Annotated in this window: 48 protein-coding genes, 2 pseudogenes and 1 riboswitch (2 of these 51 cut by a window edge); of the genes and pseudogenes, 17 read left to right on the top strand and 33 right to left on the bottom strand. The window is 58.3% G+C overall.

From position 1 onward, the window contains the following. The 5 genes from AC6I6H_RS04830 to AC6I6H_RS04810 all read right to left on the bottom strand — a co-directional run. Positions 1-1186, bottom strand: partial view of a glutathionylspermidine synthase family protein gene (locus tag AC6I6H_RS04830; RefSeq protein WP_497952177.1) — the 5' portion only. 8 nt of this gene lie to the left of the window's left edge; 1186 of the gene's 1194 nt are visible here — the first part of the coding sequence; its start codon is at positions 1184-1186; the stop codon falls past the left edge of the window. Beyond that, positions 1183-1881 (bottom strand): hypothetical protein, encoded by a 699-nt coding sequence (locus tag AC6I6H_RS04825; RefSeq protein ID WP_497952175.1) that lies wholly within the window; start codon positions 1879-1881, stop codon positions 1183-1185. Before AC6I6H_RS04825 ends, AC6I6H_RS04830 begins: the two co-directional genes overlap by 4 nt. Before the next feature lie 28 nt (positions 1882-1909). After that, positions 1910-2107 carry a hypothetical protein gene (locus AC6I6H_RS04820; RefSeq protein ID WP_497952173.1) on the bottom strand — a complete coding sequence of 66 codons (198 nt, stop codon included), beginning with the start codon at positions 2105-2107 and terminating at the stop codon, positions 1910-1912. Positions 2108-2295: 188 nt separating this feature from the next. Further along, a complete protein-coding gene (gene ypfJ / locus AC6I6H_RS04815; protein ID WP_497952171.1) occupies positions 2296-3147 on the bottom strand; it encodes a KPN_02809 family neutral zinc metallopeptidase in 852 nt (283 codons plus the stop codon). A 324-nt stretch (positions 3148-3471) separates the two neighbouring features. After that, positions 3472-4398 carry an AraC family transcriptional regulator gene (locus AC6I6H_RS04810; RefSeq protein WP_497952169.1) on the bottom strand — a complete coding sequence of 309 codons (927 nt, stop codon included), beginning with the start codon at positions 4396-4398 and terminating at the stop codon, positions 3472-3474. A gap of 144 nt (positions 4399-4542) precedes the next feature. Here AC6I6H_RS04810 and AC6I6H_RS04805 point away from each other — a divergent pair. Next, positions 4543-4794: pseudogene (locus AC6I6H_RS04805) on the top strand (Atu4866 domain-containing protein); the annotation flags it as partial. Between the two features lie 46 nt (positions 4795-4840). Then, complete coding sequence (locus AC6I6H_RS04800) at positions 4841-5587, top strand: SDR family oxidoreductase (protein ID WP_497952167.1); 747 nt, start codon at positions 4841-4843, stop codon at positions 5585-5587. Positions 5588-6024: 437 nt separating this feature from the next. Here the strand turns inward: AC6I6H_RS04800 and AC6I6H_RS04795 are convergent, their stop codons facing one another. Then, positions 6025-6723, bottom strand: a complete 699-nt coding sequence (locus AC6I6H_RS04795; RefSeq protein ID WP_497952165.1) for a YqeB family protein — start codon at positions 6721-6723, stop codon at positions 6025-6027. A gap of 19 nt (positions 6724-6742) precedes the next feature. Next, positions 6743-7627, bottom strand: coding sequence for a helix-turn-helix domain-containing protein (locus tag AC6I6H_RS04790; protein WP_497952162.1), 885 nt, complete (start codon positions 7625-7627; stop codon positions 6743-6745). 164 nt (positions 7628-7791) lie between these two features. Here AC6I6H_RS04790 and AC6I6H_RS04785 point away from each other — a divergent pair, with 164 nt between their 5' ends. Beyond that, positions 7792-8721 (top strand): SDR family NAD(P)-dependent oxidoreductase, encoded by a 930-nt coding sequence (locus tag AC6I6H_RS04785; RefSeq protein WP_497952160.1) that lies wholly within the window; start codon positions 7792-7794, stop codon positions 8719-8721. Positions 8722-9012: 291 nt separating this feature from the next. On the opposite strand, the gene AC6I6H_RS04780 is transcribed toward AC6I6H_RS04785, so the two are convergent. From AC6I6H_RS04780 to AC6I6H_RS04750, 7 genes are all read right to left on the bottom strand, one after another. After that, positions 9013-10158, bottom strand: a complete 1146-nt coding sequence (locus AC6I6H_RS04780; RefSeq protein ID WP_497952158.1) for a polysaccharide deacetylase family protein — start codon at positions 10156-10158, stop codon at positions 9013-9015. A gap of 149 nt (positions 10159-10307) precedes the next feature. Beyond that, positions 10308-11252, bottom strand: a complete 945-nt coding sequence (locus AC6I6H_RS04775) for a M15 family metallopeptidase (protein ID WP_497952156.1) — start codon at positions 11250-11252, stop codon at positions 10308-10310. Positions 11253-11332: 80 nt separating this feature from the next. Continuing rightward, complete coding sequence (locus AC6I6H_RS04770) at positions 11333-12424, bottom strand: sensor histidine kinase (RefSeq protein ID WP_497952154.1); 1092 nt, start codon at positions 12422-12424, stop codon at positions 11333-11335. Continuing rightward, positions 12417-13106, bottom strand: a complete 690-nt coding sequence (locus tag AC6I6H_RS04765; protein WP_497952152.1) for a response regulator transcription factor — start codon at positions 13104-13106, stop codon at positions 12417-12419. The genes AC6I6H_RS04770 and AC6I6H_RS04765 overlap by 8 nt, the downstream gene beginning before the upstream one ends. A gap of 473 nt (positions 13107-13579) precedes the next feature. After that, complete coding sequence (locus tag AC6I6H_RS04760) at positions 13580-14446, bottom strand: SDR family oxidoreductase (protein ID WP_497952150.1); 867 nt, start codon at positions 14444-14446, stop codon at positions 13580-13582. Between the two features lie 788 nt (positions 14447-15234). Beyond that, positions 15235-16104 carry a GNAT family N-acetyltransferase gene (locus AC6I6H_RS04755; protein ID WP_497952148.1) on the bottom strand — a complete coding sequence of 290 codons (870 nt, stop codon included), beginning with the start codon at positions 16102-16104 and terminating at the stop codon, positions 15235-15237. Positions 16105-16371: 267 nt separating this feature from the next. Beyond that, positions 16372-17949: a sigma-70 family RNA polymerase sigma factor gene (locus AC6I6H_RS04750; RefSeq protein WP_497952146.1), complete on the bottom strand. Its 1578-nt coding sequence runs from the start codon at positions 17947-17949 to the stop codon at positions 16372-16374. Between the two features lie 344 nt (positions 17950-18293). On the opposite strand from AC6I6H_RS04750, the gene AC6I6H_RS04745 reads away from it, so the two are divergent. From AC6I6H_RS04745 to AC6I6H_RS04700, 10 genes are all read left to right on the top strand, one after another. Then, positions 18294-20003, top strand: a complete 1710-nt coding sequence (locus AC6I6H_RS04745; RefSeq protein WP_497952144.1) for a cellulase family glycosylhydrolase — start codon at positions 18294-18296, stop codon at positions 20001-20003. A 313-nt stretch (positions 20004-20316) separates the two neighbouring features. Then, a complete protein-coding gene (locus AC6I6H_RS04740; protein WP_497952142.1) occupies positions 20317-22650 on the top strand; it encodes a glycoside hydrolase family 65 protein in 2334 nt (777 codons plus the stop codon). Positions 22651-22664: 14 nt separating this feature from the next. Further along, a complete protein-coding gene (locus tag AC6I6H_RS04735; RefSeq protein WP_497952139.1) occupies positions 22665-23930 on the top strand; it encodes an ABC transporter substrate-binding protein in 1266 nt (421 codons plus the stop codon). 200 nt (positions 23931-24130) lie between these two features. After that, on the top strand, positions 24131-25027 hold the full coding sequence (locus AC6I6H_RS04730; protein ID WP_497952137.1) for a carbohydrate ABC transporter permease: 897 nt from the start codon (positions 24131-24133) through the stop codon (positions 25025-25027). Beyond that, complete coding sequence (locus tag AC6I6H_RS04725) at positions 25024-25851, top strand: carbohydrate ABC transporter permease (protein WP_497952135.1); 828 nt, start codon at positions 25024-25026, stop codon at positions 25849-25851. The genes AC6I6H_RS04730 and AC6I6H_RS04725 overlap by 4 nt, the downstream gene beginning before the upstream one ends. Beyond that, positions 25851-27719: a glycoside hydrolase family 36 protein gene (locus AC6I6H_RS04720; RefSeq protein WP_497952133.1), complete on the top strand. Its 1869-nt coding sequence runs from the start codon at positions 25851-25853 to the stop codon at positions 27717-27719. Before AC6I6H_RS04725 ends, AC6I6H_RS04720 begins: the two co-directional genes overlap by 1 nt. Next, positions 27712-28311 carry a YczE/YyaS/YitT family protein gene (locus AC6I6H_RS04715; RefSeq protein WP_497952131.1) on the top strand — a complete coding sequence of 200 codons (600 nt, stop codon included), beginning with the start codon at positions 27712-27714 and terminating at the stop codon, positions 28309-28311. Before AC6I6H_RS04720 ends, AC6I6H_RS04715 begins: the two co-directional genes overlap by 8 nt. 180 nt (positions 28312-28491) lie before the next feature. After that, positions 28492-29502: a LacI family DNA-binding transcriptional regulator gene (locus tag AC6I6H_RS04710; protein WP_497952129.1), complete on the top strand. Its 1011-nt coding sequence runs from the start codon at positions 28492-28494 to the stop codon at positions 29500-29502. Between the two features lie 238 nt (positions 29503-29740). Further along, the gene (pgmB, locus tag AC6I6H_RS04705) at positions 29741-30412 is read left to right on the top strand and encodes a beta-phosphoglucomutase (RefSeq protein ID WP_497952127.1); all 672 of its coding nucleotides are present in this window, start codon (positions 29741-29743) and stop codon (positions 30410-30412) included. Between the two features lie 160 nt (positions 30413-30572). Further along, entirely contained in the window at positions 30573-30938 is a 366-nt protein-coding gene (locus tag AC6I6H_RS04700; protein WP_497952125.1) for a hypothetical protein, read from the top strand. 71 nt (positions 30939-31009) lie between these two features. Here the strand turns inward: AC6I6H_RS04700 and AC6I6H_RS04695 are convergent, their stop codons facing one another. The 3 genes from AC6I6H_RS04695 to AC6I6H_RS04685 all read right to left on the bottom strand — a co-directional run bounded on the left by AC6I6H_RS04695 (position 31010) and on the right by AC6I6H_RS04685 (position 33240). Continuing rightward, complete coding sequence (locus tag AC6I6H_RS04695) at positions 31010-31366, bottom strand: DUF4183 domain-containing protein (RefSeq protein ID WP_497952123.1); 357 nt, start codon at positions 31364-31366, stop codon at positions 31010-31012. Between the two features lie 322 nt (positions 31367-31688). Next, a complete protein-coding gene (locus tag AC6I6H_RS04690; RefSeq protein WP_497952121.1) occupies positions 31689-32597 on the bottom strand; it encodes an alpha/beta fold hydrolase in 909 nt (302 codons plus the stop codon). A gap of 16 nt (positions 32598-32613) precedes the next feature. Continuing rightward, entirely contained in the window at positions 32614-33240 is a 627-nt protein-coding gene (locus tag AC6I6H_RS04685; RefSeq protein WP_497952117.1) for a TetR/AcrR family transcriptional regulator, read from the bottom strand. A gap of 189 nt (positions 33241-33429) precedes the next feature. On the opposite strand from AC6I6H_RS04685, the gene AC6I6H_RS04680 reads away from it, so the two are divergent. Continuing rightward, entirely contained in the window at positions 33430-35157 is a 1728-nt protein-coding gene (locus AC6I6H_RS04680; protein WP_497952115.1) for a methyl-accepting chemotaxis protein, read from the top strand. A 192-nt stretch (positions 35158-35349) separates the two neighbouring features. On the opposite strand, the gene AC6I6H_RS04675 is transcribed toward AC6I6H_RS04680, so the two are convergent. The 5 genes from AC6I6H_RS04675 to ybiA all read right to left on the bottom strand — a co-directional run bounded on the left by AC6I6H_RS04675 (position 35350) and on the right by ybiA (position 38838). Continuing rightward, positions 35350-35718, bottom strand: a complete 369-nt coding sequence (locus AC6I6H_RS04675; protein WP_497952113.1) for a DUF4180 domain-containing protein — start codon at positions 35716-35718, stop codon at positions 35350-35352. 44 nt (positions 35719-35762) lie between these two features. Beyond that, a complete protein-coding gene (locus AC6I6H_RS04670) occupies positions 35763-36350 on the bottom strand; it encodes an NAD(P)H-dependent oxidoreductase (RefSeq protein WP_497952110.1) in 588 nt (195 codons plus the stop codon). Positions 36351-36411: 61 nt separating this feature from the next. Then, entirely contained in the window at positions 36412-37263 is an 852-nt protein-coding gene (locus AC6I6H_RS04665) for a MerR family transcriptional regulator (protein WP_497952108.1), read from the bottom strand. Positions 37264-37265: 2 nt separating this feature from the next. Next, positions 37266-38222, bottom strand: coding sequence for a TIGR02452 family protein (locus AC6I6H_RS04660; protein WP_497952106.1), 957 nt, complete (start codon positions 38220-38222; stop codon positions 37266-37268). 49 nt (positions 38223-38271) lie between these two features. Continuing rightward, a complete protein-coding gene (gene ybiA, locus AC6I6H_RS04655) occupies positions 38272-38838 on the bottom strand; it encodes a riboflavin biosynthesis intermediates N-glycosidase (RefSeq protein WP_497952102.1) in 567 nt (188 codons plus the stop codon). 226 nt (positions 38839-39064) lie between these two features. On the opposite strand from ybiA, the gene nudC reads away from it, so the two are divergent. The 3 genes from nudC (at position 39065) to AC6I6H_RS04640 (ending at position 41280) form a co-directional block, all read left to right on the top strand. Then, the gene (gene nudC, locus AC6I6H_RS04650; RefSeq protein ID WP_497952100.1) at positions 39065-39919 is read left to right on the top strand and encodes an NAD(+) diphosphatase; all 855 of its coding nucleotides are present in this window, start codon (positions 39065-39067) and stop codon (positions 39917-39919) included. Further along, complete coding sequence (locus AC6I6H_RS04645; RefSeq protein ID WP_497952095.1) at positions 39919-40437, top strand: GNAT family N-acetyltransferase; 519 nt, start codon at positions 39919-39921, stop codon at positions 40435-40437. The genes nudC and AC6I6H_RS04645 overlap by 1 nt, the downstream gene beginning before the upstream one ends. A gap of 144 nt (positions 40438-40581) precedes the next feature. Beyond that, positions 40582-41280 carry a DUF8580 domain-containing lipoprotein gene (locus tag AC6I6H_RS04640; protein WP_497952089.1) on the top strand — a complete coding sequence of 233 codons (699 nt, stop codon included), beginning with the start codon at positions 40582-40584 and terminating at the stop codon, positions 41278-41280. Positions 41281-41340: 60 nt separating this feature from the next. Here AC6I6H_RS04640 and AC6I6H_RS04635 read toward each other — a convergent pair whose 3' ends face one another. The 11 genes and pseudogenes from AC6I6H_RS04635 to AC6I6H_RS04585 form a co-directional block, all read right to left on the bottom strand. Further along, on the bottom strand, positions 41341-42264 hold the full coding sequence (locus AC6I6H_RS04635) for a polysaccharide deacetylase family protein (RefSeq protein ID WP_497952085.1): 924 nt from the start codon (positions 42262-42264) through the stop codon (positions 41341-41343). Beyond that, on the bottom strand, positions 42261-43175 hold the full coding sequence (locus AC6I6H_RS04630; RefSeq protein ID WP_497952080.1) for a WG repeat-containing protein: 915 nt from the start codon (positions 43173-43175) through the stop codon (positions 42261-42263). Before AC6I6H_RS04630 ends, AC6I6H_RS04635 begins: the two co-directional genes overlap by 4 nt. Positions 43176-44261: 1086 nt before the next feature. Continuing rightward, the gene (locus tag AC6I6H_RS04625; protein WP_497952076.1) at positions 44262-44996 is read right to left on the bottom strand and encodes a hypothetical protein; all 735 of its coding nucleotides are present in this window, start codon (positions 44994-44996) and stop codon (positions 44262-44264) included. 479 nt (positions 44997-45475) lie between these two features. Next, entirely contained in the window at positions 45476-45997 is a 522-nt protein-coding gene (locus AC6I6H_RS04620; protein WP_497952072.1) for a DUF2247 family protein, read from the bottom strand. A gap of 392 nt (positions 45998-46389) precedes the next feature. Next, positions 46390-47153, bottom strand: a pseudogene (locus AC6I6H_RS04615) (IS5 family transposase). A 177-nt stretch (positions 47154-47330) separates the two neighbouring features. Continuing rightward, positions 47331-47618 (bottom strand): hypothetical protein, encoded by a 288-nt coding sequence (locus AC6I6H_RS04610; protein WP_497952068.1) that lies wholly within the window; start codon positions 47616-47618, stop codon positions 47331-47333. Between the two features lie 201 nt (positions 47619-47819). Further along, a complete protein-coding gene (locus AC6I6H_RS04605; RefSeq protein ID WP_497952259.1) occupies positions 47820-48695 on the bottom strand; it encodes an IS3 family transposase in 876 nt (291 codons plus the stop codon). Between the two features lie 56 nt (positions 48696-48751). After that, positions 48752-49078 (bottom strand): transposase, encoded by a 327-nt coding sequence (locus tag AC6I6H_RS04600; protein ID WP_497952062.1) that lies wholly within the window; start codon positions 49076-49078, stop codon positions 48752-48754. Between the two features lie 287 nt (positions 49079-49365). Continuing rightward, on the bottom strand, positions 49366-49842 hold the full coding sequence (locus AC6I6H_RS04595; protein WP_497952056.1) for a PM0498 family protein: 477 nt from the start codon (positions 49840-49842) through the stop codon (positions 49366-49368). Positions 49843-49850: 8 nt separating this feature from the next. Next, a complete protein-coding gene (locus tag AC6I6H_RS04590) occupies positions 49851-56465 on the bottom strand; it encodes an RHS repeat-associated core domain-containing protein (protein ID WP_497952054.1) in 6615 nt (2204 codons plus the stop codon). Positions 56466-56514: 49 nt separating this feature from the next. Further along, entirely contained in the window at positions 56515-57528 is a 1014-nt protein-coding gene (locus AC6I6H_RS04585; RefSeq protein WP_497952048.1) for a TolB family protein, read from the bottom strand. 54 nt (positions 57529-57582) lie between these two features. Next, positions 57583-57671, bottom strand: a riboswitch (cyclic di-GMP riboswitch) (it continues 23 nt past the right edge of the window).

Raw genomic sequence — 57671 nt, 5'->3', positions numbered from 1 at the left:
CTCCCATGGCGATAAAATGGCTGGTGTTCCCGGTAATCGGTCCGCCTGCGCGGCCCAGCAGCCCGCATGGCGTTCCGTTCAGCACAAACAGGCCGGTCAGCAGGTGAAGCTCGCCCGCCGCCGTTTCGATCCGGGCCAGCTCGGCCCGCTTCTGATAAACCGTCGGGAACATCACACTGGTGTCGAAGCCGTCCCGGTCCTCGATCTCTAGCTGGCCGCCGGCATCAAACATGCGGACGGAGCCGCCTTCGCGGCCGAACATCGACTTGGACACGAAGCTTCCCGAAAACACCGGTTTGTTGTACGTGGCCAGCATGTAGCGGGAGATGGCTTCGCGTTCGCTTTCGTCAAACAAAAGCCCCAGCTCGTAAAGCCCCCAAACGGCGGCCAGAAGCCCTTTGGATTGCAGCAAAATGCTGTGCGGCGGGTTGAACAGGGTCAGCTTTCCCGACTCGACGGCATACGCCAGCGCCTCGCCGCCCTCGTCCACCGCCATCCATTCCTTCGGGTAAAGGGCGAACATGCGGTCGATCGGACGCCCGTCGCGGTCCTTGACGATGCCCTTGTCGATGGAGAGCATCAGGCAGTCCTCGAACCGGACGTCCAGGCCGCTGTGCCGGGCCAGCGCTTCGATCGTGCCGGAATCCTCCAGGTGCTCGCCGTAAGCGACGCACACGGCCGTGTCCGGCCGCTCCTCGCCCCAGGCCGCCGCGACGAGCTCCTTCATCGCCGCATTCGGCGACGGCAGGCCCGCCTGCTCCAGCACCCACGGTGTCGCGATGGACGCTTCGACGTAGCCGGTCGGCGTGTCGGCGTTCAGCTCCAGCAGCTTGATCGCGCCGTCCCCCGAGACCGCAAAGTCAAACCGCGCGTAGCGGCTGATGACAGGCTCCGCCGGAAGAGGGCACTCGTCCAGCATCCGCCACAGGATAGGCGGAATGCCGAGCAGATGGTACAGGTCGGGCTTGCCGTGCACATACCGCGCCGTTTTGTCGAGGATGCGCCAAAGCCGCGAAGCGGCTTCCGTCAGCTCGGCATAGGTTTCCTTCCGCATCAGCACGACCTGGTCGACCCAATAGTCCTCGTCCTCCAGGTTCGCCCAGGTGAAGCCGAGCTCGCCCAGCCGCTCCACGCGCGCTTCGCGGTCCGGATGCGGCGTGCCGATCACTTCGAATACGTTCGTCATCCGCCGAACCCGCTGCTCTTCGAGCTTGAGCGCGAGACGGACCCCGAGCTCTTGCCGGACGATTTCGACGAGCCCGACGTGCTGAACGTGCTCGATTTGCCGCCGATGCTCCCCGCCTTGGAGGAGGTGGAGCGGCTGTTGAAGGTGCCGGACGTCGTCGACGTTTTGGGCGGCACCGCCGAGCCCGACACGCGTTTGTTCTGGAACGTGTCGCTGCTGTAGGAGCGCGGCTTGTAGGGCGTCGAGGTCCCCGTGCGGTAAGCGCGCCGGTTCTCATACCAGCCGGCGGAGGAATAATACCCGCCGTTGTTGAAAAGCAAATGATAAAGCATCAGGTCGTCCCAGCCGAAGCCGTTGTTGTACCCGCCGTAGTTGTTGATGACCGTGGTTCCGCCGCCGGACGCGGAGCCGCCCCCTTCGGGAGGCTCGGTCGCCTGCGGGTCCTGGCCTTCCGCGGGCAGCGGAATGCTCCAGTCGACGTTCTTGTCGAAGTAAGCTTTCACTTCCTCGTTTGACCAGGCGACAAGCTTGGGCTCTTCCCCGCCCGTCCCTTCGCTCGCCGCACCCGCGCCGGTCGCCATCATGGCGTTGGCGAGAAGGGCGATCCCGAGCGAGGTCGACAGCACCTTCATCGGCTTGCCGTCCAGCGCAAATCCGCGCGGAGCGGCCTCCTTGCGTTTTTTTTCTTCTTCCAAGCCGGATTTCTCCTTTCAAAAGCTAACGTTATTCATGCTTCATCGGCACGACCAGCAGCTCCAGGCAGCCCTGGTCCAGGTCGAGCCGGCCTTCGACCGTTTCGTATTCGGTTCCGCCGACCACCAGGTAGTTCACATGCTCCAAAGCGGCGATCATGTTCGCGCTCCAGGTGCGTTCTTCCAGCTGACGGAACGCTCCGTCCGGCAATTTCTCAAACAGTTTCACAATAAGACCATTTTCCAAGAGTCCCCACCCTTTCCGGATCAGATAAAAAGTAACTACGCGCGAAGACCCTCATCCGTTCCATTTTAGTCCAGACGCAACCGCCCGGCAATGAAAGATTCAACGCACGAAAAAAGCCGTTCTCCGCCCCGCGGAAAACGGCCCAAGGGCGGAAGACCCTGCCCCCTGCATTAAAGCGCATCCGCAGAGAAGGTGTCGCCTCCGTCCAGCGAACCGGTCTGAAAGCCTTTGGAAAACCAGCGCTCGCGCTGCTCGGAGCTGCCGTGCGTGAAGCTTTCGGGCACCGCGTAGCCCCTTGCCCGCTCCTGGATGCGGTCGTCGCCGACCGCTCCCGCCGCCGTCAGGGCTTCCTCCAGATCGCCTTCCTCCAGCAGATTCAAGCTTTGCGCGTGATGCGCCCAGACGCCCGCGTAATAGTCCGCCTGGAGCTCAAACCGGACCTGCGCGCCTTCCGCGCCCGTCCCGCCGAGCCGGCGTTCCAGAGCCGGCAGCTGGTCGGTCGTTCCGAGCAGCGTCTGCACGTGATGCCCCACCTCGTGCGCGATCACGTACGCCATTGCGAAATCGCCCGGGGCCTGGAAATTCCGCTTCAGCTCCTCGTAAAAGCTCAGGTCGATGTACAGCTTTTGATCGCCCGGGCAGTAAAACGGTCCCGTGGACGAGCCCGCCGCCCCACAGGCAGACTGCACGCTTCCCGTGTAAAGCACCAGGGTCGGCTCCTCGTACGTGCGGCCCTCTTCCCGGAAAATCCCGGTCCACACGTCCTCCGTATCGGCGAGAACCACTTTGACAAACTGCGCCAGCTCCTGCTCCTCCGCCGTTTCTTCGTAAGGGGCGCTCGTGCCCGGATCGGAGGTCAGGCCGCTCAGCAGATCGCCCGGGTTTCCGCCCAAAAGCGTCACGAGAAGCACCACCACGATCATCCCGACGCCGCCGCCCAGTACGGTTTTGCCGCCCATGCCGCCGCCCGTTCCCCGGCGGTCCTCCACGTTTCCGCTCGCTCTTCTGCCTTTCCATCTCACGGCCGGTCCCTCCCTTGTCTCCCCTGCTGTCTGACAACCCCGGCCGCGAACGGCCGCTCACTGGTGATATACCCGAAAAACTGCGTTTCAATCGGGCCTGTCAAAATGTTACGGAATGCTATGCGGGCAACCGGCGAAACGCCAAAACGCGCCTGCGAGGTGAGCGGGCGCGGGTCAATTCGATGGCGGGGGCAGTAGAATGGGCGGACGGAGGCGGGACAACGGGCGGGCGGAGGACGGGACAATGGGCCGGCGGGGGCGGACAACGGGCGGGCGGAGGACGGGACAATGGGCGGGCGGAAAGCCGCGACCGGAAAGGGAGCGCTAGAGCGAGGCCCGGAAGCGCCGGATGTCGCTTATCGGGGGGTGGCCGAACAGCCGGGCGTACTCGCGACTGAACTGGGACGGGCTTTCATAGCCGACGCGGAACGCCGCGTCGGCGGCCGCCGCGGTTTCGGTCAGCAGCAGCCGGCGGGCTTCCTGCAGCCGGAGCCGCTTCAAATACTGAAGGGGGCTCATGGCCGTGACCTCTTTAAAATGCTGATGCAGGGAAGACACGCTCATGTGGACCGCGTGCGCGAGCTCCTCGATCCGCCAGGGCTTTGCGCAGTCGCGCATCATAAGATCAATGGCAGCCGCGATCTGCCGGCCCCGGCTGCCGGACAGCACAAACCGTCTGATTTGGCTGCCGGCGTCGTCCTGCAGCACCCGGTAGAAAATTTCGCGGACGGCCAGCGGAGCCAGCACGGGGATGTCCTCCGGCGTGTCCACCAGACCGGCCAGCCGGAGAACGGCATCCAGAAGCGGGGGCTTGGTCCGGGCCAGCGCCAGCCCCCGCCCGCTCCTTTTCCGCTCGCGCCCGTCCGGCTCCGCTTCCCCGTCGCCCCGCAGCAGGTCGACCATCTGGTCCATGTTAAAATTCAGCTGAAAGCAAAGGTAGGGCGTATCGGGAGAAGCTTCAACGACATGCCCGATCACCGGCAGGTGAACCGATGCCATCAGGTAGCAGCCCGGGTCGTACCGGTAGGTTTCGCTGCCCAGCATAGCCAGCTTGGCTCCCTGCGCAACCAGACAAAGAGAAGGTTCATAGACGGAATGAACCGCCTCCGTTGGGCGGGACGCGCGGATAAAGCGAAGCGGGCCCACAGCGGTCTGGTGAAACCCGTCTTCTTTGGCATGTCTGGCAATCAGCCCCGCCAGCTCCTTTTGCTTGGCGGCGACCGTCTCCCGCGTCTCGGCACTAACCGGCATGTCTCTTCCCGCCTTCCGTTTGGATTAGCTCCACTGTATGCCTTTTTGGAGAATCAGGCAAGAATCGGCCAGCATTCGTCTACCGTCCGCCTGCCGGACGGAGGCATAATACGGGTAACCTCTTCTTTTGAAAGGAGCCTGAGCATGAACAACAGCAACGCCCACCCTCCTCATCCTTACGTCGGCATGTGGGTGACCCGCGACGGATACATCCGCCACGAGCTTTTGCCGGACGGCCGGTACGACGAAGCCCGGGGCAGCCGGCGCAGCGCATACCAAGGGAACTATACGATAGAAGGCAGCCATATCGAATACACGGACGACACCGGCTTTACGGCTGACGGCGATTTTCGGGACGGCGTCCTTTATCACGCCGGGATGATATTTTACCGTGAGGAAAAAACCGGTCGCGTGAACCATTATGAGAACGGAGGGATCTACAGTGACAACCTGGAAGCTGAACGAAAAAGTCGCCCTGATCACCGGAGCGTCCCGGGGAATCGGGCGCGCATTGGCGCTGGCGTTTGCCGCGGCGGGCGCGAAGGTCGTGGTCAATTACAGCGGGAGCAAGGAAAAAGCGGAGGAAACCGTCCGGGCCATTCGGGATAACGGCGGCGAAGCCGTCTCCGTCCGCGCCGATATCAGCCGGAAGGCCGAAGTGGAGGAGTTGTTCCGGCAGACGCTCGGTTTGTTCGGGCGGGTGGACATTCTGGTCAACAATGCGGGACGGATGACCACAAAACCGCTGGCCGACGTAACCGAGGAAGAATTTGACCGGCAGTTCGCCGTCAACGTCAAAGGAACCTACTTCGCCATTCAGCAGGCAGCCCGGCATATGGGCGAGGGCGGACGGATCATCAACTTCTCCACCTCGGTCGCCGGCGCGATGTTTCCCGCATACAGCGTTTATGCCGGGACCAAAGGGGCGGTGGAGCAGTTTACCCGCCAGCTGGCCAGGGAGCTTGGGCCGAAGGGCATCACCATCAACGCCGTCGCCCCCGGCCCGGTCAACACCGAGCTGTTCCGAAACGGCAAAACGGAGCAGCAGATGCAGGCCATCGCCACCATGAACGCGTTCGGCCGGCTGGGCGAAACGGACGACATCACCGGCACCGTGCTGTTCCTGGCCAGCCCCGAAGCCGGCTGGATCACCGGGCAGACGCTGCGCGCAAACGGCGGCTTCGTTTGAAGCGGCGCCATAGCGGCAAACCCTAACAGCTGCCACAGAGCTTGTTTGACCAAAAAAGCGGACTAGGGCATTTGTAACGGTTGCCACAGCGCTTATTCGCCTCAAAACCCGCTCTTTTTTGCGCTAACGGTTGCCACAGCGCTTATTTCGAAAAAACCGGGCAAAATTAAGCAAAAATCCGAAAATAAGCGCTCTGGCAACCGTTACAATCCCGAAACCCCTTTATTGGAGCAAATAGCCTCTGTGGCAACCGTTAGCTGAGGCTCCGGTCAAAACAGAGGTCCCGTCTCCGTGTACAGATCCGCCGGGACGCAAACCGGGCTGCTCCCGCCCTGCCGATTTCGGCTTTGACAGGCTCCCCCTGAAGGTAGACGGGTGAAATCGTAACCCCCGCTACGGTAGGGGAGCCTGTCACTTGCGGGACAGCCTTTTGCCGGTTACGCCTTTCTCCAATACTGGCGGGTTTCTTCCTCCCGGACCGCGTAACCCAGCTTGGCCAACTCGCCGCGAAGGTCGCGGGCGTCCTCCCGGTCCTCCGCCTTCAGCGCCTTTTCCCGGGCTATCAGCAGAGCGTTGACCGCCGGCGGCAAGTCGGGCGAATCGGGCAGCCAGCGCCGGTACGCCTCCCGGAACGGGTCTCCCTCGTCCGCCCACGGGTAGCCGTGCCGCCGGAACCCGCGCGCCAGCCTGGCGGCCGTCTCGTCCTTCGGCTCCCGGGCAAGCTCGAGGCCCGACGTTCCGAGCAGAACCAGCTCCTTGCCGTCCAGGAAGACGGCGGCGATGTCCTCTGCGGCAAACAACCGCCGCTTTCGGTTCTTTTGCAGCGAAACCTCCCGGCTGGTAATGGCGACGACCAGCGTTTCCCGGATGCCCAGCGCGGCAAGCGCAGCTCCCCCGGACAGACCGGCGGCCGCCAGCAGGAAAGGCACCCAGTCCCCTTTCAAGGAAGCAATCAGCCGGAGCGGCCCGGAAAAGGGCACCCAAGGCAAGCTTAACGCCCATTCGGCCAGCTGCGGCAGAAAATAACCGAGCGCCAGTCCCGCTCCTCCCAAAATGACGTACAGCGCCAGCCCCGACAGGACGGATACGCCAAGCACGGTTTTACGACTTTCGATGGGTCGGGCATCAGCCAGCATTTCTCCTTCTCCTTCCCGGCTATTCTTCAAACGACAGATTCGCTGGCTCGTCCAGAAGCTCATACTGCAGCTCCAGGTTCGTGGTCTGCACCCGGCGGTCCACTTCCTCAAACCGGAGGCTGTCCACCCATACCTGCCCCGGACCCATCAGCAGTACTCCGAACGACACTATCGCGCCATTGTCGGGGATATCAAGCACGATGGCGTAGTGGTTCCATTCCGTGTCCCCGATGATGCGCCGGTCGTTCATGTTGTCAAACTGCAGCACGTCCTGGGCGTTGTTGTCGACCCGCATCCACAGGCCGCAAAAGTCGCTGACCCCGGAGGTCTTCACGAAGCCGGAAAACCGCATCCGTTTTCCGATGTAGCGGTCCGCCTTGAACTGCTGCATCATGGTGGCAAACTCGGCCGGCTCCTGCGGCGTGACGGCTTTCAGATAACCCGACGCGTTGCCCTGATGAACGACAGCCCGGTCGATGCCCATTTCATAATTGTGCGGATGGCTTCCGCTCAAAATCCAGCCCTTGACGTTTGTCGGCTCTTGCATGGCGTTTCCTCCTCGGGTCGGCCGCGTCTGCGGCGCGAATAATTTGCGGTAGCGGTTCGGCGGCAGGCCGTATCTTCTCTTGAAGGCGCGTGTGAACGCCTCCTGGCTTTCAAAAAGACAGTCGAACGCTATGTCGAGTATCGGCTGATCGGTGTACAGCAGCAGCCGGGAAGCCCGGCACAGACGGCGGCCGCGCAGGTAGTCGGCCACGTTCATTCCGACGGCTTCGCGGAACAGCCGGTGAAAATGATGCGGCGAAAATCCGGCCTGCGCCGCGATTTGCTCCAGCGTGATGTCTTCGTGCAGATGGGTTTCCATGTAGCGGATGCTTCTCTGAATGTGGTTTGGTGCAATCAAGGCGGCGCCCTCCTTTGGTCCCTATCCTACCAGACGGCGGGGAACCGTTTTTGACTGTTTTTGCGAAATGGTTCGCTTTTTCCGTGAGAAGGGTAAACCTTTAAGAAAACAAAAGCCCGCGGACAGGTCTGCCGGACCGGCGCGGAACGAGGAGGAGCAGAGCCATGAAAAAGACGAACCACCCGGCGGAGGAAACCCGGACCGTCGTGATTACCGGCGCTTCCAGCGGCATCGGCAAAGGGGTCGCGTTGAAGCTGGCGGAGCGCGGGATGAGCCTGGTCCTGGCCGCGCGGCGCGCCGGCCTGATCGAAGCGCTGGCCGCGGAATGCGGCAATGCGGTCGCCGTGACGGCCGATGTCGGTGTCCCCGGAGATGTGGAGAGGATTGCCCGAACGGCAATCGAACGCTTCGGCCGGATCGACGTCTGGATCAATAACGCCGGAGCGGGCCTGATCGGGGACTTCGACCGCATTCCGTTCGAGGATATGGCCCGCTGCGTGCAGACGAATGTGCTGGGCGCCATGTACGGCAGTTCGGCCGCCCTCGCCCATTTCCGGCAAAACCGGGCCGGCACCCTGATCAACCTCGGCTCCATCGCCGGAAAAATCCCGTTCCCCTACTACAGCGCCTACGCGGCTACCAAATATGCCGTCGTCGGCCTAACCGCCTCGCTGCATCGGGAAATGGAGCTGGAAGGGCTGGACAACGTTCATGTCTGCCTGGTCAATCCCTGGGCGACCGACACGCCCTGGTTCGACCATACGGGCAATTATACCGGCAAAACGGCGCGCATGCTGCCGCTCGACGATCCCGGGAACGTCACCGACGCCATCGTCAAGCTGATCGATGACCCGCAGGAATCGGTGGACGTAAGCTTTTACGCCAAAGGCACCAACCTCTCCAGCCATCTGTTCCCTGCGATGACCGAGAAGCTGAACGCCAAAATTGTTCAAAAAATGATCCGGGATGCGCCGGAGACGGAGCACACCTCCGGCATTCTTCACGAGCCGATGGCGCACGGAGCGGACGTTCTCGGCGGCATCAAGGAGCGGATCGAGGAGGAAGACCGGCGGATGAACAAACAGGCGGATTGATTCGCCGGCGGCCGGCTTGTCCCGGCGGACCGGAAGGCCTCTGGCACCGGCTGGGCTGCAAATAACGGCGCCCCCGATGCGGCCCGCCTTATCAGGCAGGGCTCGCGCCGGAGGCGCCGTTTGCTTGGCGTGGCCCCGGGGCCGGGGCTGGCGTTGCTCCAAGCCGGGGCTGGCGTTGCCCCGAGGCCAGGGCTCGCCTTGCTCCAGGCCGGGGCTGGCGCTGCTCCGGGCGGGGCCGAGCCCGGCGCACGCCGGAACGAGTAGGCCAGCGGCTCGGCTGTCCACGCCTGTTCAGCGCTCGTCCTTCCAGAAATTCAGCGGCCTTGCGTCGGCGTCAATCGGCTTCAGCGCATAGCCTTCCTTCTCCAACGCATCCAGCAGCCGGGGAAGGATCGTCAGCGTAGCTTTTTGGTCGTGCATGAGAATGACCGGCGTCACCCCGCGTTTCTTGAGCGCCCGCACATCCTCGATGACTTTCGACAGCACGGTTTCGGGGTCCTTTTTGTGCCGCCAGTCGTTGGAATCGATGTTCCAGTCCCAAAGGTGATAACCGGCGCCCGCCGTGGCGTTCCGGTATGCTTCGGTAAACGACGGCTTGCTCCCGAACGGCGTCCGGATCAGCTGCGAGCGGACCCCGGCCGCCTTCGCCAGCCGGGCGTTCGCGTCGTTCATTTCGGCAAGCGCCGTCTGCGGGCTGCGGTAAAACACGTTCACCCGGTGGGAAACGCCGTGCAGGCCGACCTGATGCCCTTCCTTCACGATCCGTTTCGCGGCCTCCGGGTATTGGCTGATCTGGCCGCCCAGCATAAAAAAGGTCGCTTTCGCCTTGTGCGCCTTCAGCACATCCAGCAATTGTCCGGTAACGGCGGTCGGGCCGTCGTCAAAGGTCAGGTAAAGCGCGGGGCGGCGGCCGCCGAGCGCCGACTCGATCGCTCTTCGCTCCTGCTCCAGAAACTGCTTGTCGCTCTGCGCGGCCTGCTTGTTTTTCACCCGGATCAGCGGCACGTCCGCATACCGGGTCAGGTTATAGCCGAAGCTGGCGGAGAGCAGCGAGAGCGGCGCCATCAGCCGGCCGTTCCGGTAGAAGAGCTTGACGCCGGACGCTTTCCCCGCATCGCGGACAGCCTGGCCGCTTTGCGGATTCAGCAGCAGCGTATGCCCGCCGGACGCCAGCTTGACCCCGCCGTCCTTCTGCACGGACAGACGCAGCCGAAGCGCGTCGGCGGCGGTGCGCACGGGCACATAGGTGACGTTGTCAAGCATTTCGGGCAGAACGTCCGGGAACGGAAGCAGGCGGTCGTTCACGCCGATGTAGACATCCTGCTCCGGCAGGTCCTGTGCCGCTCCCGCTGAAGCGGGGGAAGAAACGAACAGCTGCGTCAGCACGGAAAAGAAAAGCACGAGGGAAAGGATAAGAGCCGGGCGGTTGATTCTCATACGCGTTCAAACTCCTTTTATCGCAAAGCCATTTCTCGATTTTGATAATAGGACGCGGCAGCTCCCCTCTTCGTTGCAGAGCCGCTGCGCTTTTTTTTGAACGTTCTCCATCCCTCTTTCTTTCGCGCGTTCATCTTGCCCCCTCCCTGTCAGGAAGCTGCATCCGGCTGAAACAGCGTGACGATCACGCCCTCCCGGTTGTCGCCCGAAAGCTCGTACCGGCCCGCCGGAAGCGAAACGGTCAAGCCCTCCTCGTAGCGGTAATAGGAAATGGTATACCGCCCTCCGTCGGCATCCGCCGTGACGGTTTTCCGCTCCTTGAGGTAATCGAGGTATTCCTCCAGCACAAAGCCGTGCTCCTCCATCAGCCTGCTGTGCGGCAGGCCCACGTAACGAAAATGCCAAGGCTCGTACTGAATGCCGGTAATATCCGTTTTCTTTTCTGGATAGCGCAGCACAAACCCGTATTCCCACGCGTGCTTCTTCAGCCATTTGCCCTCGGGCGCGCGGTCCATCGTTTGATCCATAGAGCCAAGATCCACGGAGAGCCCGACGTTGTGCTCGCTGTAGCCCGGCGGCAGGGCGTAATCGGCGCCTTTTTCGAGGAAAAGCGCCTCCTGGTCTTCCTTCCCCCGATAGCCGCTCGTGACGAGGAAATGGCTCACGCCATCCCGCCGTGCGGCGCCGAGCATCGTCATCAGCTCCCGCGCGACGCCTTCGGAAAGCGCAATGCTTCCGTCGATCAAACCGTATCCTTCTCTCAGATCGCCGCGCTCGTAAAGATTCACTACATCGCCGCGCACGCCATTCGGATGCACGGGATTGTCCTTGTTGACCAGAATGAGATTCCCTTCGTGCACCTGGTCCCCCGTGAGCGCCACCTTGCCGTTCCCGGGAACATCGGCCGGTGCCGACACCCCGGAGAGGTTGTCCGTTCCTCCGCCCGTTGCCGGGTTACTTATAGAAGCGGGAGCCGAAGCCGCGGAGGGACCGACCGCATCCGCCCCGCCCGCGTTGCCTCCGCGTTCCTGCCGCAGCCACATGCCGTACCCCACTGCAAAGATCACAAGCAGCAAAAAAAACCACCTTTTCATCATTCGGCCTCCTTGAACCTGGTCCTACCAGAATGAAGGAAAACCTTTTGAAAAAAAGGTGGGGAATTCTAAAATTTTTCTTAAGTTCCGGCCGGCAGCCGAACCTCGAACAGCGTGCGGACCGGACCGCTTTCGACCGAGATGGAGCCCCCGTGGCGCTCGACAATGTTCTTGGCGATAAAAAGCCCAAGCCCCGTGCTGCCTTCCGTATGAGTTCTCGCCTGGTCCCGCGTATAAAACATATCGAATACATGCGGCTGCTCGTTTTCGGGTATGGCATCGCCGTAGTTGACGACCCGCACCGCGATCTCTTCGCCCTCCCGGACGGCGGTTACGTCGACATACAAGCCGTCGCTGCCGTACCGGGCCGCATTGTTCAGCAAATTCTCGAACACGCGGGCCAAAAGCCCGCCGTCCGCTTCCGTCCGCAGGCCGTCCTCCAGGTTCAGCCGGGCGGTCAGCCCTTGCCGCTCGAACTGCGGATAAAGCTCCTCGCAAAGCTGGCGCAGCAGCTCCCCGAGGTCGATGCCGCTTTTGTGCAGGGGAAGCATGCCGTGGTTCATCCGCGTGATCTCGAACAGGCTGTCGATCAGCCGCTCCAGGCGCTGCGCTTTGGCGTGAGCGATCGCCGTGTAGTGGCGAAGCTGCTCGGGCGGCAGGCCTGCGTCGCGCTGCATCAAATCCAGGTAGCCGAGAACCGAGGTGAGCGGGGTCCGCAGGTCGTGGGCCAGATTCAGAACCAGCTGGTCCTTGCTGTTCTCGGCGAAATCGCCGCGTTCGCGCGACTTCCGCAGCTCCTCTCCGGCACGGTTGACGTCGTCCGCAAGAGAACCGAGCTCATCCTTCGAGCGCACCTGGACGACATGGGCAAAGTCGCCCGCTGCAAGGTGACGGATGCCCTTCGAAATTTCTTTAAAGTAGGCGGCATACGGTTTTGTCAAAAGAAAGAAAAACAGCACCGCAAGCGGAACGAACAGCACCAGAAAAAAAGGCAGCTCCCCGATCCGTCCGATCAGCATGCGCACAAAGGCCAGAAAATCGCCCCTCATGGCATTCTCCCGGTAATAGGCCTGCAGGAGCCGGTAGACGATATACGTGACGAGGCCGGACAGAAGCATGCTCAGTCCGAAGAACAGCAGCATGCTCGAGCGGAAGCTTCGCGTGTTAGCCATGGAACGCGTACCCGACGCCCCAGACCGTCTTGATCCGCTTGGCGCCGTCCTCTCCGAGTTTTTTCCGCAGGGTGCGGATATGCACCATGACGGTGTTTCCGCCTTCGTAATAGGCCTCCCCCCACACCTGCCGGAAAATGGCCTCGGCGCTGAACACCTTTTTCGGATGGCGCAGAAGCAGGTGCAGAATTTCGAACTCCTTCGGCGTCAGCTCAATGTCCCGCCCGTACAGGGTGACCAAACGCCGCTCGGGATCGAGCCGCAGCCCGCCCTCCTCCAGCACGCTGTTCCGCTCCTCCGGCGGCTGGTTGAGCTGGGTGTACCGGCGCAGCTGGGCGTTGACCCGGGCGACCAGCTCCAGCGGGTTAAACGGCTTGGTCATGTAATCGTCGGCGCCCATGACAAGACCGGTGATCTTGTCCAGGTCCGACGTTTTGGCGCTTACAAAAATAATCGGAAAGCGGTGCTCCTCGCGGGCCAGCCGGGTCACCCCGTAGCCGTCCAGGCCCGGCATCATGATGTCGAGCACGGCGAGGTCGACCGGCTCGCTCCGGATGACCCGCATCGCTTCGTTTCCGTCGTGAACGGTCACGGTCCGGTAGCCTTCCTTTTGCAGGTGCAGGGCGATCAGCTCGGCAATTTCCTTTTCATCGTCCGCAATCAGGATCGTCACTGGCTTCATTGTCGTTTCCACCACGCTTTGCATTGATCTCCCTGTTGGTTTCGACAAAGGGGCCGCCAAACCCTTGCGGAGCGGCGCAGGTTTTGCGCGGACTCCTGCGCGCCGCGCAATAAAGCCTTCCCCCTTCACGCGGGAAGGGGGAAGGCTTTTCTGGGGCGGGCCCGGCCGAAAGGGGGCCATCGCACAAGGGCGGGCCGGTTGCACATGGCGATCCGGCTGTACATGGGCGGCCCAGTCCGCACATTGGCGGTCAGTCGAGCATGGACGGCCCAGGCTGCACTTGGGCGGTTAGTCGAAACATTGGCAGCCCAGTCCNGATCCGGCTGTACATGGGCGGCCCAGTCCGCACATTGGCGGTCAGTCGAGCATGGACGGCCCAGGCTGCACTTGGGCGGTTAGTCGAAACATTGGCAGCCCAGGCTGCACTTGGGCGGTTAGTCGAAACATTGGCAGCCCAGTCCGCACATTGGCGGTCAGGACCGCAGTTGGCCGACCAGCTCGCGCACGGCCGCGGATAGCGGTGTAGCGGGACGGCCGAGCAGGCGCTCGAAATCGCCGCTTTCGAGATCCAGCGCGCCGTCGCGGATGGCGGCCTGGATCGCGACGACGATCGGGAGCGCGGGTTCCGGCACGCCCGCGTTTTTCATCGCCTCAGCATAAGCTTCGTCGCTCACCTGGGCGACGGGCACCTCGCGTCCGATTGCCTCGGCCAGCGCGGCGGCGTACTCCTCCTGCGTCGCCGGCTTGCCGCCCAGCTCGTACACGGTATTGTCGTGCCCTTCGCCGGCCAGCACGGCGGCCGCGGCTTCCGCGTACTCGCGCCGCAGCGCCCAGCCGGCTTTGCCGCTTCCCACGGACGTCAGCCATGGCGCGCCGGCCAAAACCGCCTGGATCGTGCCCGCTTCGTTCTCCGCGTACCAGTTGTTCCGCAGGAACGAATACGGAATGCCTGTCTCCCGAATGGCGCGCTCCGTGGCGCGGTGGACTTCCGCCAGGAACAGCGTGCTGTCCTCGGCATTGGTCGCGCTTGTGTACGCGATAAATCCGACGCCCGCGCGTTTTGCCGCGTCCACGGCGGCGGTATGCTGGCGGATGCGCGTTTCCGTATCGCCGTCCGTGGAAATCAGGAGCAGCCGGTCGACGCCGGCAAAGGCAGTATCCAGCGTTTCCGGACGGTCAAAATCGCCATGCCGCACGTCGACTCCGCGGGCGCTCAGATCGGCCGCCTTTTCCGGCTGCCGCACGCTCACAGCGAGCTGCCCGACGGGTACTTTCTTTAACAAATGCTCCATTACAAGCGACCCCAAATGCCCGGTCGCACCGGTAACCAAAAGCTTCATCTTCAATCTCCTCCATTTCGCGGGATCGTAACGCCACCAGCCCGGCCGATACTGTTTCACCGTCAAACCAGCGTTGTAACCATTATGGTTACTTCAATATTAAAAGTCAAGCGCACCGTGAAGATTCCGGATGATCCCGCTGCCTAACCCACGCGCCTCCCCATTCCTAACGCTCGCCCGCCGATGCCGCTGCCCTGCGGATCACGTATAGCTGCCAAAACAAATATGTTCTCCGTGGTACCCGGCCGAGCAGGTAAAGCTAACGGTTGCCACGGAGCCTATTTGCCCCAAAAAGAAGGTTTGAAAATTCTAACGGTTGCCACAGCGCTTATTTCCGTTTTTTTGCTTGAGTTCGCCCGTTTTTTCCGAAATAAGCTCTGTGGCAACCGTTAGCGAAAAAAAAGGGCGGTTTTAGCTCGAATAAGCCCTGTGGCAACCGTTAGCCATCCGTGCAATCCCATCCCTGGCGCCACCGATAATCAAATTTGGGGCTTGCTTGTTTTCAGAAAAAAGGAGGCAGCGGTCGACCACGCGAAAATAACCGGGGTGGGGCAAGCGCGACTGCTGCCCGTCCGGCTACACCCTATTCGCCGGAGAGCCGGCGGCTTTCCCGCTCGCTTTTGAACAGCCTTTTCGCTGCCCGCTGCCCATCCGCCCAAGCCCCCGGCTTTCCCGCTCGCTTTTGGACAGCCTCTTCGCTGCCCGCTGCCCATCCGCCCGAGCCCCCGGCTTTCCCGCTCGCTTTTGAACAGCCTTTTCGCTTCCCGCGCCCCATCCGCCGGTTTGCGTTACGTGATGGAGGCGGCCGGCTGCTTCACATCGTCCGGGTAACGGAACGCCCCCGATGCCCGCACAAACAAGCCGCTGTCGGAGGGCAGCCGCTCAAAGGGCGCTTCCTCCGTATCCGGCGTGAAATGGAGCACCAGCCGTTTCACTCCTTCGGCCGGAAGCTTCCGCAAAAGCCCCGCCAGCCCGCCTTTCCGCTTGCGGATGATGTCGTAGACCTGCAGGCTGTCGTCTCTCCGCTCCGCCAAAACGACCGCCTCCTCCTCTTCCAGGTAAAAGATGCTTTCCTTGAAAAAGGTCAGGCAGTGAAACATCAATATGTCCTCGGCGCCTACGGCCGCGAACCGGCGCGACGCCGGCGCCCGCCCGGCCGCGAAGCGGTGGAGAAACTGCCGGTCGGCCTCCCGGTCCATATCCAGCTTGCGGCACGAGGCCGGCCCTCCCGGAGACGGCTCGAAGGCCGCCGCATACGGCCGGTCCTCAGTGGCGCAGAAGCCAAAGCGGGGGTAAAACGCCTGAACCGAGGAATTGGCAAACAAATAAAGAAAATCGGTTTCCTTTTCGTAATCGGCGATAATCCGGTTCAGGAGGCCGGCGGCAAGTCCCTTGCCCCGGTAAGCCCGGTGTGTCATGACGGCGCCGATCTGCACCGCCTTTTTGCGCTCGCCTCCGACAAGAAAATCCATCCGGTAAACCGACGCGTTGGCCACGATCCGGTCCCCGTCAACATACGAATACGGAATATATCGCTCGCTCCAATACCCCTTTTCGTACCAGGGCTCGAAGCTGATGCCAAACGTGGCGAACGCCAGCTCCGACAAGCTTTTGCGCAGCGGCGCCCGGTCCCGGTAGCCCTGTTCAAACACTAGCATCATTCTCTCCTCTTTCCCGCCGGCTAAACCGCCGCCCCCTGTTATCTTACCGGCCGCATCACTTTCGACCCGTGCCGCTATTTTGTCGCCTCATTTTACCACTAATTTACCGAATGCATGGCTAGCGCCAGCATTTTTATCGCTAATTTACCGACCGCATGGCGCCAGCCTTTTATCGTATTCCCCCCCCATTTTACCGCTAGTTTACGGCCCGCATTTTAGCGCCTTTTTACCGCCCGCATGCGGCCGGCATTATACGCCCGCGCCCTACGCCCGCACCACGGCGCGCCGCTCCGCATCCCAGCGCAGGACGGGCGCGCGGCCCTGCAGCCGCAGCCCGCCGAACCATTCGTCCGCGTCATGCAGCTCCGCCCAGTCCCGGCGGCCGGCCAGCACCTCGCGGCCCGTCTCCGTCAGGACGAGCCGGCCGTGGCGCAGCTCGCCCGGATGCTCGCCGAAGCGGGGAAACGCCAGGATGCCTTCGGCGCGCAAAAGCGGAGCCGCCCCTTCCGTCAGCTGTGCGAGCCTGTACCAATACTCCAGATCGCCCATGCCCAGAACATGAAGGTCATCCGTCACCAGCCGGAACAGCTCATGCGGATTTGTCACGCCGGCGGCGGCCAGCTCCAAAGTCTTTCGCTCTACGCTCCCCAACCCGCTGCCGGGGGCCGGGAGGCGGGCCAGATGAGCTTCAAATGCGCTCTTCAGGTACGGAAGCGCCCCGGTGTCCTCCCGCAGAAGGGCGACATGCTCTTCCGGGCGGCGGGACACGTAAGCTTCCCACGCCCGGCGGCCGGCCTGAAGCTCCTCCGGCCCGATTTCCTGCCAGGTGCCGGACAAGGTCTTCAGCTGGACGGCCGTCAGCTGCCCCAGCCCATGGAACGGCTCAATGCCCGGAAACGCGCCGATGCAGAGCAGATTCAGCTTCGTCCCGCCAAGCTCCTGCCCCGCGAACCAACGCAGCAGACGGGCAAGGATGGTTTGATCGAACAGGTCGTGCTCGAACCAGAGCACCACCTCGCGGTAGCGGCGGAAGCCGCGCAGCGTGTTCTCCTGCTCTTCGCAGCTCCGGATGTAGGTTTCCCGGGGGATTCCGAGCTTCCCTTCCAAAAAGGCGGCGCGCTCCGCACGGTTCTCTTCCTTTTCCGGATGAAGAAAAACGGGTCCGACCGGGTAAAGCTCCCGCCAAACCGCAATATCCCCCGGAACAACTCCTTGACGCAGCGTCTCGGCGGTGACATCTCCATTGACAATATGCAGCATCCCTTCTCCTCCTTCGGCCAAATGACGGAGCGCGGAAAACAGGTCGGCGACGGGAAGCGCGCGCTTCAGCTGCCGGCGCGCCCGGAACAGCCGCTTTTTCAGCGCAGGCTCGGGAACGCCCAAAGCGGCAGCCGTTTCGCGGATCGAATAGCCTTCAAAATAAAACAGCTGAACCGGCAGCCGCAGGGAAGCGGGCAGCTCTCCGACTAAAGCGCGAAGCCGTCCGCGCAGCTCTCTTTGCTCCGCGGCGACCGCCGGGTCCGCTCCCGCAGGCGCGGGAAGCCCTCCGGCGGCCTCGTCCGGAACGACGGGATGCCGCTTCCGGCGCAGCAGCCGGGCACACTGCCGCTCGACAATGACCCGGAACCAGCCGGGAAAAGCCTCCGGCTCCCGCAGCCCGTCAAGCCCGGACAGCGCCTGTGTGAACGCCTCCTGCGCCGCATCCTCTGCCAAATGAGCGTCCCGCAGCTTCTCGTAAGCGACGGCTACCGCCATGCCGGTATACTGCCGGACCAGCCGCTCCACCGCGTCCTGATCGCCCTCCCGGGCCCGTTTTACCCATTCACTTGTCGTTAAGTCCATTCCCGTTCGCCGCCTTTTCCGTACTCTCTATCCTTTAGTGCCGCCCGCAGCGGAAAAGGTTCCTTCTTTCCATCTTACCGGCCGAAAGCGGGAATGTCATGCGAGATCGGGAAGGGAAACGCGCAAGGGGCAGAAATGTAATTTTTTTTAGAATTGTATCTTTCTAGCAATCCCTCTCGTGGTGTATGATAGAATAGCAAACGCTTCCAATTTTACCGAAAAGGTGGGGACGCCGTTCCCGCGTTGTGGCCTTCCACGCGCGGCACTGATCGCACGCATGCCGGTTCTGTCGTTTTCTGCAAAGGTCGGCTTGTCCATTCTTATTCATGAAAAGGAGAATTGAAATGACATTCCGCAGCAAATTCCGCCGCACGAAGTCTTTTTTGTCTATGGCGCTGGCCGCTATCCTTCTGTTCGGTCTGCTCCCCGCTTCCGTGTTCGCCGCCGAAAGAGCTGAAAGCGCTATCACCGCTACGGGCATGCAAACCTATGTCGACGCCATGCAGCCCGGCTGGAACCTCGGCAACTCGCTCGACGCCACCGGCGGAGACGAAACCAGCTGGGGCAACCCGGTCATTACCCAGCAGCTGATCCAGCAAATCGCGGCCCAAGGCTACAAGAGCATCCGCATCCCGATTACCTGGGAGCAGCGGATGGGCGGAGCCCCCAACTACACCATCGACCCCGCTTTCCTGAACCGGGTGCAGCAGATCGTGGATTGGGCGCTCGGAGCAAACCTGCATGTCATGATCAACATGCACCACGATTCCTGGTCCTGGGTCAGCTCCATGCCAAGCAATCACGACACGGTGCTTGCCCGCTACAACGCCGCCTGGACGCAAATTGCGAACAAGTTCAAGAACTACAACAACAAGCTGATGTTTGAAAGCATCAACGAGCCGAGCTTCAACAACAGCGGTAACAGCTACCAGCTGCTGAACGAGCTGAATACATCCTTTTTCAATATCGTCCGCAATTCGGGCGGGCAAAACGGCGTCCGGCCCCTGGTGCTGCCTACGCTTGCCACGTCGTCCACCCAGGCCGATCTGGACCAGCTGTACACCACCATGACGAGCCTGAACGACCCGAACCTGATCGCCACGGTGCACTATTACGGCTTCTGGCCGTTCAGCGTCAACATTGCCGGCTTCACCACCTTCAATGACGAAACCCGAAACGACATCAACGCCACGTTCGACCGTGTCTACAATACCTTTACGGCCCGCGGCATTCCCGTGATCGTCGGCGAATTCGGCTTGCTCGGGTTCGACCGCAACACAGGCGTCATCGAGCAGGGCGAAAAGCTGAAATTTTTTGAATACCTGATGTATTACCTCAAGGAGAAAAAGATCACGCACATGCTGTGGGACAACGGCCAGCACTTCGGCCGCACGTCCTTCCAGTGGTCGGACCCGGATCTGTTCGCGATGATGAAGGCGGGCTGGACCACCCGTTCGGCCACCGCGGCGTCCGACCTGATCTACCTGAAGAAAAACACCGCCGTGACGGACAAAACCGTGGCGCTCAACCTGAACGGCAAACAGTTCGTCTCCCTGAGCGTAAACGGCCAGACGCTGCAAAGCGGCACCGATTATGTCCTGAACGGAAGCAATCTGACGATCAAAGCCAGCCGGCTCAGCCAGCTGACCTCCTCGGGACAGCTGGGCGTGAATGCGGTGCTGACCGCCAAATTCAATTCGGGCGCCAGCTGGAAATGGAGCGTGATCGTTTACAACAAACCGGTCCTGAGCAGCACGTCGGGCACGACCTCGAACTTTAACATCCCGGCCGTCTTCAACGGCGACAAGCTCGCTACGATGGAAGCGACGTATGTGAACGGCGGCAACGCCGGGCCGCAGAACTGGACGTCCTTCAAGGAGTTCGATTACACGTTCGCGCCCAACTACTCCGCCAACCAGATCAAGCTGCAAACAAACTTCTTCAACGAAGTCAACAACGGCGACGTGATCCTGAAATTCCACTTCTGGAGCGGGGAAGTCATTTCGTACAAAATCACCAAAAACGGCAGCTCCGTGACGGGCTCGCCGCTGTAAACCGCGCATAGGATTTACGGCAACCTGCACTTTTCAGGACGCCGTCAAAGCGTCTCCCGGGAAGGCTAACCCCCCTTCTCCGGGAGGCGCTTTTTGTCGGTCTCTGTCGTTTTTTTGCAGAAAGAGGATTGACATCGAAAAAATACCGCTCTATAATAACCACAGAAAACGTTTTCGGAAGCGCTTTATTTCTACTCTTTAATCGCAACAATCCGGTCTTTTTTTACCCGGGGAACGATTTGATCTTTTTTTTGACGGTTATCTAAAACGTTTTCGGTAACGCATGCAAACAACACGGGAGGCTAGCCGCAACATGATGAAGTATGATTTGGGCACGCACGAAGAACAAAACTGGATCGTTGCGGAGACGGCCTTCTCCAAGGATCACCTCGGCAAGGGGGAGGCCGTTCTGTCCCTCGGCAACGGCTACATGGGGCTGCGCAGCGCGACGGATGAGCCGTATGTCGGCGAAACCCGCGACCTGCTGGTTGCCGGAACCTTCAACCGCTTCGACGAACATGAGGTGACGGAGCTGCCTAATGCGGCGGACGTCACCCGACTGGACATCCGCCTTGACGGCGAACGCCTGGAGCTTTCCGCCGCCAACACGGAGGACTACGTCCGCGCCCTGAACCTGAAAACCGCCGAGCTGACCCGAACCTTCCGCTTTACGACTTCCTCCGGCAAGAGCGCCTCTCTCCGCTTCCGCCGCTTCGTCTCCCTCGACCAGCTCCATCTGATCGGGATCAAGGCGGAGATTACAGCCCTGGACGGATCTCTTACGTTCCAGATTGAAAGCGGCATCAACGGCCAGTTGAGCAACACCGGCTCCCAGCACTTCCATGAGGGCGAAAAGCGGATTCACGACAAGGTCATTCTGGAGCTGCTGCAGCAGACCACCCAATCGAAGATCGACTTTGTTCTCGACGCCGCCCACCTGGTTTTCCTTGGAGACCGGGAGCTGGAGCAGGCCTCCATGCGCATCGACCGCCGGCTGGTGGCCGTGATGTTCAAAGGCGAGATTCCCCAGGGCCAAACCCTCACTCTGGAAAAGCTGGCGGTGGTCTACACCAGCCGGGACAAGGCGTTCGCCGGCCTGCCGCTGGACGCGCTTCGCGAAACCGCACTCAACAGCCTGCGGGACGCCCGCCACAAAGGGTACGACGCCCTTCTCGCCGAGCATGCGGAAGCATGGGACAAGAAGGTATGGAGCGCCTACCGCCTGGAGGTGGACTCGGAGGACGGCTTTGATACGCTGGCGCTGCGGTTCGCCCTCTACCATCTCACCGCCATGACCCCGGCCCACGATTCCCGCATGGGCATTGCCGCCAAGGGACTGAGCGGGGAAGGGTACAAGGGCCATTCCTTCTGGGACACGGAAATTTTCCTGCTGCCATTCTTCACGTATACCAACCCGGAAATCGCCCGCTCCCTGCTCACCTACCGCTATCTCGGTCTGGAGGGCGCCCGTAAAAAAGCGGCGGAAAACGGCTACGAAGGCGCCATGTATCCATGGGAAGCCGCCTGGCCCAGCGACGGCGAGGTGACGCCCGTGTGGGGAGCCGTGGACATCGTCACCGGCAAGCAGACAAAGATTTGGTCCGGCTTCATCGAGCAGCACATCACCTCCGACATTTCCTTTGCCGTCTGGCAATATTACCGGATTACGGGCGACCGGACCTTCATGGAGGAGTGCGGCTACGAGATGCTGTTCGAAACCGCCACCTTCTGGGCCAGCCGACTGGAGTGGAACGAAGAAAAGCAGCGCTACCACATCAACGACGTGGTCGGCCCGGATGAATACAAGGAGCATGTGGACAACAACGCCTTCACCAACCACATGGCCCACTTCAACCTGGAATTGGCGATCGGCTATTACGAGGAATTATCCCAAAGCCGGCCTGAACTGCTGGAACGTCTGGACGGCAAGCTGAACCTGACCCGGGCTTACGCCGTCTGGCAGGACCGCATCGGCAAGCTCTACCTGCCCGCCCCCCGGGAGGAGGATTTGCTGGTTCCCCAGGACGATACGTACTTGAACAAGCGCTCCATCGACCTGACGAAATACAAGAAAGCAACCAAGGTCGGTTCCCTGTTCGATGACTACAACCTGGAACAGGTCAACGAGATTCAGGTCTCCAAGCAGGCGGACATCATGATCCTGTTCTATCTGTTGGAAAACCGCTTCCCGGAAGCGGTGAAGGTCGCCAATTACCGTTACTATGAGCCGCGCACGCTGCATGACTCCTCCCTCAGCCTCTCCACCCACGCCGTTTTGGCCAACGACCTGGGCAACACGGAGCAAGCCTACGAGCTGTTCCGCCGGGCGGCGGAGATTGACCTCGGCCCGAACATGAAGTCGTCCGACCACGGCATTCACGCCGCTTCCATCGGCGGCATCTGGCAGGCGGCGATCATGGGCTTCGGCGGGGTCCGGATGACCGACGGCAAGCTGAGGATAAACCCCAAGCTGCCCGCCCACTGGCACCGGCTGGCCTTCTCGCTCTGCTGGCAGGGCCAGCGGCTGGACATCGAAGCGACGAAGGAAGAGCTGACCGTCAAGGCGGCGGACGGCAAGCCCGTCACCCTGGAGTCGCAGGGCAAGACCCACACGTTCGACCGGTTTTTCTCTATCACATTAAAATAAGGGTGGTTAAAACAATGAGAAAAAGCTTGATGCAAGCCGGAAAATGGGTGCTCGTCCCCGTGCTGGCAATGTCCATGCTGGCAGCCTGCAGCAGCGGAGGCGGAAGCAAGGCGGAGTCCAAGGAGCTGGTCATCTGGAATGCCGGCATTACCTCCTCCGACGACACCGGCAAGGTGAGCAAAGACGATCTGCCGCTGTTCAAGACGATCAAGGCGTTCGAAGACGCCAACCCCGGCTACAAAGTGACTGTGGTGGACTACGCCATGGACCAGTTGACCCAAGCGTTTACCGCCGCCAACCTGGCCAAGGAAGGCCCGGACATCGTGGCCATGTGGGCAGGCTCCACGACCCTCGGCTACAAGGACCATCTGGTGGACCTGAACGGCCACCTGAGCGACGAGGAGAAGGCGGAGTATGACACCTCCGACATCACCCACGTCGGCTTCGAGAAGTCCGGCGCCAACCTGGGCTTGCCCGGCGATGCTACGACGATCCAGTTTTACTATAACAAGCAGATGCTGAGCGAACTTGGCTATTCGGACTTTAATCCGCAAACCTGGGACGAATTCCTGACCATCGCCCAAGCCATCAAGGAGAAGGGCACGACGCCGCTTGTGGTGGGCGACTCCGGCGGCGCCATGAGCACCTGGGCGATCTGCGAGTTTTGGGGCGACCTGCTGGGTTCGGACGGCCTGAAAGGCCTTGGAACCGGGGAAACCGCCATCAACAGCGATCCCTTCAAGGAAAGCATGAACGCCTGGAAGAAAGTGTTCGACCTCGGGCTGACCAACCCTGACTACGTATCCATGGACGATGGCACCGCCATCCGGAATTTCGTCGCCGGCAAGAGTCCGATTATCCTTCACGGCAGCTGGGCGGTGCGGGAATTCGCCTCCATGGGCGACAACGTAGGCATTCTGAAGGTGCCGGCGATCTCCGCTTCGGCTCCTTACAAGGACACCATCGTTTCCCAGCCGTCGATCAACCTGAGCGTCACCAACTACTCCAAGGATGTGGACAAGTCGGTGGAGCTGGCCAAGATGCTCTCCAGCGTCGAGTTCAAGACCGAAACCAACGAGCTGCTGTACACGGAAGCCAGCACCCTCAACCTGATGAAACAAAGCCAGGAATGGGTACAGGAGGGCAAGAACCTGATCGGCTTCGACTCCATCATCAAAGCTGACGCAGCCAACGAGTTTTACAAAATGGCGGCCTCCGTTATGAGCGGCCGGGAACAGCTGGACGCTTTCGCGGCAAGGCTTGATCAATTGAACCAATAAGCCCGGTCTCCCCGGGAACCGATCCGCCGGATGCAGGGTGTCGTGCCGATGTTGTGCCGATACCCTGCTCTATCTTCTCCCTCGTACCGCCCTCGCGGTGCGGGAGCCGTGCCGCCCATCGTTCGTCATAACCGGGCGATGGGCGCGCGGGAAGCGGTCGGGGCTTGCGGAGCGGGCATCCGGAAACAGAGGTGCGCGACATGTTGACCACGATCTTCCGCAAACATCGAGAAAGCCTGGCCGGCTTGCTGTTCAGCCTGCCCGCCATGGCGCTCTTCACCGCCTTCGTCCTCATTCCCATCGTATACGTCTTCATATACAGCTTTACCGAATGGGACGGCATGGGCGCGGCCACCTTCATCGGCCTGGACAACTACACGGCGATCTTCCGCTCGCCGGAATTCCGCACGGCCATCTTGAACAACCTGAAATTCCTCGTCGTCGGCGTGCCGGTGTGGACCATTTTTCCGCTCCTGATCGCGGTGCTGCTGCAGGACGAGGTTCGCGGGTGGCGGTTCTTCCGCTCGGTGTACTTCTTCCCCACGGTTCTGTCCACCGCCGTCATCAGCGCCTTGTTCAAGTCTCTTTTCCTGTACGACGGACCGGCCAACCAGCTGCTGGGGCTGATCGGGGTTCCGCCCATCGAATATTTCGCCAATGGAAATATTGCGATTCTGCTCGTTATCACCATCATCAACTGGGTGGGCTTCGGCTCCGCGGTTCTGATTTTGCTGGCGGGGATGAGCGGGTTCTCCAATGAAATCTTCGAGGCGGGCGAGCTGGATGGCGTCACCTGGTTCCAGAAGATGATCTATATCACCCTTCCCCTGTTGAAGCCGACGCTTCAGTTCGTGGTGATGCTGAACGTGCTGGCGGTGTTCACATCCCTTTTTGGCTACATCTACCTGATGACCGCCGGCGGTCCCGGCTATGAAACCACCGTCATCGAGTACCTGCTGTACCTGAAGGCGTTCAAGACACATGATTTCGGCTATGCCTGCGCGCTGGCCGTCGTGCTCTTCGCCATCGTCTCGCTGATCACGGTCGTGCAGATGAAGCTGACCAATTCGAAGGATGAATCGGTGGTGCAGTCATGAAAAAAATGACCTTCCGCGAATTCACCATCGTCGTTGTGTTGAGCCTGCTGGCCTGCGTGACCATCATCCCTCTTGTTTTTATGGTGCTGACCACCTTCAAGACCCGGGACGAGTACCTGATCAGCATGTTCGGCTGGCCGGAACACTTTTCGTTCAACAACTTCCGCATCGTCCTGGACGGCTTTGACTTCGTGCGGATGAACATGAACTCCTTTATCGTTACAGTCGGAGCTGTGGCCCTATCCCTCTGGATCACCAGCATGCTGGGCTTCAGCCTGTCCAAAATCCGTTTTCCGGCCAAGAAGCTGATTTTCGCTTTGGTGGTGTCCGGCATGTTTATGCCCGGCCAGGTGCTGATCATCCCCGTCTACAACATCATGATCAAGCTGGGGCTGGTGAACAGCCATCTGGGGCTGATCCTCTTTTATGCCGCCACCTCCATTCCCTTCACGACGTTCCTCATCATCGCCAATCTGAAGGGGATGCCGGGCGAGCTGATCGAATCGGCCAAAATCGACGGAGCGGGCCTGTTCCGGGTGTACTGGCGCATCATTCTGCCGCTTGTCAGTCCGGCGCTCGCCACGACCGCCATTCTCAACTTCATTTCTTACTGGAATGAGCTGCTGTATGCTATGATATTGTTACAAAAAGAAGAGATGCGCACCATCACCGTAGGCGTCACCTCCCTGGCGAACCGGTTTGGCGGCAACGCGCCGCTCCTGTACGCGGGGCTGCTGATGAGCTCCATCCCCGTTGTGGTTATCTTCTTTGCCTTCCAGAAGTATCTGGTGAAGGGCATTAACAGCGGGGCGGTGAAATCTTGATGAACGAGCGGGATAAACGAACCGGACCGACGTTCGAGGCCGGCGGCGTGAAACGAAGCTATGAACGGCTCCGCCTGCCGGGCCTTGAAGTGATTGAACATCGGCTGACGCTGGAGGGCCTTGCGCCGGAAGGCGGTACCGTGCGGGAGGCTTTCAGCCTTCAAGCGGAGATCCCCGAGCCGTGCACCGAAGTGGAATACTGGACAAGCAGCTGGGGCGGGGAATACGCGCCGGCCGCCGCGCGGCTGGATGCGCCGCTGCGTTTGGAGACCCGAAAGGGACGCTCGTCCCTGGACGTGCATCCCTTCGTGCTGGCGCGCGGCCAAAGCGGGGCGCTGTACGCTTACGCTGTCGCCTGGTCCGGCAACTGGGCGCTGGAGCTGGCCCCCTCCGCAGGCGGCGTAACCGTGCGCGGCGGCTTGTCCGACTGGTCTTTTGCGAAGCACCTTGCCCCCGGAGAGACGATGACGGCGCCCGCCGTGCTTTCAGCGGTGTCCCCCGCCGGCTCCCGGGACGAGATCGCCCGGCAGCTTCACGCCTGGGGGCGGCGCCGCTTCCCGGCCAACAAGCTTTCCGGAAGCCTGCCCCTGGAATGGAATCACTGGTGGGCTTATGAGGACAAGCTTATTAACGAGGACGTGTTTCTCCGCAACGTCGACGCCGCGGCCGCCATCGGCGTGGAGGTCTGCACCCTGGACGCGGGCTGGTTCGGCTCGGACGACGAGGTGGAGCACTGGTTTGACGTGCGGGGCGACTGGGATAAGGTAAACCGCAAGCGGTTCCCCCGGGGCATCCGGTTCCTGTCCGATTATGTGCACGGCAAAGGCATGAAATTCGGCCTTTGGTGCGAGATTGAAGGCCTCGGCAAAGACGCCGATCTGAGGACGGAACGCCCCGGCCTTGCCGCCATGCGCGACGGGGATTTTCTCGGCTACGTCTGCCTCGGCGGACCGGAAGGCCGGGAGTGGGCTTATGACAGGCTGGCAGGGCTGATCGAAACGTATGCCTGCGACTGGATCAAAGTGGATTTCAACCTCGATCCCGGCGCCGGCTGCGACTGTGCGGAGCACGGCCACGGCAAGGGAGACGGGCTGTTCGAGCACTATCAGGGCCTTTACGCCGTCCTGGACCGCATCCGCGCCCGCTACCCCGATGTGGTACTGGAAAATTGCAGCTCCGGCGGGCTGCGAACCGACGCCGGCATTCTGCAGCACATGCACCTGAATTTCCTGAGCGACCCCGATTACGCCGAGCACCAGCTGCAGGTGTTCTGGGGGGCCTCTCTTCTTTTGCCTCCCGAAAAATGCCTGCATTGGCTCTGGTCTGCAACGCTGGGGGGCGAAGGAGGAGGCCCCTTCCCTTCGTACCGGCTGGACGAACCCGAACCAGGCCCGGAGGAGCGCTTGACGAGGCTTCGCTTCCGTCTGCGTGTCGCCATGCTGCACAGCATGGGCCTGTCCCATCCCCTGGCCGAATATGACGAGGAGACGCTCACCCTGCTCAAGCGGGAGCTGGACTTCTACAAGACGGAGGTTCGGCCATTGATGACGTCGGCGGAGCTGCGGCGCTTGACGCCACAGTCCTTGCGGGACGGCGGGGGCGCCCGCTGGAGCTCCTGGCTGGCAATGGACCCGGCAACCGGCCGGGGACTGCTCTTCGTCTTCCGCCTGCCGGGCGGGGAGGACGAGGCTTGCTTCCGCCTGGAAGGGCTGGAGGACAGCCGCCGGTACACGCTTCGCCGTTATGATACAGGCGCAGTGGAAATCCACGGCGGACGGGAGCTGCGGGAGAACGGCCTGCTGTTCGCGGACCTGCCCGTCTGGACATCGTCCCTGATCGCGGTTTCCCCGGAGGAGGAGCATGACTAACCTTCGGACACGCGTCGCCTTTTATGTCGGCGGGCTGGGGATTCTCACCCTGGGGGTGGCCTTGCTCATCCGCAGCACTCTGGGCGCCGATCCCTGGGACACCCTCACCTATGGGCTGTCTCTGCACAGCGGCGCCACCGTCGGCGTCTGGACCTTCGCCGTCGGCGTCGTCATGGTGCTGCTGGCCTCCCTGCTGAGCAAATCGCCGCCCAACATCTTCGCCATCGCCGCCGGCTTCCTGGCCGGGGCGTTCATCGACTTTTGGTTTTGGGTGCTGGTGAATCAGCTTCCGACGGAAGGCATGATTCTCAAGGGAACCTACTTTGCAGCCGGTGTGCTGACCGTCGGCTTGGGCACGGCGATGTATGTCCTGCCCCGGTTTCCCCCGAGTCCCATCGACCTGTTCATGGTCAAGCTCAGCGAGCGCTTCGGTCTGACCCTCGGCGTCGCGAAATGGCTGACGGATCTGTTGGGGCTAGTCTTCTGCCTGCTTTTTCGCGGCCCCCTCACCTGGGGCACCCTGGCTTTGGTGCTGGGGATCGGAGCGGTGGTGGGCTTTTTCGAAAAGCGGCTGGCACGCTGGAAGGCTTGATCCGGCCGGATTCTTTCACCGCAAGTTCAAGGAGCGCTTGCCGCTCCGATTTTACAAGTAAGTACACGGCTTCCCCAATGCGGGCGACTGTCGGCGGCATGTCCGCTGAGCCGCGCCGCTTCCCGCCATGCGGGCCGGCAGCAGCGCGGGAAGCCCGGTACGGGAACGAAAGGAATCGCCATGGTATCCATAAAAGATGTGGCCAAACACGCCAACGTATCCGTCGCCGTCGTGTCCAAAACCCTGAACGGCTACCCGGACGTCAGTGAGGCGACCCGCCGCCGGGTGATGCAGGCCGTGGAAGAGCTGAACTACTCTCCCAATATGCTGGCCAAGCACCTCAAGCAAAAGGTGGCCAAATCCGTGGCGCTGATCTTCTCGAATTTCGAGCGGTCCAGCGGCAAGGACGGGGTTCTCTTCCAGATTATGAATGGCACGTACGAGGCGGCCTCCCGCTACAACTATGAGGTGGTCATCTACACGCGGAACCTGTCGGAGCAGCTGGACAAATCGTACTGGCAGTTTTGCAAGGAACGCAAGGTGGCGGGAGCGGTCATTACGGGTTTGAAGACGACGGACCCCTACTTTCTGGAAATCGTGGACAGCAACTTTCCCTGCGTTGTCATCGACGCCCGCGTGTCGGGCGAACACACAGGCTCCGTAATGACCGACAACGTGGCGGCGGCGGAGCATGCGGTGCAGCATTTGCTTGACCGGGGACACCGGCGGATCGGCCTGATGAACGGCCACGATTTTGCCGAAGTCAGCCAGGAACGTCTGGAGGGCTACCGCCAAGCGCTGGAAAAAAACGGCCTCGCCGTGGACCCGTCTCTCATCGTCAACGCCGATTTCAGCGAGGATACCGCGTACGCCCTTGCCGAGTCCTTCCTGCGCTCCAACCCCGGCATGACGGCGGTCTTCTGCGCAAGCGACTTGATGGCCATCGGCCTCATGAACCGCTGCCGCGAGCTGGACGTGCGCGTTCCGGAGGACTTGTCCGTGATCGGCTTCGACGACATTGTCCTTTCCACATATACCACGCCGAAGCTTACCACTGTCCGTCAGGATTTCCAGCACATGGCCTTTACCGCCTTCGAGCAGATTGTGCGGATCATGGAGCACCAGGAGCGGGGCTATCACAAGAAAGTCTCTTACCAGCTTGTGGAACGGGATACCGTGCGGCCGCTGTAGGCCGCGCTTTCCGGCAGGCCGCAAGCCATTTTACGGAGGAACGCCGGAGACGCTGAATTTTGACTGCACAGCGTTTTTCATCCGGATGCCTTCTTTTCGAGGCAGGACTATTAAGAAGCAGCATTCAGGCCGCGCTGGCGCAGGCTTACGGCACCGGAAGCGGCTCTTTTCTTAAGGATTCCCGAAAACGTTTTCGACAACTCGCGGAAAATTCAATACGTAAAAGGAGGACTTGGCCATGAAGCTTCAGGCTGTTTTGTTTGACCTGGACGGAGTAATTACCGACACCGCCGAATTTCACTATGAGGCCTGGAGGCAGATGGCGGGGGGGATCGGCATTTCCATTGACCGGGCCTTCAACGAATGCCTCAAGGGAGTCAGCCGCATGGAATCCCTGGAGCGGATTCTCCGGCACGGCGGACGGCAGGACGATTATACCGCCGAGGAGAAGGTGCGCCTGGCGGAGGCCAAAAACCGCCATTACGTCTCTCTGCTGGACCAGCTTACCCCGGCGCATGCGTATCCCGGCATCCGTGAGCTACTGGAGGATTTGCAGCGGCGGGACATTCCCGCCGTCGTCGCTTCCGCCAGCAAAAATGCGCCGTTCATTCTCGGCGCTCTGGAACTGACGCCGCTGTTCCGGCATATCGTCTCGCCCGAAGGAATTCCCGGCAAACCGGCGCCGGACATCTTCCTGCAGGGAGCCGCGGCTGTCGGGGCCGCCCCCTCCGGCTGCATCGGCCTTGAGGACGCCCAGGCCGGAATCGAAGCCATTAAGGCGGCCGGCATGTTCGCCGCCGGAATCGGCGACGCCGGGCTGCTGCTCCCCTCCGGAGCCGACGTTGTTTACGCCGGCACCGGCGAGCTGTCGCTGCCTGCTTTGGCGCAGGCAGCCGGGCTGGAGCTGTGACCGTCTGCCTGAATTGACGCTTGAATCGGCAAACCCGACTGCCGCGAAGCGTCCCGGTTTTCCGTGTGCGCGCATTTGATTTAGGCCGCGCCTCCGGTCCGTATGTCCGTTTCTGCCTTCCATCGCCTTTCGTATATATATGGCGAAGGAGATGAAACGCATGGCGGATTTAATTCTTCCCCGCAGCCCGGTGATGGCCTACAACATCCTGAATTACTTTCTGACGGCGCCGGCCGGCGGAATAGCGGTCCCCGCAGCGACGGCGACCGATATCGGCCCCGGTACAGCCGGCCTGACCTGGCGCGATGACACGGGAGCGACCGTTACCCAATTCGCGGTCAACCCGGGTACGCCGCCCGCCGGCCATCAGTACGCTTACGAGCTGTATATTGACGGGCAAAAGCAGCAGGAAGGGCTCGTGACTTCGGCTACCACAACCGCGCTGGTTTTGACCTCCGCGACAGCGGCCACGATCGGCGAAAACTCGCGTATTGTCCTGACGGTGGTCGACCTGAGCCTCACGTAAGGACCGAGCCAAAAACAACCGCGCCGTTTGACGGAGCGGTTGTTTTCGCGTTTGCCGCCTTCCGCCGCCAGCTAAAGGGACAGCCGGAAAAACTCCGCCACGATGCGGGCGTTTTTCACCGGCGGCGGGTCCGCGAGAAACCGGATGCGCCCTTTCTTTACCCGGTAACTGCGCGGAGACTGAAGCTGACCGTCCACATACAGGTGGCCGAAGGAGATGGCGGCCGGGTCCGGAATGCGGCTGTGATAGCCGGGCACCGCGTCGCGGCTGCGATAGGTTCTTTTCCGCCCGTCCGCCAAAGCAAAATAGAAATACGCTTTTGCCCGCAGCGGCTTCCTCTTTGCGCGGCGGCACAATCCGGCCGGGTCCTTCGTCCGTTTTCTTCTCCTTCGTCCGCACCTTCCGCCGGCTGCACGTCTGCCGCCCATCGCCGCTTCCCCCGTTCCGTTTCCTTTCCGTTCGTCTTTTCCATATAGTAGTAAGCCGGACGAAAAGGGGCAACGGGACAGCAGCCCAACTTTGACGCTCCCGCGCCCCCCGACTGATCGGGTACGGGCTCGGCCACGGCTTGTGGTTCGGCGTCGTGATCCTGCGGATTTTGCCTCTTCTCATCGACGAGCTCGGCCTGAGCCGGAAGCAAAAGCTGATTCCCGCGGCAGCGTCCGCGGTATCGGTTCTGTCGGGACTCGCGGCCGTTTCTGGCTGGGTCTAGGCGTCTTTCGCCGGATTCGGCGGCGGCGCATCGGAGTCTCAGCTTGCGGATGAACCGGCCGGCTTCTCCTTACAAAGAAAATCAAGCATCGCGGCATTGACCGCTTCCGGCTGTTCATGGTTCACGCCGTGTCCGGCGCCGGCGATAACCTGAACCCGGTACCCGCCTTCCCGAAGCAGCTCCATGTAGGCGGGCTGCCGGTTTACCCCGTACTCGCCCGCCAGGAAAAGGAGCTTCTCCCGTACCGCCCCGCCTTTCGCGCGGTCGTATGGCGCAAGCGGATGGACAAACATCGCCTTCCGGTTGTGGCTGCGCATCAGAAGCGCCAGGTGCTCTGCAATCAAGGGATAACGGCCCAGCCAGTCGGAGCCGGGCGCGCTCAGCTTTTTCATAATTTTCAACAGGTTGCGGTCGGTGGGAAGCAAAATTTCCGGAAAGCTCATCAGCGCAGTCCGGAGCATGGTTTTCAGCGGATGGAGCACAGGGCCGCCTTCCAGGCACACGGCTTTGTCCACCCGCTCCGGCCGTGCCGTGGCGTACCGGAAAGCCAGGTAAGCGCCGTTGGATACCCCCGCCAGATGCGCCGTTTGAAAACCGAAGTGATCCATGATGCCGTCGATCCACTCGACCTGATCAAAACGCCCCTTGGCGTATTGTTCCCCGGGCACGCTTTTCCCCGGTCCCCCGATCGTATCCGCCGCCACGCAGTAAAAGCGCTTGGCCAGTTCCCCGATGTTCAGCGGCCACATGACGGCCGCGTTGTCCCCTACGCCATGAAACAGCAGCAGCGGCGGGTTTGCCGGGTCCCCGGCGGCCAGGCAATGCGTGGCCCCGAACCGCGTCTCCGCGCGGATTTGCTTTACGTCCGCGGGCCACATAGCCAGCAGCCGGTCGTAGGAAGCCCATACCCGTTCGCGGGAAGCTTCGTTTTTAAAGCTGCGGATCATTCCGTCTCCCTCTTTTCTAAGCGTTTTTCATAAACCGCAGCATCAGTTCCGCCGATGGAAAGGGCAGCTCTGCGGTTGTTTGCAGCCTTGCCAGAACGACCCCCTGCACCATGGCAAAATAGGCAATGGCCAGCCGCAGCGGATCTTCCGCCGCGATCTCGCCCTGCTGCTGTCCTTCCACGATCAACGGGATCAGATGCCGGAAGGGCAGTTCTTTTTTGGCGGCCGCCGCACGTTTGGCCTCCTCCGGAACCGCCTCCGGGGAAGCCGCCTGCAGCAGCAGCAACCGCCAATGCTGGGCGGCGATGCTGTCCGGCGCCAGAAAGGCCTCCGTCAGCCAGGTGATTTTCTCCAGGGGACTGCCGTTCAGCCCGGCGGCGTAGGCAACGGCATGCCCCGCCCCGTCTCCGGCCAGCTCGACGATTCTGGCAAAAAGCTCTTCTTTCGACTTGAAGTACGTATACACATAGCCTTGGCTGAAGCCCGCGCTGGCGGCAATGTCCTTGATTTTGGCGCCGGCAAACCCTTTTTTCGAAAAAACCTCGATGGCATGCAGAAGAATTTGCCGCACGTTCGCGTTCGATACCATCTGCTCGAAGCCCTCGAGAAATTTTTGCTTCAGTTCATCGCTTTGCGCAGACATCATAACCCTCCCGATCTTTGAATGAACGTTCATTCAAAATATAAACAAGGTTTAAAAATGTGTCAAGTTTCCTTAAAAAACGCTTCAACTTGTCCCCTTTCTGCCGATATAAAGCAAGAGGCGGCATGCCCGCTGACCCGAACCGGATGCCGGCTGCCTTACATCATGACAAAGGGGAAATTCAACAAGATGAAGCGTTTGGCCAAAATGTCCTTTTTCACCAAGAATCTGCTGTTTGCCTTCCTCAACGTCCTTCTTGTCGGTCTTCTCCTCACCTCGGCCGGGGCTGCGATTCAGCGGTCTCTTACGACGAACAGCCTGTACGATCAGGCGCGCGGCGTCTCCGGACTGATTCTGTCCACGCTTTCGGCGGACGATATCCGCGAACTGGCCGCAAATCCCGGCGGCGATTCCCCCGCCCTGCAGCGGGTGAAGGAAAAGCTGGACCTCGCCACGGCCGCCAACCCCAATGTGGCGCAGGCGTATGTTTTTTCCGCTGAAATCAAAGACGGGCAAAACCATGTTCTGGCCATGCCGCAGCACTTGGTGGACGCCGGGCTCGCTCCCGGAGACTGGTTTGAAAATCCCGCCTATAAAGCCTTTCAGGAAGCTGTCACTACCGGAACCACAGCCGAGGCCTCGCCTTATACAGACAGCTACGGCTCGTGGCTCAGCATCATCGAGCCGGTTAAAGACGCCCAGGGTACGGTCATCGCCGTTCTGGGCATGGACATGAGCGCCAATATTATCTCCGAGAACGTCAGCCGAATCTGGCTGTTCTCGGGTCTCGTTTTGCTGGGAGCGCTGCTTCTCAGCCTGCTGTTTCAGTTTATTCTGGCCAAGCGGACGCTGGCTCCGGTGCGCGCCTTGTTCCAGGCCATCGACGAGATCAGCAAGGGCAATTTCAAAGTCCGCCTGCAAACGACCCGTTCCGATGATTTCGGCGAGCTGAACCGCAAGTTTTCCGCCATGGCCGAAGAGCTGGGCGGCATGATTACAAGCGTGCGGGACAAAGCCGACCAGGCCGGACGGTCTTCCCTGGAGCTGGCGGAGCACGTCGGCCGCAACCGCGAAGCGCAGGAACGCAGCGTGGCGACCATCCAGGAGCTGGCGGCCGGCGCGCGCGAGCAGGAAATGTCGGCGCTGGAAACGATGCGGGTCATGGAGGAAATGGCGACCGGCATTCAGGACATCGCCCACACCGCGACCGAGCTTTCCGAGTCCGCTTCGGAGATGGCCCTTGAAGCGCAGCGCGGCATGGAAGCGACCCGCCAGGCGGTCGACCAGATGACGACCATCAGCACGCACGTCAACCATTCCGCCGAAGTGATCCGGGAGCTGGACGAGCACTCCGCCCGGATCGCCGAGATCGTCGGCGTCATTACGGATATCGCCGCGCAAACGAATCTGCTCGCGCTGAACGCGGCCATCGAAGCGGCGCGCGCCGGCGAGCACGGCCGCGGCTTTGCGGTGGTGGCGGGCGAGGTTCGCGCGCTCGCGGACCAATCGGCCCAATCGGCCAAAACGATCGCCGAGGTGATCGCCCGTGTCCAGCGGGAAAACGACCGGGCGGTCGCCATGATGCAGGAAGGCGTCCGCGAGGCCGAGCAGGGCATGAAGCTTTCGCGCGATACGGACGCAGCGTTCCGCCGGATCAACGAGATGATTCAAGGCGTTACCGGCCAGACCGAGAACATGTCCGCCGTCACCGAGCAAATGTCCGCCGGATCGGAGGAGGTGTCGGCTTCCGTTACCGAGCTGTCCCACATTGCGAAGGATTCCGCCGGCGGGGCCGCGCAGGTCGCGGCCGCATCCGAACGCCAGCTGGAATCGCTGCGGGCGATGGCCGCTTCGGCCGAACGGCTCGGGGAGATGTCGAAGGAGCTGAACGCCATGATGGAGAAGTTCAGCGTCTAACCCGCGTCCGCCGCAGACTTCGGCCGATTTCGGGCGCTCCGGGCATTCCGGCCGGTCCGCCCGAGCGTTCTGTTTAAAAAGGCTCCGCAGGCCGATCATTAAAAAACCTCTGCTCCGGCTTCTTGCGCCGAGCAGAGGTTTTTTTCAGGCCTTTCCCAAACCGGACGCTTCATACGCCCGGTTTGGCGTTATTTAGGCTCCCCGGTGCAGCGCATCGAGGGCCTCCGCGCGGGTGCCGACAAACGCGAACTGCCGGCCCTCGTTGCATTCGTAGATGAAATCCCGCAGGCTTTTGCTTGCATACCCGCTAAAATCACCCGCAACGGCCAACCGCATCCGGTAGTTGGTGTATTTCTGAAGCACCTCGCCGGCCAGGCGGGTCTTCAGGTCAAAGAACGCTTCCGCCACATTCGCCTTGTCCAGCAAAATGCTCTCGCAGTCGTGCCCGTGCCGGGCATCGGCCATCAGATCCAGCGCATCCTGAACGCTGGCCAGCAAAATCCCTTCGCCCTCCAAAATCGCTACCCGGGATTCGCCCCTTTGATCCACCGTGATGTTCAACTCCGCCTCCCCTTTCGTTTCGGGAGCCCGGCTGTTTCGCTCCCCTAGCTCCCTTTGGCAAAATACCGTTCCACCTTCGCCAGCTTTTCAGCCTGCTTGCCCTTCGCGCTTTCCATGGAGCCGAACTCGAAAAACTTCACCTTGCGGATGCCCACATAGCCGAACAGCGCCCGCTTCATCAGCACCCGGTGCGCGTTGTTCAAGGTCAGCCGGATATAGAAGCCCGGCCCTTTCATCGTTGAGATGCAGACTGCTTCTTTTCCTTTCAACAGGCCCTCCGGAAATAGCTTGCCTGGCCGGTCCCGGTAGGCAAAGCCCGAAGCAAACATCCGGTCGATGTACCCGAGCAGCATGGCCGGCGGGCGTCCCCAAAAAATCGGGTAGATGAACACGATGCGGTCCGCCCAGCGAAGCTGTTCCCGGTACAATTCCAATTCGGGGTCGCGGTGCATATCCCTTCTTCGTTTCTCCTTGTGGAATACCAGCGCGGGGTCAAAGCCTTCCCCGTACAGGTCAAGCACCTGCACCTCCTGTGCGGCCGCGCTTGCGTTCAGCCCTTTTTGCGCCGCGGCCAAAAAAGCCCCGTTCAAGCTCTCGCGGTTCGGATGCGCGTAAACGATCAGCGTCTTCACGGCCTGCTTCCTCCCTTTTCTCCCGGTTACCACAAAAATAAACCCTATAGCGGCTATAGGGTCAACATTTTTTTACGGGAACCTGAAGCTCCACGATGTATTGGGCCGGGTCCATCAACTGGGCGAAGTCCACCTTGTACTGCTCGACGGCGGGGCCGCATTCCGCGTAGCCGTGCGCTTCCATCCAGCGGAGAAGCTTGCCGTAGACCTCCTTGCAGGCTTCCGCATCCGGAATGCCCGTATAAAGGGCCGTGATGTGCTCGCCTCCGGGCAGCTTGCGGACCCCCTCCTGAGCGGGCGTCTCCGCCGCTACCGGAAGGCCCGCCTCCAGATCGCTGTCGTCGCGGTCAAAAGCGAGCATGTTCTCGTGATATACGGTCAGGATATAACCGGCTTGGGCCAAGCCCCGCTCCTCGGCCAGGGCGAACAGACCGGTAAAGCTGAGGATGGAAGGCTCCAGCCCGCAGGCTCTGCGCCTCCGGTCGAAAAGAATCGTCCGCTCCGGAAACCGTTTCAGCTCGACCAGAACGTCCAAGCCGCCCAGGCCGCCGCCCACCTCCCGCAGCTCGTTCAGCCGCTCGATCCGCTGATCCACGGACAAAACGACTTTTTCCAGCGCCGCGATCTCGGACAGGACCTTTTGCCGTTTGGCCCGCATCATGCCGGCGAGCTCCTCCGGGCTTCGGTTTCTCAGCGCATGCTTGATTTCCTCCAGCGAAAACTGAAGGGCCTTCATGTCCTGCACGATCTTGATGTGCAAGAGGTCCAGGTCCGCGTAATACCGGTAGCCGGTGTCCGGGTCCACCTCCGCAGGCTTGATCAGCCCGATCTTGTCGTAATAGCGCAGGGTTTGCACCGGCAGCTCGCACAGCTTCGATGCCTGGCCGATCGAATAACGGGACCGTTTTAACACGTTTACGGCCTCCCCCGGAACGCTTCCTCGAACGCCCCGATGCAGGCTTTGTTCCTGCTCCCGTCCAGAACGGCGTACACAATGCGGTCGAAGAACCTTTCAAAGCCTTCCCCTTCCAAAAGCTCCTTCCACCAGGCGGCCACCTCCTGCGGATCGTTGCGGAACACGCCGCAGCCGTATGCCCCCAGGATCAGGTTCCGGTCTCCCCGGTCGGCGAAAATTGCAAGCGCCAGCCGCATCCGGTCCTTCATGACCCGCTTGGCTTCGGCGCTGTCTTCCCCCTTCAGCAGCACCTGGCCGTAGTTGACGGCGGGCAGCGTCAAAACCGAAGCCGTGACCGGCCGGTCCAGAAGCGCAAAGCGCTCGTCGCGGAAAAAGACGACATCGGGCGAGTAGATCGCATGATCGGTGTACATCATCGACTTGCAGGCGCGGTTGGCCCGGTAAAAGGCTTCCCGGCGAAGCTGCGTTCCGTAAAGCCCGCCGGAAGCGGCTAGGCTTTCCTCCTGCGCCATCGCTCCGTTCAGGAAGCCGCCGCCCGGGTTTTTGGCGCTGGCGAAGTTCAGCACACCGACCTTCGGGACGCCTTGTTCGGCGAACTCCAGAATGGCCTTCACGGTAGCGCCTGCAAAGACGCTTTGCTTGGCGGCGGATGCCTTTGGAGCGGAGGCGCCGGAGCCGGCGGCGGTCCCACTGCCGCCTGTGCAAGCCGCGTCAGCTTCGCCGGGTCCGGCATGGGCCGCCATTCCGGCGGTCCGCTCCGTGGACACGCCCGTTGCAGCGGCGAGCCGGGCCGTCAGCTTGCGCACCAGCGCCGCTCCTTCCTCCGGCGTCAGGAGGATCGCCCCTTCCTCGGAGGCCCGCTGCGCCGCCGCGAAGTCGACCCGCCGCCCGTTCTTTTCATAATAGCCCTGCCGGATGTATTGAAGCGTCTCTTCCGCGATTTGTTTTCGGTTCATGTTCGTTTCCCTTCTTTCATTGGCGGGCTTTGGCGGGCGTTTTCGCCCTTTATCCCTCTGCGGCTCCGTTCTCCAAAAGCCGGTCCCGCGCTTCCGAGAGCGCAAAGCCCAGCAGGTTCCGCCCCCGCCATTTCATCGGATTTTCGGCGTCGGGGTTGCTCTTCCCCATCCCGATGCCCCAGATGCGGTCCCTTGGACTGGCTTCCACCAGAATCCGGTTCCGCGTTGTTTTCAGGTAATCCCACAGCCCCGGGTTTTGCGAAAATTTGGCCGCGCTCCCCCGCAGGACAATGCCGTAGCAGGCTTCATCCCAGACGTTTTTATCAAAGCCTTTGACCGCCCGGCCGTAAGCCTTCATTTCCTTCGGATGCCGCGCGTCCATAATCGTCCGCAGCATTTCGCCGTCTCCGAACAGGCGCGCCTTCTCCGCCATCATGTACTGTTCCGCGCAGGTGTAGGTTTCGCCGGCCACTGTAAACGAAGCCATCCACCACTGGCTGAAGCAGCTTTGGTCGATGCCCCCGCCGGCGGGCGGAGTATGACCCCAGAAAAACACATACTTGTACGTCTTCCCTTCCCGATACGCTTTCCGCAAGGCTTCGAGCGAATAGATCACTGGATGCGGCCCTCCTATTGCAGCTTAAATATTATCTATTTGATACTATCATAATAATCAACTGCATGCCGATTGTCAACCCCTTCTATTTTTCGACTGCCGGCACGTATCCTTAAATTGTCAGTCTTCCGCCGATTTGTTATGCTGAAGGGACACCAAAAACCGGAACTCACGCTCCCGATGGCAACCCTGAAGCGCCTGTTTCCGCCGAAAGGATCTGTCCCGTATGTCCCTTTCCGTCCAAAGCATTTACGAGCACTTTATCCCCGGTATGCAGCCCGACCCCGCGAACGAAAATCCCGCTCTGTGGTTTGTGTGGAACGGCACCAAATTGCTGGTCCATGAGCTGGAGGGCCGTGCGGAGCTCCCTTCGGGAGCTTCCGTGAAAGAAGGGCTGCTCGCATCAGGCCGCACGCTTTACCTTGGCACCTGGAAGGAGCGGCCCTGCTTTTCCGCCCCGATCCGCCCGGACGCGGCGGCCCCGGAGGGCTTTCTCTTCCGCGAGCTCCGCTCGCTGTACGGCGCTGTGGAGGACGGGCTGTTTCACCTGGCCGGCCGGGCGGTTCAGCTGCTCGCCTGGGACGACACGCACCGGTTTTGCGGCCGCTGCGGCTCGGCCACCGTCCTTTTGCCGTCGGAACGCGCCAAGCGCTGTCCCGAATGCGGCCTGCTCGGCTATCCCCGCCTCGCCCCCGCCGTCATCACGGCCATCCGAAATGAAAAGGGGCAGCTGCTGCTCGCGCACGCCCGCAATTTCCCGGAGGGCCTGTACGGCCTGATCGCAGGCTTTGTCGAGCCCGGCGAGACGCTGGAGGATTGCGTCCGCCGGGAGGTGGAAGAGGAAATCGGCATCCGGGTGAAAAACATCCGCTACTTCGGCAGCCAGCAGTGGCCGTTCCCGCATTCGCTCATGATCGGCTATTTCGCCGATTACGAAAGCGGCGACCTCCGGGTGGACGGTGAAGAGATTCTCGATGCCCGCTGGTTCGATCCCCGGCCCGACCGGCTCCCGCTCATCCCGCCGCCGGTCAGCATCGCACGCAAAATGATCGACTGGTACGTAGAAGGGGGAAAGAAATAATGACGGAAGCGATAACCTTGGTTCGCCCTTCCGTGGAATGGCGGACCGGATACCTGGCATTCTACGAGGAATGGCTGCAAAGCGGAGAGAATCTGGTCCCTTGGGTGATCGGCTTGGACCCGTCCGACTTCCCGGCCTTTGTTCGCCGGCTCCGGGAATTCGAAACGGAGGAAGCCGAGGGAGTGGTGCCGGCCTCCACCTTCTGGCTTGTTGCGCCGGAAGGTCGCGTTCTCGGCGCTGCGAACCTTCGCCACCGGCTGAACGACAAGCTGCTGCTGCGCGGCGGCCACATCGGCTACGGCATCCGCCCGTCAGAACGGCGAAAGGGCCATGCCACGCGCCTGCTGGCGCTGGCCCTGGGCCAGGCGAAGGAGCTGGGGCTGACGGAGGTGCTGGTGACCTGCGATGCCGCCAATACTGCCTCCGAACGGACCATTCTCCGAAACGGCGGAACCCCCGATGCACCCTATGTCGAGGAGGACGGCAACGTGGTGAAGCGGTTCTGGATTCCGGTTTGAACGGCGATGGGCCGACTGCTTTAAACCGCCCCAAAGGTTCGCCCCTGCGGCCTTCGGGTAAATAATTCCATATCGCCATCTTGTTGTATATAATGAACACGGTCTGGTATAGAGATGGCCTCATCTTTTACAGGAGGGAAATGGATGAAAAACACACCGTTTCATTTTAAAGCAATTCTCGCGCTGGCCTTGCTTCCCGCGCTTGCAGCCTGCTCCGGCGGAGGCGACGAACCATCGGCTTCGCCAACCACAGCCGTAACGGCGACCGGTTCGCCCGTCGCCACCGCTACCCCGGATGGCGGGAGTTCCACGGCGCCGTCCAGCGCCCCGGCCACAAGCAGCCCGGCGGCGTCGCCGGAAGGCCCGGCGGCTTCGCGGCCGCAGACGGAAAGCTTCGATTTGAGGACGGGGGATGACTTCAAGCCCCATACGGCTTCGCTTCAGCAAGGAGAGGGGTTTTCCTTGTATATGTTCGAGGGATTTGTTTTTGACGCTGCCAAAGGCCGGTTGGCGCTGGCGGATAATGCCGAGCACTACGTCGACATCGAGCCGCTGCCTGCGGATTACAACCTGGAAGAGCTGCGCGCAGCGGGCGTGAAGGAGCTGGCGGAGGCCGGAGAAGCCCGGGATTACAGCGGCGAGCTGGTCGAGCATCCGCTCGGTTACGCCGAGCTTTATCTTCAGGTAAGCAACGAGCACGGAGTTCGCGACTATATGGTTTGGAAATCGGAGGAGGGCGACAGCTTTCTTTTCCGCCTTCACAATCCGGAGGACGACGAGACCCTGGCTCCGGCTTTTGCCGAACCCGTGCTCGTGTCCCTGTCGACGGTAAAGGCGGATTGATTCTTAAAAGAAAGCAGATGGCTCTTTAAAACTACGGGGTCCCTCAATCCTTGGGACCTCTTATTTTTTTACGGCTTCTTTTTCTATGGCTTCCCACAAAGGATGAGGAACCTTCATGGTTTCCGGGATGTCTTCATAGGCAATCTCAAGCTCCGCATGGTCTCCAATGGCGTGCGGGACCTCGATCTTCACTCCGAGCGAATCGGGGGTCAAATAAGAATCGATACCCGATTCCGCAGCGTCCGCCGTGCTCAGCCTTTCCATCCACTCCTCATCCGTGAACGGGTTTACGTACTCCCGCTGCTCTGCAAGCTCCGATTGCAGCGTTCCGCTTTTGAAGAGCCGGACAAAGGAGGCATCCACCTGAATCAGATCCCCCAAAGTCAGAAGCTTTTCCTGATTTATATCGAGATTGGTCGTATAAAACAATTCCACCGGATACGCAGCCCCCTCATCATGACGGTAGCCAACATATTGAATACTGATTGCCTCCGGGCTGCTCCACGTAACTTTAAAGTTTATATCCCATGTAGTGCGATCAAGCTCGCCGGGAGAATAATAGGTGTTCAACTGTCCGTATGCCTGATCTTTAATGACCTGATTTAACCGATCCTGCTTGGCTTGATCCTCCATCCCCGTTATTTGCGGATAACGGATCGTTATTTCGTTTTCCCGGTATACGTTAGATGACGTATCATAACTTATTTGAGCCTCCGGTTCACCGGTGCCCCCTGTATTTTCCGGACTGGCTGCCGGCTTTGTTTCTCCCCCTTGGCAAGCTGCAAGCACAAGAAAGAATACGAATAAGGCCGCAAGCTTACTGAATTGTTTCATCATTCCGTCTCCCCATTCTTCGCTGTAAAATTTCATTCTGGCTGGCTCTCCTGATTTTAGCATAACCGCCCGCATAAAATGACCCGAAAGAAAAACCACAAGCGAGGGAGAGTCGCTTGCGGCGTTTAGAAAAAAACTATGCAAATTCAATTAAAATTAACTTCTTTCCCGTTGTGGTCAATGTAGAAATACTGGGGCGGCTTTTTACTAACCAGCATTAGTCCATGATCGGATGAATAGGCATCGGTAAATTCCGGCTTGATGACAAAATCGCCCTGATGGTTTATGTAACCCCACCCGGTATCACTGCGTACCGCCGCTAGACCTTCCGAGAAGTCCCTAACCTCCCGGAAGACCGGCGGTATGGCAAAATCGCCGCCTTTCTCTATGTACCCCCAGCCTTCCGCAGTTTTAACAGCGGCTAAGTGCTCTTGAAAACGTTTGGCCTCCTCAAAAACGGGCTTGACAACCCACTCCCCTTTCGGGTTCATAAACCCCCAGAGACCGTCTTGCTTGACTGCCGCGAGTCCTTCATCAAAGGGCCGAGCCTCCTCGTAAAGAGGCGGGACAACCTCCTGACCTTTCTTGTCGATAAACCCCCACTTTGCGTCTTTAGAGACCGGGGCCAGCCCTTCTGAAAACATACCGGCATATTTGTAGCTCGTGTCGATCACAACCTCTCCTTCTTGGTTTATGTAGCCTGTACTTCCGCCTTCCTGAAAAATAACGGCTGCTACCTCCTCGGAGAACGGATAGACTCGATAAAAGTTTGTCTCCAGCACCGTTTTTCCTGTACGGTCAATGAATTCCCAATGCTCTACGCCCTTTTTATTCTTTTTTGCCACCAGCGCTAGCCCATCGTTAAACTCAAAAGCGCCATCGTAACGAAGTGGAATCTTCACCCTTCCCGTTGGATCGATGTATCCCCACTTCCCGCCTTTCTGGACAGCCGCTAATCCCTCTTGAAATTCACCGGCATTTTCATAGTCGGCTTTTAGAATGATGGCTTTGGAATCGTCCATATACCCGTATCGGTCGTTCAAAAGGATTGGATACAGCATGAAAGGTGATCCTTGCGCTCTGTTTCTATTCGCCTTTGGTTCGTCCAAAGCCGCGTTATTCGCAGAACAACCCGTGATCAGAAGGCATAACGTAACAAGCAGCAGCCGGAGCATACGCGAATTCTTCAGGAACCATTTCTCCATTATTCTTCCGCCCCCTTTTCCAACCAAAGCTTCCTGCTCTCATCCGAATGTATAAGAAACAGCGCTTCATCAACAAATCTGGAGACAACCTCTTGTTTGACAGTTGCCCGCTTTAGGAGTTGAGCTTTTAGTAATCATATCGAAAATAACCCAATGGTTTTGAATAACGAATAAAAAGACTGCCGAGACGTACTCGACAGTCTTAACCTCCCAAAAACAATGGTCACCTACAGAGACGCCTTTTAAGGGCACGTAACTATTTTTGCATTTTTCTTAAACATTCTTAGCGGAACGGTTATTGGGGTCGTGCTTTAGTATTTCCTTGGCACAAAGCACCGCCTCTTCATCACTGACTACCTTATCCGGGACTTTTGTACCCCAAGTACGACTATTTTGCTTGTTTGAATATCGACTGGAACGTAGATTTCCTTTCCTGATTCCATCTCCTTTAGATAGAGCCGCGCTTGACTATTTCTTTGAAACAAGTTTATTAAATCAATTCGATACTCATATTTTCCATCTGTCGTCAGTTTCATTGAGTCACTTTCCACTTTTTTGTTCGTCCTACCGTTAGTGTCCACACTTACAATCAAGACGACTGAAAGTAGTATTGTTAATAATACTCCTGCACAAATGCCAACGAGTTCTTCCCGTCTTGTCGGAGACCATCTTTTCATGAGCAAAATAGCATAAAACCCTACCAACAAAAGAACAGGAATAGCTACTGTTGCAAATAAGATCGTCCCTATAATATCCATTCCTCGTTGAAAATAACCTGTCGACCCTCAATAAACCAAATAACAGCAGAAATACTAAGTGCCGTCATTACTAATATTACTAGACGTAACTTCTACCTCGGTTGGATTGCTCGCCTTACCATGAGTTTAAAGGGATAAGGCCTTGGAACAGTCCAAGGCCCTTATAGAGTAATATCAAGGAGAGCTAGTTTATAAGCGAAATCAATCTGTATTCAGGAAATTGGATCCATTGGGGTTTTCCATAAAGTCGGGCAACATACAGGAAAACATTTATCACATCCTCAGGACCCGAATTTAGAATGGCTGGTGTTGAATAAACTTCGTTCCACCCCCATTCACCCCCATGAAGAGAACGTATTACCTCGCCAACGAACGCAGATGCATCCAAAAGAAACGCCCAATCAACCCCCTCTTCTAAAACTCTTTCTTGTGTAATAAGCTTCTCCACATCGGTTAAACTTGATGGTTCCTTGACATTGAGACCCCACTTTTCCCCAAACCTTTTGGCTCGCTTTGTTGGTTCTTGAAGAAGTTGCTCTGATACATTGGCAGGAGGAATAAGTTCTGGTGTGCTTTTTAGCTCTAGCCAAGCAATTCCATGATTTTTAATAACGGATAACATATTCTCTAAGATACTTATTAGTGAACTTTTGTCTGCAAAGTATTGAAACGAATCGGGACGGTTGTCGAAAACATTACCGTATACCGCTTCAAAGAATTTTAATGATGTCCGAAACCCAAGACGAACGGCATTTTCATGATGTTGACTTTTGAAAAATTCAATGTATTGCGTTACCTCCCCCCTCTCTTTTGAGTACAGGCAAGTGTTAGGGATTTTCATACTGGATTTGTAAAAGCCAAGTTGATTGAGTTCCAGTTCAATGGTTTCTTCCAGGATTTTTTTTACGGAGATAGCCATATTCAACCACCTAGTAAGCTAATTTTGGGAGAGCAGGTATAATAGCCCCATCTGTCAGTACAATTAATGTTATGATTCCAGCAACCGCTATCGTGCCCAGAACTGCCCGTTGGACCTCTGGATCGACTTGAGGTTTTTTCATTTTTTCCCTGTAATAAATCATATTTCCCATCTCCCTTCATAATTCAAGCTAAAAGGAAATTCGCCATATGTATATGGAGGTTTACGCGGGTTTTCTCCAAAAGAAAGACCGAGATATAACAGCAACCAAGGGCCTGCTATATAAGAAACCAAAAGCAGAATGGCAATTCCAAAAATGATCAATAATTGCTAATTGCCTCAAGTTACTTCCTCCTGAATTCTAGTCCATTGATCCGATTGTTACCCATCCTACAACAACAAATCTTCCGTTCATCGTTGATGATATTTTCCCAGAAAACAAAAACCACAAGCGAACGAAAGTCGCCTGTGGAGTTGGGTTAATTGGCTTGCAGTTCGTCATGCTCAACCTTTAGAAACTGCAAACAGAGCTGAACTAGCCTCTCCATGTTCTCTTGTGTTGTATGGTTTTGAGGGTTGTAGTTATCACTAGCTTTAACTGGCATATAGTATATAAACTCTTCCATCTCTTGAGGGTAACCAAAATCAGCGTAGACTTCAGCTACTTTTTCCAGCATCTCCTTGTGGTTGCGATTATCCCTCATAATTCTCGCAAGGAGAATATAACGTAGTTTTCTAACGGCAATGCTCCACTCCATAGAGGATTCATCGCAGCCTTTTCCAATAGTTCCGCATAGGATGCCTTCCATTCTGTCTTTATCTTTTTCCCAAGAAAGTTCCACGAGACTGTCTATATCCTGAGAAGATTCAACTGTTAATAAGAAAGTTGCAAAGTCGTTCACATCTTGAACAGTGAACTTATGCATTTTTAATCCAATATATATCGTTAGCATGTCTAGCTTCATATTATTTTTTGAAAAGTCGTCGATAAAATTATTCATTCTTCCACCTTCATTTCTTTATTGGAATTGCATTCGGTTTCCCACTTATACCAACGTTGGGTATAAATCTCCTATGAGTTACTTCACCGCCGAATTCAATCCATTCAAATATCCCATTCCTACCATTCAATGATCCTTCAATTTGGTAAAGGTTCCGTTTTACATGATCCCCGCCAACTAAATCAAATCTCTGTGCAGATGATGCATAATTATCAATAATATCAGGAAAGGCATGATCGGGATCTGTTTTATTCGCACTTCCAACCCTTTGCCCTTTACTAATATCATTTGTTATGTCCTTAACTTTCCCCGCACCTTTTGTAACCCTAAATATTGCTATAGTACGAACTACTCCTACAGTCGCTCCACCTACTAGGGCGTGTATGCAAACCTCATGCCAACCAGATCATGGAAGAAGCCAGCTTTAAGAAGGCCATGAAAGTACAGGCCAATTTATCGTAGCGAGTTGCCAGTCGACGGTTGTGTTTGAGCTTGTTGAAGAGGCATTCAACCAGATGACGCTCTTTAAACAACCACCAGTCGATTGTCCGTTGAGTGGTACGGTTCTTTTTACCAGGAATCACGCAACGAGCTTGCTTCTCTTCCAGTAGTGTAATGATTTTAACGGTATCGTACCCGCGATCGGCCAAGACGTTTTTCCCTTGAATATCTTGGGTTCCCAGGATTTCATATCCGGCCAAACTGTCGTTGATATGGCCGCCAGTGATTTCAAAGCGCAGCGGATTGCCAAGACCGTCCACAACGGCGTGAATCTTGCTGGTCAGGCCTCCACGGGACCGTCCGATGGCTTGGAATTGCTGCCCCCTTTTGCCCCCGCGCCGTGTTGATGAACACGTACGATGGAGGCGTCCAGCATCACACTTTCCTCATCAGGTTCGGATGCCAACACGTCCAACATGCGGTCAAAAATGCCTGCTTTTCCCCACCGGCGAAACCGACTGTATACGCTGCTCCATGAGCCATAGTATTCGGGCAAGTCGCGCCATGGTGCGCCGGAGCGAAGCACCCAGAGCGTGGCGTTAAACATTTTTCGATTATCTGTAGCCGGACGCCCTCCTTGCGGTTTTCGCTCCGGCGGCAAGAGATCTTGGATTCGTTCCCACTGGTCATCTCGTATTTCGTATCGTCTTTTCATAGGCTAAGTTTACCAGTTTATTAGCTATTTTGATAGTTTGCATACACGCCCTAGGAAATTGAATCCATTAGGGTTTTCCATAAAGTCGGCAACAATAAAGGGACCTGTAGAATCACACTTAACTCAAGTGTTATTCCCACAGGCCTTTAGACAATAAGGATTACTGATTATAGATGATTAAAAGAATAAAGAAGAAACAGTTCCCGCCCCGATAAGTAAAAGCCCCGTGACAATAAAAAAGGCGTTTTCCTTTCTATAATCCTTCGAGAGATAAATAGCCTTAACGATCCTCATTCCTGCAGCATTACCCCAAACACCTACCACAACACACCAAAGTCCAAGGGGTATAAATCTTGAGTTTGTATAGCGAAACAATAAAGGATTTATATAAAAAAAGTAAAAAAACGAAAAAAGGATCACAAGTATAACGTTAATAAACTCTTTGGTTGTATTCTTTTTGTCCATATCTCCATTACACCTACTTCTCTACAAAAATTCCTAACGGCTCTTTACTTTTAGCATCCACAATAGCTTGATAAGTACCGTATAGTGGAATCAACCCAGTTAACCACGGTTTAACCCCCTTAATCTGGACCAGGCACCTCTTATTCGATTGTGTCCATAAAATTGCTCGATATTGCTCCCGTTCTCACAGGTTTATAGCGACTAGACTTTGATCACTTTGGGCTCTATAGTGCCCTCTTGAATCGCAGTCCGATACTCGTACGGCGACAGGTCGTATAGACTACCATGAATCCGCATGTGATTGTAATTGTGAATAAAACTGCTGACGATTTCATACGCCTGTTGATAGCTCTCAAACTCGTGTCTCTGGTAACATTCCGACTCCAAAATGGCGTGGAACGACTCGATGTGTGCATTCTTATTCGGCGTTTTTGGCGGTATGCGCTCATGTACCATTTTAAACTGTACACAGGCCTCCCCAAACCGATGGCTAATGAACTGCGGGCCATTATCCGATCGAATAACAGGCCGATTCGTTTTGTCAAAGAGCTGGCGTTTCATCAGTGCTTCCTGCGTAATTTGAACCAAGTCCTTGGCCTCGCAGGACAAGCCATGATGGTAGGCGACAATGGCACGATCAAACACATCGATGATACTCATTAAGAAGAAAAAGCGACTTTCGCCTTCAATCCAGCCGTACTTGATGTCGGTTTCCCAGAGCTGATTGGAGCCAGTGAGAAGTCGGTTGTTCGCCAACCGCTTCGGGTGCTTCATTTTTAGTTTACGTTGTGGCCGCAGGACATGCATTTCTTTGCACAGTCGATAAACTTTCTTCTTGTTGATGACCAGACGATGTTCACGCTGAAGCACCTTCGTCAGTTTGCGGTACCCGTAGACGGATGTGTATTCATCAGCGAGTAATTCCATGATCCACTCACTTACTTGTTCATCGCTAATTCGCTTGCCGTCTTGCGTATAGGAATAACCAGGCGCGGGGCGACCGCTCCTGTGGATCGCTTCAGGTTGTTCTTTGGCTTGATTGACATGTGCATAGTACGTCGTGCGGTTCACATCCAGAATGCGTAATACCAGACGAATGGGATGACGCTGCAGGATGTACTTCTGGGCTATGGCTATTTTATCCGCAAGTGTGGATTCGTTTTTTTTAACAGGTCACGGAGAATTTCTCTCTCCAACGCTTGCTCTGCGTACAGCTTCTTAAGCTTCTCATGTTCTTTCTCCAGAGCAGTGTAATCCGATGCTGTAGGTATGAACGCCGCTTGCTTTAAAGCCGTTCCGTCCAGTTGCTCCTGATCGGTGCGCGTCAGTTCTTTCGCCCAGCGCAGCACCATCTTTGGATCAAGCTCATGCTGCCTCGCAACGGCCGCCATGTTTCCGATCTCGTTCCCCTTGGCTACCACCATTTTTTTGAAATTCAGATCATACCGTTTTCTCTCCATTTGAGTTCCCCTCCGACTGATTTATTGTATCGGAATAAGGGGTGTACGCTCCAATTTCATTTGGGGGCTAAATAGTGAGCGTTACAACGGTTCTATTTAAATAATGATTAATAAAACAAGGAGACCCATAAAATTGCACTTAATCGAAGTGTCAATTCTACAGGTCCCTTAAGCTAAATCTTGAATAATAATATTACTTTCTTTTTGAAATTTGTAGGGATGAGAGGTTTAAAAAGCTTTCCATCCTCAGTTTTATCTTACACTTAAGTAAAAAAAAGTCACAACTTTCAAATTTCAATGACAAGTATGGCTTCTTCTTTATACTCTTCTAAATCTTCGATATCTATCCATGGGATTTCATCTTCTCTCAAGCTATTGAGTCTTATTACCGCATCATGGCCATCAAAAGATAATATTAGATGAAATTTCTTGGTTGGATACTCTGCTTTAATTACTACCTCCCACTTTTTGATCAGAGCTACTCCCAATTTCAAAACCTTCAACGATTCGTATTTTTTTACTAATATAGTGCTCAAATGAAGATGATTTACAGCCGCCTCTAAGGACGTTCGATCACTATGATGAGTTTCGCTAAAGCGACTTGGAAACTTGATGCCAGCAAAACTACCCTTAACGAACACACACTCATCCCATTCCAAAAAAGTAAACCACTTAGGGTCCAAGTCTTCAATAATTTTATTACAAGGCGAGTTACTTGATAACCCCTTTAGATAAGTTTCCATTCTCTTATTTTTCTTAAGCATAATTACACCTACATCCCTAAGTACTTTGTCATTCCTTCATACAGTTTCTTCATAAACTTCCTATCATCCAATAAGTTATTGATATACTTAGGCGCTTTTTCATTAGTTTCCCTATTATAAAAGTATCTTCCGTCAAAATTAAAGTACCATTTTTCTTGGGTTGCATCATTTTGAATGTGTAACTGACCTGGTCTTTTGCCTGGGCTAGGATTTTCAACATCCAATCTTATTTGTTGTTTTTTAACGGTTGTTGTGAATAGTGTTTTACTACTAACCTTAACGCCCCCAGCTCCAATCATACCGTAGTGAGGTAGTTTTTGACTCATATAGAATGCTTGGCGCTGTCCCGGTGTTAACGTGCCATTCTCAACCATTTCATCTATTTGCTTAAGATAGCTGAGCTTAACGCTTGTTTGTACATTATAGGGAAGTCGATTGTATTCTTGAGGTTTTAGCCCATACATATACGTTCCTTGAGCAGACAACCTAAAAGAATCCAAAAATGCTTCAATTCTTGTTAGCTTAAATCCGTTAGCTTTTTTACCTGCCTTAATTAGAGCTTGATCATCCTGATGATATTGCGGTACATTCCCACTGGGGTCTACATAACTTAATGGATTATTATGAACATACGTATAAAGATTTAAACTTAACGGTTTTTTCATCTCCCCTTCATACGTATCCTCGCTAATAAACCGTCCGATCTCCGGGTCGTAATACCGCGCGCGGGCGTAGGTCAGGCCGCTGTTGTAATCGTAGCCGAGGCCCGTATAGCCGAACAGGTTGTCCGGACCGGTCCAGTTCGGGTCAAACTTCTCCGGCGCGTCCGGAATGCCGAAGGCGTCATAGCCGTAGCGCGCCGAGACCGCGCCGGTTTGCGTGGCGAGCGCGAGCGGGCTGTCCTGGATGTCGCTCAGGTAGTACAGCTGCTCCGGCGACGTGCCGGGCTCCGCGCCTCCCGCGCCCGGTGCCGGCTCCCAGCCGTTGGTCGGATCGTTCGCGGGCAAATAAGACATGCTCAGCCGCTCGCCGTCCGCTCCGTAGACGTACTTCTCCTTCCACGCCGACTCCTTGCCGGTTTCGACCGCTTGCAGGACTTCCGGCAGGCCGAGACTCAGGTCGTTGTAAAATGTGAGGTCGCGTTCCTTTTTCTTGTGCTGCTTCTCCCAGCCTTCCGCTACTCCAGCCGGGTTGCTCGCTGGATAACCATCCTCTCCTTGCGGGTTCGGCTGCTTCACGGCCATTCCGACCCGATTGCCGTCGCCGTCATACCGGTAAACGGTGCTGTTGCCCGCCTCGTTGACGGCCTCCATCAAACGGTTGGCGCTGTTCCAGCTGTATTGTGCCACCACCTGCATTTGGCCGCCTGCCGCCCCGTTTGCTTTCACTTCCAGCAGGTTGCCGCGTCCGTCGTAGCGGTAGGTCTTCTGTTCCTCCACCTTCGCGATCTCGGTCAACTGGTTAGCCGCGTTGTACGTATACGTTTCTTCCCCGCTCGCTCCGGCTCCTGCCTCGGTTTTGCTCAGGCGGTTGCCGTTCGGGTCATAGGTATAGCCAGTCTTCGTCCCGTTCTTTTCGTTGACTTCGAGCAGTTGGCTCAGGGCGTCGTAGGCGTACTCGGTCACCAGCGTTTGGGGCTGGCCGCCGGCATTGTCTTCATCCTTGCCGCCCGACACCCGCGTCCGGCGCTCCAGATTGCCGACCGGATCGTAGGCATAAGTCAGCTTTTCCAGGACTGTGGCGCCGCTTGTATGCGTAAGCTCCGTCACCTGACCCAACTCGTCGTACTGATACTTGCTTGTGACGCCGTTCGGCAGGGTGCGGGTGAGGACGGACCCCCGGGCATCGTAGGTGTAGACGGTTTCTTGTCCATTTTCGTCCACCGCGCGCGTCATCTGGTTATTCAAGTTATAGCCGTATTTGGCCGACTTGTTGTCGGGGTACACAATCCGGCTGCGCTGGTTGCCCGCCGTCCACTCGTAGTGAACGAATTTCCCGTCCGGATAGCCGACCTTGATCAGACGGTCCAGCATGTCGTACCGGTAGGTGGTCGTTCCCTCACCGTCCTTCATGGCGGTGCGCAGGCCGTGTTTGTCGTAGGTGTAGGCAACGTTTTGCCCATCTGCATAGGAAACTTTGGTCAGACGTCCCGTTTTGTCGTATTGGTAAGCCGTCGTCTGCTTGTCCGGCGCAATCCTTGTCTTTTGCAGTCCGTCCGCGTAGTACGTGAAAGCCGTCGTTTGGCCCAGCGCATTGGTCTCCTGCACCGGAAGGCCTCGCTTGTCGTAGCTGTATGCCGTCTCGTTGCCGTTCGCGTCCACCCGCGTTGCGATTTGACCAGCCTCATCGTAGGCATAAAAGGTGGTTTGGCCCAGCGCATCCGTCACTTTGGTCAAACGGCCCAGTTTGTCGTGTTCGTAAGCAGTGGTTTGGCCATTGGCATCCTTGATCTGCAAAAGCTGGCCCACCGCGTTGTACGTATACTCCGCCTTCTGGTTTTTGGCATCGGCAATGGCCGTCACCCTGTCCAGTTCGTCGTAGGTATAGACGGTTTGTTTTTGCAGCGCATCCTTGAAAATGGACAGACGCCCCCGCGCATCGTACGTGTTCGTCGTTTTGTTTCCAAGCGCGTCGATAACGCCCGCTTCCCGTCCGGCTTCATCGTATTCGGTTTTGATGACCGCTCCGCTCGGATAACGCGTTTCCGTCAGGCGGCCTGTTTTGTCGTAGACGTAACGGGTCGTCTGCTTCAGCGGATCGGTTTCCCCTGTTTGGCGGCCGAGCTCGTCGTAGGTATAGGTAGATACCCGGTGCAGCTCGTCGATCGCCCGAACTACCCGGCCAAGCGCATCGTAGCCATATTCGGTTACTCCGCCTTCCGGGTCCGTTACTTTGGTGCGAAGACCTTTTTCATCATATTCGTAGCGGGTCACCCCGCCCCTTGGATCGGTGACCGTCAAAAGGCTGCCGTTCTCGTCGTACGTGTAAGACGTGGCCCCGCCTTCCGGATCGGTCTCCTTTGTCGGCCGGCCCAATGCGTCATATTCGTATCGAGTCACGCTTCCTCCCGGAGTGTGCTCTTCCACGATATTGCCGGTTTTGTCCGTTACGGTTACGGACTTGCGGTTTTCCGCATCGGTTACAGTCCACGTCCGGTCGGCGCGGTCTTCCTCGTAAACGGTTCTGCCGCCATCCGCATCGGTGATGGAGATTACCTGGCCGTCCGCATCGTAAGCCGTAACGGTCTTCTGTCCAAGCGCATCCTCTTCGGTCAGTACGCGATCCAGGGGATCGTAAGTGTAAGAGACAAGTTTGCCCAATGTGTCACGCGTCTCCGTTACACGGCCCGCTTCGTCGCGTACGTAGGTCGTGACCGTCCCGCCGGAGGTTTTTTGCGTCAAAGTCAATCGGGTTTCCGGATCGTAGGCAAACTCGGTTTTCTCTCCCTCTTCGTTGGTGATAACTGAGGGCAAACCGTACCCGTTTCGTTCGATTTTGTAGACGCCGCCCAACGCATCCGTGGAAGCGGACAGATTTCCTTTGGCGTCATAGGTATACGCTGTACGTGAGCCAAGCGCATTGCGGCTTTCCAGCAGGTTGTTGGTTCCGTCATACCGGTTAATATCGGTGTAGCCCGCCTCGTCCTTCGTCTGCAAAAGATTGCCCCGCTCGTCGTAACGATAAGCAGAGGCGTTTCCCCTCGCATCCGTCACTCCGCTCATAGCGTCGTTTGCATCGTAGCGGTACGTTTCTTTTTTGCCGGTCGGCAACGTGACCACCGTGAGCAGGTTGCGGTCGTTATACTCATAGGTTGTTTTCCGGCCCAGCGGATCGGTAAGCGTCGTTTCTTTGCGTTTAGCAGGCGCCGCCTTTCCCGGCGAACTGCTCGCCGCTGCTGCGGAAGCCTTCGTCGGACTCGGCGTCGGCGCCGGGGTCGGAGCGGGCGTGCCCCCGCCGGCCGTCTGATAGGTCAAAATCGTCTTGCCCGCGCCGCTCCCGGTTTTGACCGCCGGCTTCTGGTTAGGCGTAAAGTCGCCGCCGACCGCGACATAGCCGCCGGTGATAAACGACAGGTTGTTGTTGACGCTGACATTGCCGCGCACAAACAAATCGCCTCCGGCAACCTCCAGCGTGGCGGTCTGGTTGTTGGAAATGATCTCGCCGACCGCCATTTCCTCGGCGATGTTCATGTCAACCTTGGTGTTGATGTTCAGGTTGTCCGGAATGAAAATCCGCTTCGCGGCGACGTTGAGCTGCCCGTTGTTGTAAACCAGATTCCCCGCATACAGCGTGCCGTCGGCTTGAACCGTGGAATCGCTGTTGAGGTGCAGGCTGCCCTTGACGTAGATGTCCCCCGCCAGCGAGCCGGCCTGATGGGCGCGCAGCGTCAGCGCCGTGTTGCCGTTCAGCCCGCCTTTGACAATCAGGACGCCGTAGACGTCGACGGTCAGCTTCTTGTTGCTGTTGATACCCTCGACGAGAACGACCACCGGCTTCGACGCGCTGCCGAGCGTAATGCTCTCTTCCAGGTTGAAAAAGCTGGTTTTTGCCACCGCCGGAGAGCCGGACAAGCCGTTCAGCTTCTGGGCGAACGCAGCCGCATCATGGGCATCCACCGTTTGTGCCGAGGCTTCATAGCCGGAAATCCGGTCTTCGGCCGCTTTTTGCTGTACCGTCATGTAACGGGTAATTTCTTCTTTCAATCCGGCGACTTGAATAAAAGGAGGCGCATTGCGTGAATTGTTCATGTTGCCGGAAAGCAGGATGGCGCTGCCGTCCCCGATGTCGCGCGGATTCGCCGGGTCGATGCGGGTCGTGCCGTTTCCGCTGCCCGGATCGCCGCTGCCGGGGTCTTCGCCCCCCGGTTCCTCCTCATCGCCTTCTTCCAGCACCTTATAGTCCATGCCGTAGCTCGCGCCCGTTTCATCGCCGTAGGACGTTACCTGGCCGGCGGCGTTATAGCCGATCGTTTGATAGCTTTTGCCCGTCGGGCTGGTGACCTTGGTGATGCGATGCGCGCTGTCATATTCCAGACGTGTGGTTGAGCCGTCGGCTAATGTGTAGGACACAAGATCGCCGTTTTTATCGTAGTCGTATATAACGGTGCGGCCGGTGTGATCAGTCAGCGTCTTGAGGCGGCCGCCTTCATAAGAGAGCGCCAGCGACATGCCGGGAACCGCGATGCTGGTCAGCTCACTGCCGGTATAGGAGAGCGTAAGCGCGTTGCCGTTGCGGTCGGTAATCGACGATAACCGTCCGTCCATGTCAAAGCGGTATACCGTTTGCGACCGGTCCGTGAGGGCATACCCCTGGCCGGAACTTTGCGTGAGCTCGTATTCCGAGCCGCGCGGAGAGAGGTAAGCCCCGCCGCCGAGCGGGATGAATTCCAGACGGGAGCCGTCCGGAGGCAAAAGCACGGCTTTGCCGTCCGCACCGGCTTGCAGCCGCCATTCGTAGGAATGATGCCAGCCCGCGCCAGGCGCGCCTGCGAAGCTGTCCATGCTGCGCTTGGACAAGCTGAAATCGACCGGAATCACCGAGCCAAGAGACAGGTTGCCCGCTTGATAAACGAACTCGCCGGTAGCCAGATCAATGGGGCCGCCCGCTCCGCCCCTTTCGCCAAGGGGCGAAGCCTCTCGGGCCGCAATGGCCGCAGGCGTGAACTGCGCCAGCGCCGCAGCCGGCAGCGCTCCGTCCGTTAGCGGGTCCGGCAGCAGCAGCTCGGCCGGCGCTTCATCGGCCGACTTGAGCGCCGTTGCCCCGGAAAGGGTGTTGTATGCGGCGACTTCTTTCAGCTTTTGCGTCAAATAAGACGTAGAGTCCGCTTTGTAGTAGTACCCGATTACGGCAGACCAGCTCACCGTACTGCCGGAGGGCTTCTGGTAGCGCAGTACGCGGATGAGGTCCGAGCTGGGCGACTCGACGCCTTCCTTCGCGGCAAACGCGGTGAGATGGGCGATCCGGTTCGCCGGCAGCGTAACCTTCGTCGCCCACAGGCCCGAGCCCGAAACGGCGAGCTTGTTCACGTCCTGCAGTGTAGTGCCCACTGCGTCCGCAACGTTAACCCGGATCTGCGAACCGGTCTCGGCTTTGCCTCCGAGCGTATACTGCCCGCCGGAGCCGCCCGGCAAAAAGCCGACCGCCGCCGGGCTCGCCGCCTGCTCGGGGCGGTACAGCTCTACGGATGCCATATCGCCGTAGAAATTGTCGCTTCGGACATCCGTCGGGATCACACTGATAACGTATTGGCCGGGGTCCAGCGGCTTGCCGCCGATTTTGCCGTCCCAATGGTACACGTTGTCCACATACTCCCCGTTCGCGTCGACGGTCGGGTAGGTACCCTCGTGAATGAGCGCCTGCTCGATCGGGTAACCGCCTTCGGGGTTCGGCACGCAGATCGCGATGCGCACGTCATGCGTTTTGGCCGTCTCGGAAGCGTCGAACTTGAAATGAATGTCCGCGCCGGACCCGCCCGCCGTGTTAATGCGAGGCGGATTGACGGTGATCAGGGTATCGGCCTTTACTTTTGTAACGGCCAGGCCGGGCACGACCGGAATGCCGGTCAGCAATAGCGTGACCGCTAATAAAAGGCTAAGAAACGCCTTGGTTCTCTTTTTCAGCACAAGTGCTCACCTCTGGATTGGAATAGGAAGGGCTTGGGACCGCCGGGCATTATTTCGCCGACGCGGCCGGGGTGCGGACCATTTTGCGCAGGGACAGGTTTCCCTTGCCGTCCGCCATCACCAGTTCGTCGCCGCTGTACCCGATATACGTGCGGTTTTTGGCGGATTCGCCGATCGTGAACACCTCGCCGGTCTTCAGATTGACGCCCCGCACCAGCACTTTCCCGTTCACCGCTTCCATCCATGCACCCTGCGTGTCTCCGATGGCCAAAAAGCCGTATTCCGCCTTCTTGACGCCCGCTGCGGTCAAATCCTTCGGTTTTGCGGCCGCATTCGACGTGTTCAGAAGCAGGTACTTGCTCCGGCTCTTGTTGTCCGCCGCTTTGGCAAGCACGTCTGTTCCGTTAAACGCAAACCAGCTCAGCGTAAAGCCCGAGGCGCTCATGTTCAGGCTGTGGGTCGTGCCCGCCGCAATATCGTACAGGGCGGCATCGCCCTCGTCGGTCAAAAAGGCGACCTTTCCCTTGGCCACAACCGGCTGGCGCCCCGATTCCACGGGCATTTCTTCCCCGCCCGAGGCCAGATCGAGCAGATAGATCGTCGACGTATCCGAACGGCTCCAGACCACGTGATTGCCGCTGATCGACAAGCTGCCGAGCGGACCGTCCACGGCGTTCAGCCGGGCCGTTTTTTTGGTCTTCAGGTTGTAGGCGTACACGTCCCAGTACAGCGAACCGCTGCTGCGCTCCCCTTTGTCAAACCAAACGACGGTATTACCGCTTACTTGCGGACTTTGCTTGCGGGCGGCGGTTTTCGTAAGGGTCTGTTTTGCTCCCGTTTTCAAATCCAGGTACTCGACCTGCGGATGACCGGCTTTGTCCTTTGCGATCGAGACCAAACCGGTCCCCGCCACGGAAGCGTCCGCCGCGCTCGCCTGCCCGGCGGTTTTCCGGTCCTGTGTCTTGTACGTGACCGAAGCCGCGCCGCTTTCGGCGGCAGCCGCGAATAAAGATGCGACCAAGAGCAAGATAACCGCCAGCACAATCTGTTGTTTCGATTTCATCCCTCTGTTTCTCTCCTCGTATGACCGTTTTCGGGCACAAAAAAATCAAGCCCGTGAAGCGGCCCGGCTGCCGTCCCGCTTGCAACCCCCGCTTGGGAGGGCGGCAATGCGGCTTAGGCCCGTGGCTTTGCGTCTCCGCCTTT

This window comes from Gorillibacterium sp. sgz306347, from assembly GCF_059735245.1.
Note: the sequence above shows the minus strand (reverse complement) of the source record. Positions and strands in the feature narration are given on the sequence as shown.

Coding starts and splice junctions, on each gene's coding strand:
- AC6I6H_RS04710 (WP_497952129.1), top strand. CDS start 28,492: ATGGTATCCATAAAAGATGTGGCCAAACACGCCAACGTATCCGTCGCC.
- AC6I6H_RS04620 (WP_497952072.1), bottom strand. CDS start 45,997: ATGAATAATTTTATCGACGACTTTTCAAAAAATAATATGAAGCTAGAC.
- AC6I6H_RS04745 (WP_497952144.1), top strand. CDS start 18,294: ATGACATTCCGCAGCAAATTCCGCCGCACGAAGTCTTTTTTGTCTATG.
- AC6I6H_RS04740 (WP_497952142.1), top strand. CDS start 20,317: ATGATGAAGTATGATTTGGGCACGCACGAAGAACAAAACTGGATCGTT.
- AC6I6H_RS04780 (WP_497952158.1), bottom strand. CDS start 10,158: ATGAGAATCAACCGCCCGGCTCTTATCCTTTCCCTCGTGCTTTTCTTT.
- AC6I6H_RS04625 (WP_497952076.1), bottom strand. CDS start 44,996: ATGGCTATCTCCGTAAAAAAAATCCTGGAAGAAACCATTGAACTGGAA.
- AC6I6H_RS04765 (WP_497952152.1), bottom strand. CDS start 13,106: ATGAAGCCAGTGACGATCCTGATTGCGGACGATGAAAAGGAAATTGCC.
- AC6I6H_RS04610 (WP_497952068.1), bottom strand. CDS start 47,618: ATGGACAAAAAGAATACAACCAAAGAGTTTATTAACGTTATACTTGTG.
- pgmB (WP_497952127.1), top strand. CDS start 29,741: ATGAAGCTTCAGGCTGTTTTGTTTGACCTGGACGGAGTAATTACCGAC.
- AC6I6H_RS04690 (WP_497952121.1), bottom strand. CDS start 32,597: ATGATCCGCAGCTTTAAAAACGAAGCTTCCCGCGAACGGGTATGGGCT.
- nudC (WP_497952100.1), top strand. CDS start 39,065: ATGTCCCTTTCCGTCCAAAGCATTTACGAGCACTTTATCCCCGGTATG.
- AC6I6H_RS04685 (WP_497952117.1), bottom strand. CDS start 33,240: ATGTCTGCGCAAAGCGATGAACTGAAGCAAAAATTTCTCGAGGGCTTC.
- AC6I6H_RS04725 (WP_497952135.1), top strand. CDS start 25,024: ATGAAAAAAATGACCTTCCGCGAATTCACCATCGTCGTTGTGTTGAGC.
- AC6I6H_RS04810 (WP_497952169.1), bottom strand. CDS start 4,398: ATGCCGGTTAGTGCCGAGACGCGGGAGACGGTCGCCGCCAAGCAAAAG.
- AC6I6H_RS04760 (WP_497952150.1), bottom strand. CDS start 14,446: ATGAAGCTTTTGGTTACCGGTGCGACCGGGCATTTGGGGTCGCTTGTA.
- AC6I6H_RS04630 (WP_497952080.1), bottom strand. CDS start 43,175: ATGCTGTATCCAATCCTTTTGAACGACCGATACGGGTATATGGACGAT.
- AC6I6H_RS04795 (WP_497952165.1), bottom strand. CDS start 6,723: ATGCTGGCTGATGCCCGACCCATCGAAAGTCGTAAAACCGTGCTTGGC.
- AC6I6H_RS04770 (WP_497952154.1), bottom strand. CDS start 12,424: ATGGCTAACACGCGAAGCTTCCGCTCGAGCATGCTGCTGTTCTTCGGA.
- AC6I6H_RS04720 (WP_497952133.1), top strand. CDS start 25,851: ATGAACGAGCGGGATAAACGAACCGGACCGACGTTCGAGGCCGGCGGC.
- AC6I6H_RS04730 (WP_497952137.1), top strand. CDS start 24,131: ATGTTGACCACGATCTTCCGCAAACATCGAGAAAGCCTGGCCGGCTTG.
- AC6I6H_RS04640 (WP_497952089.1), top strand. CDS start 40,582: ATGAAAAACACACCGTTTCATTTTAAAGCAATTCTCGCGCTGGCCTTG.
- AC6I6H_RS04700 (WP_497952125.1), top strand. CDS start 30,573: ATGGCGGATTTAATTCTTCCCCGCAGCCCGGTGATGGCCTACAACATC.
- AC6I6H_RS04775 (WP_497952156.1), bottom strand. CDS start 11,252: ATGAAAAGGTGGTTTTTTTTGCTGCTTGTGATCTTTGCAGTGGGGTAC.
- AC6I6H_RS04660 (WP_497952106.1), bottom strand. CDS start 38,222: ATGAACCGAAAACAAATCGCGGAAGAGACGCTTCAATACATCCGGCAG.
- AC6I6H_RS04600 (WP_497952062.1), bottom strand. CDS start 49,078: ATGGAGAGAAAACGGTATGATCTGAATTTCAAAAAAATGGTGGTAGCC.
- AC6I6H_RS04735 (WP_497952139.1), top strand. CDS start 22,665: ATGAGAAAAAGCTTGATGCAAGCCGGAAAATGGGTGCTCGTCCCCGTG.
- AC6I6H_RS04645 (WP_497952095.1), top strand. CDS start 39,919: ATGACGGAAGCGATAACCTTGGTTCGCCCTTCCGTGGAATGGCGGACC.
- AC6I6H_RS04750 (WP_497952146.1), bottom strand. CDS start 17,949: ATGGACTTAACGACAAGTGAATGGGTAAAACGGGCCCGGGAGGGCGAT.
- AC6I6H_RS04585 (WP_497952048.1), bottom strand. CDS start 57,528: ATGAAATCGAAACAACAGATTGTGCTGGCGGTTATCTTGCTCTTGGTC.
- AC6I6H_RS04785 (WP_497952160.1), top strand. CDS start 7,792: ATGAAAAAGACGAACCACCCGGCGGAGGAAACCCGGACCGTCGTGATT.
- AC6I6H_RS04680 (WP_497952115.1), top strand. CDS start 33,430: ATGAAGCGTTTGGCCAAAATGTCCTTTTTCACCAAGAATCTGCTGTTT.
- AC6I6H_RS04695 (WP_497952123.1), bottom strand. CDS start 31,366: ATGGGCGGCAGACGTGCAGCCGGCGGAAGGTGCGGACGAAGGAGAAGA.
- AC6I6H_RS04755 (WP_497952148.1), bottom strand. CDS start 16,104: ATGCTAGTGTTTGAACAGGGCTACCGGGACCGGGCGCCGCTGCGCAAA.
- AC6I6H_RS04595 (WP_497952056.1), bottom strand. CDS start 49,842: ATGCTTAAGAAAAATAAGAGAATGGAAACTTATCTAAAGGGGTTATCA.
- AC6I6H_RS04715 (WP_497952131.1), top strand. CDS start 27,712: ATGACTAACCTTCGGACACGCGTCGCCTTTTATGTCGGCGGGCTGGGG.